Source organism: Sporosarcina sp. G11-34 (genome assembly GCF_026931025.1).
Window position 1 is genome coordinate 57,672 of the sequence record NZ_JAHNZW010000009.1, and the last position, 57,671, is coordinate 115,342.

Annotated in this window: 57 protein-coding genes and 1 other annotated feature (1 of these 58 only partly in view); of the genes, 32 read left to right on the plus strand and 25 right to left on the minus strand. The window is 38.7% G+C overall.

Features of this window, described 5'->3' with window-relative positions:
* Positions 1-840, minus strand: partial view of an erythromycin esterase family protein gene (locus KSU66_RS14125; protein ID WP_269052113.1) — the 5' portion only. Its footprint begins 411 nt before the window's first position; the window shows 840 of its 1,251 coding nt (coding positions 1-840); its start codon is at positions 838-840; its stop codon lies off the left edge, out of view.
* Positions 841-981: 141 nt separating this feature from the next.
* Between KSU66_RS14125 and KSU66_RS14130 the strand changes: the two genes are divergently transcribed.
* From KSU66_RS14130 to KSU66_RS14165, 8 genes are all read left to right on the plus strand, one after another.
* Positions 982-1,215 carry a hypothetical protein gene (locus tag KSU66_RS14130; protein WP_269052114.1) on the plus strand — a complete coding sequence of 78 codons (234 nt, stop codon included), beginning with the start codon at positions 982-984 and terminating at the stop codon, positions 1,213-1,215.
* An 18-nt stretch (positions 1,216-1,233) separates the two neighbouring features.
* A complete protein-coding gene (locus KSU66_RS14135) occupies positions 1,234-1,623 on the plus strand; it encodes a DnaJ family domain-containing protein (RefSeq protein WP_269052115.1) in 390 nt (129 codons plus the stop codon).
* 96 nt (positions 1,624-1,719) lie between these two features.
* Entirely contained in the window at positions 1,720-2,031 is a 312-nt protein-coding gene (locus KSU66_RS14140) for a DUF4870 domain-containing protein (protein ID WP_269052116.1), read from the plus strand.
* Between the two features lie 191 nt (positions 2,032-2,222).
* Positions 2,223-3,416, plus strand: coding sequence for a dicarboxylate/amino acid:cation symporter (locus KSU66_RS14145; RefSeq protein ID WP_269052221.1), 1,194 nt, complete (start codon positions 2,223-2,225; stop codon positions 3,414-3,416).
* Positions 3,417-3,540: 124 nt separating this feature from the next.
* Complete coding sequence (locus KSU66_RS14150) at positions 3,541-4,548, plus strand: NADP-dependent oxidoreductase (protein WP_443028978.1); 1,008 nt, start codon at positions 3,541-3,543, stop codon at positions 4,546-4,548.
* 213 nt (positions 4,549-4,761) lie between these two features.
* Positions 4,762-5,139, plus strand: coding sequence for a GntR family transcriptional regulator (locus tag KSU66_RS14155; RefSeq protein ID WP_269052118.1), 378 nt, complete (start codon positions 4,762-4,764; stop codon positions 5,137-5,139).
* Positions 5,129-6,004, plus strand: coding sequence for an ABC transporter ATP-binding protein (locus KSU66_RS14160; protein WP_269052119.1), 876 nt, complete (start codon positions 5,129-5,131; stop codon positions 6,002-6,004). The genes KSU66_RS14155 and KSU66_RS14160 overlap by 11 nt, the downstream gene beginning before the upstream one ends.
* The gene (locus KSU66_RS14165; RefSeq protein ID WP_269052120.1) at positions 6,001-6,699 is read left to right on the plus strand and encodes a hypothetical protein; all 699 of its coding nucleotides are present in this window, start codon (positions 6,001-6,003) and stop codon (positions 6,697-6,699) included. The genes KSU66_RS14160 and KSU66_RS14165 overlap by 4 nt, the downstream gene beginning before the upstream one ends.
* Positions 6,700-6,830: 131 nt before the next feature.
* Here the strand turns inward: KSU66_RS14165 and mnhG are convergent, their stop codons facing one another.
* Genes mnhG through KSU66_RS14200 form a run of 7 tightly spaced genes read right to left on the minus strand, consistent with a single transcriptional unit; the run spans position 6,831 to position 12,588 of the window.
* Positions 6,831-7,193: a monovalent cation/H(+) antiporter subunit G gene (mnhG, locus tag KSU66_RS14170; RefSeq protein WP_269052121.1), complete on the minus strand. Its 363-nt coding sequence runs from the start codon at positions 7,191-7,193 to the stop codon at positions 6,831-6,833.
* Positions 7,177-7,458, minus strand: coding sequence for a Na(+)/H(+) antiporter subunit F1 (locus KSU66_RS14175; protein WP_269052122.1), 282 nt, complete (start codon positions 7,456-7,458; stop codon positions 7,177-7,179). Before KSU66_RS14175 ends, mnhG begins: the two co-directional genes overlap by 17 nt.
* Positions 7,455-7,934: a Na+/H+ antiporter subunit E gene (locus tag KSU66_RS14180; RefSeq protein ID WP_269052123.1), complete on the minus strand. Its 480-nt coding sequence runs from the start codon at positions 7,932-7,934 to the stop codon at positions 7,455-7,457. The genes KSU66_RS14175 and KSU66_RS14180 overlap by 4 nt, the downstream gene beginning before the upstream one ends.
* A 6-nt stretch (positions 7,935-7,940) precedes the next feature.
* A complete protein-coding gene (locus KSU66_RS14185; RefSeq protein WP_269052124.1) occupies positions 7,941-9,428 on the minus strand; it encodes a Na+/H+ antiporter subunit D in 1,488 nt (495 codons plus the stop codon).
* Positions 9,421-9,768 (minus strand): Na(+)/H(+) antiporter subunit C, encoded by a 348-nt coding sequence (locus tag KSU66_RS14190; protein ID WP_269052125.1) that lies wholly within the window; start codon positions 9,766-9,768, stop codon positions 9,421-9,423. The genes KSU66_RS14185 and KSU66_RS14190 overlap by 8 nt, the downstream gene beginning before the upstream one ends.
* Positions 9,768-10,190: a Na(+)/H(+) antiporter subunit B gene (locus KSU66_RS14195; protein WP_269052126.1), complete on the minus strand. Its 423-nt coding sequence runs from the start codon at positions 10,188-10,190 to the stop codon at positions 9,768-9,770. The genes KSU66_RS14190 and KSU66_RS14195 overlap by 1 nt, the downstream gene beginning before the upstream one ends.
* Entirely contained in the window at positions 10,177-12,588 is a 2,412-nt protein-coding gene (locus KSU66_RS14200) for a Na+/H+ antiporter subunit A (protein ID WP_269052127.1), read from the minus strand. Before KSU66_RS14200 ends, KSU66_RS14195 begins: the two co-directional genes overlap by 14 nt.
* Positions 12,589-13,028: 440 nt before the next feature.
* On the opposite strand from KSU66_RS14200, the gene KSU66_RS14205 reads away from it, so the two are divergent.
* The gene (locus KSU66_RS14205) at positions 13,029-13,577 is read left to right on the plus strand and encodes a cysteine hydrolase family protein (protein WP_269052128.1); all 549 of its coding nucleotides are present in this window, start codon (positions 13,029-13,031) and stop codon (positions 13,575-13,577) included.
* A gap of 25 nt (positions 13,578-13,602) precedes the next feature.
* Positions 13,603-14,232 carry a nicotinate (nicotinamide) nucleotide adenylyltransferase gene (gene nadD, locus KSU66_RS14210; protein ID WP_269052129.1) on the plus strand — a complete coding sequence of 210 codons (630 nt, stop codon included), beginning with the start codon at positions 13,603-13,605 and terminating at the stop codon, positions 14,230-14,232.
* Between the two features lie 69 nt (positions 14,233-14,301).
* Here the strand turns inward: nadD and KSU66_RS14215 are convergent, their stop codons facing one another.
* Positions 14,302-15,987 (minus strand): immunoglobulin-like domain-containing protein, encoded by a 1,686-nt coding sequence (locus tag KSU66_RS14215; RefSeq protein WP_269052130.1) that lies wholly within the window; start codon positions 15,985-15,987, stop codon positions 14,302-14,304.
* Between the two features lie 736 nt (positions 15,988-16,723).
* Here KSU66_RS14215 and KSU66_RS14220 point away from each other — a divergent pair.
* Complete coding sequence (locus tag KSU66_RS14220) at positions 16,724-17,278, plus strand: GyrI-like domain-containing protein (RefSeq protein WP_269052131.1); 555 nt, start codon at positions 16,724-16,726, stop codon at positions 17,276-17,278.
* A gap of 66 nt (positions 17,279-17,344) precedes the next feature.
* Here the strand turns inward: KSU66_RS14220 and KSU66_RS14225 are convergent, their stop codons facing one another.
* A complete protein-coding gene (locus KSU66_RS14225) occupies positions 17,345-18,979 on the minus strand; it encodes a catalase (protein ID WP_443028979.1) in 1,635 nt (544 codons plus the stop codon).
* A 165-nt stretch (positions 18,980-19,144) separates the two neighbouring features.
* Between KSU66_RS14225 and KSU66_RS14230 the strand changes: the two genes are divergently transcribed.
* The gene (locus KSU66_RS14230; protein WP_329958827.1) at positions 19,145-19,735 is read left to right on the plus strand and encodes a YitT family protein; all 591 of its coding nucleotides are present in this window, start codon (positions 19,145-19,147) and stop codon (positions 19,733-19,735) included.
* Positions 19,736-19,802: 67 nt separating this feature from the next.
* Here the strand turns inward: KSU66_RS14230 and KSU66_RS14235 are convergent, their stop codons facing one another.
* The gene (locus KSU66_RS14235; RefSeq protein ID WP_269052133.1) at positions 19,803-20,759 is read right to left on the minus strand and encodes an aromatic acid exporter family protein; all 957 of its coding nucleotides are present in this window, start codon (positions 20,757-20,759) and stop codon (positions 19,803-19,805) included.
* A 420-nt stretch (positions 20,760-21,179) separates the two neighbouring features.
* On the opposite strand from KSU66_RS14235, the gene KSU66_RS14240 reads away from it, so the two are divergent.
* Together KSU66_RS14240 and KSU66_RS14245 are read left to right on the plus strand one after the other, a co-directional pair.
* The gene (locus KSU66_RS14240) at positions 21,180-22,367 is read left to right on the plus strand and encodes a DUF4317 domain-containing protein (protein ID WP_269052134.1); all 1,188 of its coding nucleotides are present in this window, start codon (positions 21,180-21,182) and stop codon (positions 22,365-22,367) included.
* A 171-nt stretch (positions 22,368-22,538) separates the two neighbouring features.
* Positions 22,539-23,120 carry a histidine phosphatase family protein gene (locus KSU66_RS14245; RefSeq protein ID WP_269052135.1) on the plus strand — a complete coding sequence of 194 codons (582 nt, stop codon included), beginning with the start codon at positions 22,539-22,541 and terminating at the stop codon, positions 23,118-23,120.
* 42 nt (positions 23,121-23,162) lie between these two features.
* Here KSU66_RS14245 and KSU66_RS14250 read toward each other — a convergent pair whose 3' ends face one another.
* Positions 23,163-23,993, minus strand: a complete 831-nt coding sequence (locus tag KSU66_RS14250; RefSeq protein WP_269052136.1) for a phytoene/squalene synthase family protein — start codon at positions 23,991-23,993, stop codon at positions 23,163-23,165.
* A gap of 275 nt (positions 23,994-24,268) precedes the next feature.
* Here KSU66_RS14250 and KSU66_RS14255 point away from each other — a divergent pair, with 275 nt between their 5' ends.
* Together KSU66_RS14255 and KSU66_RS14260 are read left to right on the plus strand one after the other, a co-directional pair.
* Positions 24,269-25,207 (plus strand): ring-cleaving dioxygenase, encoded by a 939-nt coding sequence (locus tag KSU66_RS14255; protein ID WP_269052137.1) that lies wholly within the window; start codon positions 24,269-24,271, stop codon positions 25,205-25,207.
* Positions 25,208-25,477: 270 nt separating this feature from the next.
* Complete coding sequence (locus KSU66_RS14260; RefSeq protein WP_269052138.1) at positions 25,478-26,008, plus strand: GrpB family protein; 531 nt, start codon at positions 25,478-25,480, stop codon at positions 26,006-26,008.
* A gap of 95 nt (positions 26,009-26,103) precedes the next feature.
* On the opposite strand, the gene KSU66_RS14265 is transcribed toward KSU66_RS14260, so the two are convergent.
* From KSU66_RS14265 to KSU66_RS14285, 5 genes are all read right to left on the minus strand, one after another.
* Positions 26,104-27,021: a ketopantoate reductase family protein gene (locus KSU66_RS14265; protein ID WP_269052139.1), complete on the minus strand. Its 918-nt coding sequence runs from the start codon at positions 27,019-27,021 to the stop codon at positions 26,104-26,106.
* A gap of 123 nt (positions 27,022-27,144) precedes the next feature.
* Positions 27,145-28,074 (minus strand): DsbA family protein, encoded by a 930-nt coding sequence (locus KSU66_RS14270; protein WP_269052140.1) that lies wholly within the window; start codon positions 28,072-28,074, stop codon positions 27,145-27,147.
* Positions 28,075-28,091: 17 nt separating this feature from the next.
* Positions 28,092-28,424: a winged helix-turn-helix transcriptional regulator gene (locus tag KSU66_RS14275; protein ID WP_269052223.1), complete on the minus strand. Its 333-nt coding sequence runs from the start codon at positions 28,422-28,424 to the stop codon at positions 28,092-28,094.
* 142 nt (positions 28,425-28,566) lie between these two features.
* Positions 28,567-28,980, minus strand: coding sequence for a VOC family protein (locus tag KSU66_RS14280; RefSeq protein ID WP_269052141.1), 414 nt, complete (start codon positions 28,978-28,980; stop codon positions 28,567-28,569).
* Between the two features lie 136 nt (positions 28,981-29,116).
* A complete protein-coding gene (locus KSU66_RS14285; RefSeq protein WP_269052142.1) occupies positions 29,117-29,686 on the minus strand; it encodes a nitroreductase family protein in 570 nt (189 codons plus the stop codon).
* A gap of 175 nt (positions 29,687-29,861) precedes the next feature.
* Here KSU66_RS14285 and KSU66_RS14290 point away from each other — a divergent pair, with 175 nt between their 5' ends.
* The 5 genes from KSU66_RS14290 (at position 29,862) to KSU66_RS14310 (ending at position 35,911) form a co-directional block, all read left to right on the plus strand.
* Entirely contained in the window at positions 29,862-31,070 is a 1,209-nt protein-coding gene (locus KSU66_RS14290; RefSeq protein WP_269052143.1) for an MFS transporter, read from the plus strand.
* Between the two features lie 183 nt (positions 31,071-31,253).
* Complete coding sequence (locus KSU66_RS14295; protein ID WP_269052144.1) at positions 31,254-32,429, plus strand: MFS transporter; 1,176 nt, start codon at positions 31,254-31,256, stop codon at positions 32,427-32,429.
* Between the two features lie 179 nt (positions 32,430-32,608).
* A complete protein-coding gene (locus KSU66_RS14300) occupies positions 32,609-32,965 on the plus strand; it encodes a MarR family transcriptional regulator (protein WP_269052224.1) in 357 nt (118 codons plus the stop codon).
* Positions 32,958-34,139 (plus strand): MFS transporter, encoded by a 1,182-nt coding sequence (locus tag KSU66_RS14305; protein WP_269052145.1) that lies wholly within the window; start codon positions 32,958-32,960, stop codon positions 34,137-34,139. Before KSU66_RS14300 ends, KSU66_RS14305 begins: the two co-directional genes overlap by 8 nt.
* 188 nt (positions 34,140-34,327) lie before the next feature.
* Positions 34,328-35,911 carry a BCCT family transporter gene (locus tag KSU66_RS14310; RefSeq protein WP_269052146.1) on the plus strand — a complete coding sequence of 528 codons (1,584 nt, stop codon included), beginning with the start codon at positions 34,328-34,330 and terminating at the stop codon, positions 35,909-35,911.
* A gap of 47 nt (positions 35,912-35,958) precedes the next feature.
* On the opposite strand, the gene KSU66_RS14315 is transcribed toward KSU66_RS14310, so the two are convergent.
* A complete protein-coding gene (locus KSU66_RS14315; protein WP_269052147.1) occupies positions 35,959-36,381 on the minus strand; it encodes a protein-tyrosine phosphatase family protein in 423 nt (140 codons plus the stop codon).
* Positions 36,382-36,611: 230 nt separating this feature from the next.
* Between KSU66_RS14315 and KSU66_RS14320 the strand changes: the two genes are divergently transcribed.
* Complete coding sequence (locus KSU66_RS14320) at positions 36,612-37,328, plus strand: NAD-dependent deacylase (RefSeq protein WP_269052148.1); 717 nt, start codon at positions 36,612-36,614, stop codon at positions 37,326-37,328.
* A 543-nt stretch (positions 37,329-37,871) separates the two neighbouring features.
* On the plus strand, positions 37,872-38,501 hold the full coding sequence (locus KSU66_RS14325) for a hypothetical protein (RefSeq protein WP_269052149.1): 630 nt from the start codon (positions 37,872-37,874) through the stop codon (positions 38,499-38,501).
* 815 nt (positions 38,502-39,316) lie between these two features.
* Here KSU66_RS14325 and KSU66_RS14330 read toward each other — a convergent pair.
* Positions 39,317-39,928: a DUF3298 and DUF4163 domain-containing protein gene (locus KSU66_RS14330; protein ID WP_269052150.1), complete on the minus strand. Its 612-nt coding sequence runs from the start codon at positions 39,926-39,928 to the stop codon at positions 39,317-39,319.
* A gap of 89 nt (positions 39,929-40,017) precedes the next feature.
* On the opposite strand from KSU66_RS14330, the gene KSU66_RS14335 reads away from it, so the two are divergent.
* Positions 40,018-40,974: a threonine/serine dehydratase gene (locus KSU66_RS14335; protein ID WP_269052151.1), complete on the plus strand. Its 957-nt coding sequence runs from the start codon at positions 40,018-40,020 to the stop codon at positions 40,972-40,974.
* Positions 40,975-41,090: 116 nt separating this feature from the next.
* Positions 41,091-41,504, plus strand: coding sequence for a YkvA family protein (locus tag KSU66_RS14340; RefSeq protein ID WP_269052152.1), 414 nt, complete (start codon positions 41,091-41,093; stop codon positions 41,502-41,504).
* Positions 41,505-41,553: 49 nt separating this feature from the next.
* Here KSU66_RS14340 and KSU66_RS14345 read toward each other — a convergent pair whose 3' ends face one another.
* The 4 genes from KSU66_RS14345 to KSU66_RS14360 are packed head-to-tail and all read right to left on the minus strand — an operon-like array spanning position 41,554 to position 45,570.
* On the minus strand, positions 41,554-42,387 hold the full coding sequence (locus KSU66_RS14345) for an energy-coupling factor transporter transmembrane component T family protein (RefSeq protein WP_269052153.1): 834 nt from the start codon (positions 42,385-42,387) through the stop codon (positions 41,554-41,556).
* Complete coding sequence (locus KSU66_RS14350) at positions 42,377-44,092, minus strand: ABC transporter ATP-binding protein (protein ID WP_269052154.1); 1,716 nt, start codon at positions 44,090-44,092, stop codon at positions 42,377-42,379. Before KSU66_RS14350 ends, KSU66_RS14345 begins: the two co-directional genes overlap by 11 nt.
* 16 nt (positions 44,093-44,108) lie before the next feature.
* Entirely contained in the window at positions 44,109-44,666 is a 558-nt protein-coding gene (locus KSU66_RS14355) for an ECF-type riboflavin transporter substrate-binding protein (RefSeq protein ID WP_269052155.1), read from the minus strand.
* A gap of 43 nt (positions 44,667-44,709) precedes the next feature.
* Positions 44,710-45,570 carry an SAM hydrolase/SAM-dependent halogenase family protein gene (locus tag KSU66_RS14360; protein WP_269052156.1) on the minus strand — a complete coding sequence of 287 codons (861 nt, stop codon included), beginning with the start codon at positions 45,568-45,570 and terminating at the stop codon, positions 44,710-44,712.
* Between the two features lie 102 nt (positions 45,571-45,672).
* Positions 45,673-45,949: a binding site (T-box leader), on the minus strand.
* 279 nt (positions 45,950-46,228) lie between these two features.
* On the opposite strand from KSU66_RS14360, the gene KSU66_RS14365 reads away from it, so the two are divergent.
* From KSU66_RS14365 to KSU66_RS14395, 7 genes are all read left to right on the plus strand, one after another.
* Positions 46,229-46,444 (plus strand): hypothetical protein, encoded by a 216-nt coding sequence (locus KSU66_RS14365; protein WP_269052157.1) that lies wholly within the window; start codon positions 46,229-46,231, stop codon positions 46,442-46,444.
* Positions 46,441-46,815, plus strand: a complete 375-nt coding sequence (locus KSU66_RS14370; RefSeq protein ID WP_269052158.1) for a nucleotide excision repair endonuclease — start codon at positions 46,441-46,443, stop codon at positions 46,813-46,815. The genes KSU66_RS14365 and KSU66_RS14370 overlap by 4 nt, the downstream gene beginning before the upstream one ends.
* 65 nt (positions 46,816-46,880) lie before the next feature.
* Positions 46,881-48,143, plus strand: coding sequence for a hypothetical protein (locus tag KSU66_RS14375; RefSeq protein WP_269052159.1), 1,263 nt, complete (start codon positions 46,881-46,883; stop codon positions 48,141-48,143).
* A gap of 145 nt (positions 48,144-48,288) precedes the next feature.
* Positions 48,289-49,446 (plus strand): exonuclease SbcCD subunit D, encoded by a 1,158-nt coding sequence (locus KSU66_RS14380; RefSeq protein WP_269052160.1) that lies wholly within the window; start codon positions 48,289-48,291, stop codon positions 49,444-49,446.
* Positions 49,443-52,532 (plus strand): AAA family ATPase, encoded by a 3,090-nt coding sequence (locus KSU66_RS14385; RefSeq protein ID WP_269052161.1) that lies wholly within the window; start codon positions 49,443-49,445, stop codon positions 52,530-52,532. The genes KSU66_RS14380 and KSU66_RS14385 overlap by 4 nt, the downstream gene beginning before the upstream one ends.
* Before the next feature lie 235 nt (positions 52,533-52,767).
* Positions 52,768-54,132: a branched-chain amino acid transport system II carrier protein gene (gene brnQ / locus KSU66_RS14390; RefSeq protein ID WP_269052162.1), complete on the plus strand. Its 1,365-nt coding sequence runs from the start codon at positions 52,768-52,770 to the stop codon at positions 54,130-54,132.
* A 166-nt stretch (positions 54,133-54,298) separates the two neighbouring features.
* Complete coding sequence (locus tag KSU66_RS14395; protein ID WP_269052163.1) at positions 54,299-55,723, plus strand: carbon starvation CstA family protein; 1,425 nt, start codon at positions 54,299-54,301, stop codon at positions 55,721-55,723.
* Between the two features lie 130 nt (positions 55,724-55,853).
* On the opposite strand, the gene KSU66_RS14400 is transcribed toward KSU66_RS14395, so the two are convergent.
* Both KSU66_RS14400 and KSU66_RS14405 read right to left on the minus strand, forming a co-directional pair.
* On the minus strand, positions 55,854-57,005 hold the full coding sequence (locus tag KSU66_RS14400) for an MFS transporter (protein WP_269052164.1): 1,152 nt from the start codon (positions 57,003-57,005) through the stop codon (positions 55,854-55,856).
* A gap of 58 nt (positions 57,006-57,063) precedes the next feature.
* A complete protein-coding gene (locus KSU66_RS14405) occupies positions 57,064-57,510 on the minus strand; it encodes a MarR family winged helix-turn-helix transcriptional regulator (protein ID WP_269052165.1) in 447 nt (148 codons plus the stop codon).
* Positions 57,511-57,671 lie beyond the last annotated feature (161 nt).

The window sequence follows — 57,671 nt, forward strand, 5'->3', positions numbered from 1 at the left end:
GTGCGTGTTATGTTCCCAAACGATGATTTTAACATCGTCTCCGTGAAAGTCTCGGAGTTCATTAATAGCCTCAACCATATGTTCATCGCGAATATTCCAAGATTTCGAGTCGCTTTTAACGGAAGTGCGGTAATATCTTTCTGCATTTCTTGTTAGTAAAGCATTCATTTTTAAATTAAGTCGTTGTTCAAACTCAGAAGGATAAAGGTGCTCGTTTGCAATGATTGACGATAATAATTCCTCAGCTTCCGCGGTACATGTTATTGGATAATGTGCAGTAGCCATGGCGTAATGTTCGGGTAAATGATTGAAGGGTTCGAAGCAGTCAACAACTTTTTGTGCTCGTTTATAATCGGTCCCAGTAGGATCAGCCTCTTTTAAGTAATGAAGGACTTCCTCCATTGATTCCCATAAGCTATAGATGTCTATTCCATAAAAACCGACTTTTTGACTAGAAGCTAGTGGGCTATTATAAGTTTTTAGCCAGTCAACCAAATCGACAATTTCTTCATTGGCCCACATCCAAGTTGGCCATTTTTTAAAGGCTTTTAATACTTCACGTGTTGTCATATTCGCATCTTCAATACCTCTTATATATCGATTAACAGATCGAGAAGACGGCCAATCAGCTTCAACTGCAATGACAGTAAAACCCTTCTCCACAATTAGCCTTTTCGTAATTTCTGCCCGAACCGAATAGAATTCTGAAGTTCCATGGCTTGCCTCGCCCAATAAAACAATTTTAGCTCCTCCAATGGCCTCTATAAGAGCGGTTAGATCATTCGTGGTTTCGAATGGAAGTGACGCGTCTTGAATAGTATTGGTAATTGATTTAGTCATTTTTAAACCTCCTTCAATTATTGCCGTATTTTTCAAGTATGTCCTAAACCATTCTAATATAAAAGGTGAAATTAGCGTGACAGAACAACTTAATAAGGTACAATATAAATTATCAAACTAATTAAACAAGAGGTGGTTGGATTGTTATTAGCTTTTGGAATTGTAGCTGTCGTTATGGTCGTACCAATCATTGCAATCTTAACGGAACACAAACAAAAAACTGCGAAAATTAGTGCTGAATTGATTCGTGAGGAAATAGAACTGGAAAAGTTAAAACAGCAAAACTTCATTATCGAAACCGAAAAAATGAAACTCGAACTAGAAAAAATGCGATTGGAATATACACCAAATCAAAATGACATAACGAAAATCTGATGAAGTAGGTGTGCTCTAATGGACAATGACAAATTGAATCCTCCGTATAGGGATTTTATCGGGGACATGTTAAAGAACGATGCATCGAATGGAGAAATTCAAAGTTTGAAAGGTGCAGGTAAACCCTTATCTAAAGAATACCTGTCTGGTGATACTTGTCAACATTTCCAGCGAATTGCAAAAGATGCAGGCTACAAACCCCATTGGCTAAAATTGCAACATGAAATTCGCGATGAAATCATTGAAATTGAAAAGTTGAAATCAGCGAACCCAGCAAACAATCAAGAAAAAAGTGTGGCGGCAGTCAATAAGAAAATCTCTGAATATGACAAGTCGTGTCCTCCGCCACTACAAAAAGGTAGGATATCCTATCATAATATTGAAGCGGCGAGAGTACGTTGGGAATAGCTATAAATTAATTTAGATGCGGGCTCTAAAATAAATGAAACCAAAGCTTTGTTCATCCGTATAATAAGGTATTAGAATTAAGTGGAGGTTATATATATGGAAAGAGTAGGATTGAAAGTATTCGTTCATGCGAGTGCATTCTTCGCCCCGTTTCTCGTACCGGTGCTCATCTTTTTATTGATTGAGGATCAGGGAGTCAAAAACTTGTCTGTACAAGCGGTTTTATTTCAACTTGTTATGAGTGTATTAATTACTATATCTGCAATATTTTCAGTGGTCCTTATTGGTATTCCATTTTTAATTGGGTTCGGTATTATGTACTTAATAGTTCCGATTATCGGCATAGTTAAGGCACTGAAAAATGAGGATTATAATTATCCGATTGTTGGTAGATGGATACCACTATAAAGTATTTGACGTATTCTGTAGAACTTTAAACAGAATACGTCCTTTTTTTGTTGTAAAATCACGAGACAGGGGAAACCATTCATTTACATAGTAGGGAATGAGTATGATAGGAGAACCAAAGCTAATAGGATACTTGAAAATAATATAAAGGAGGAGAAGTTGTAAAGGTAAAATTTAATCTCGTTACCCAAATCTTTATTGCGTTTGTACTGGCCATTTTATTGGGAAGTCTTTTCGGCAGCTCTATTAATTTTTTACAGCCATTGGGCGATTTATTTTTACGATTAATTAAATTTATCATCGCACCGTTAATCTTATCAACGCTAGTTGTTGGCGTAGCGAGTTCGTCTGATCCACAGCAATTGGGCAGAATGGGCATGAAAACGGTTGCTTACTATTTAGCGACAACGGCCATCGCCATCGTTATCGGTCTCGTCGTTGCATTTGCCATATCGCCGGGCAAGGGGTTGGACATATCTGCAGATGGTTTGGCGGTTCCAGAAATTGCGACAGCCGAACAACAAAGTACAATTACGACAATTTTAAATATCATTCCGGAAAATCCTTTTAACGCTTTAGCCTCAGGAAATATATTACAAATTATTTTCTTCGCGTTGTTTATAGGGTTGGCGATTACATTCGTAGGAGAGAAAGCGCAGCCTGTTTATAAGTTCTTTGAAGGCTTTTCAGAAGTGATGTTCAAAATCACAGGAATTGTTATGAAGGTGGCACCAATTGGGATTCTAGGTTTGTTAGCACCGATTGTAGGGCAATATGGTCTCTCAGTCCTGCTGCCGCTGTTGAAAGTTATTTTGGCTGTTTATATCGCCTGTATCATACATGCAGTAGTTGTTTATTCATCAGCTGTAAAAGTATTTGGAAAGATGAATCCGCTCAAGTTTTTCAAAGGAATATCACCAGCCGCATTAGTTGCATATAGTACGGCGAGTAGCGCAGGAACCTTACCGGTAACCATAAAAAATACAAATGAAAACCTAGGTGTTCCAAATAAAGTCACGAGCTTCGTACTGCCACTAGGAGCGACAGTTAACATGGATGGGACAGCGATTTACCAAGGGGTAGCGGTTGTATTCATCGCACAATTCTTTAATCTGAATTTGTCTTTAATGCAGCTTCTGACTGTTGTCTTAGTAACGGTGCTAGCCTCTATTGGGACAGCAGGTGTTCCTGGGGCTGGGCTTATTATGTTGACGATGGTCTTAACATCGGTCAATATGCCGCTTGAGGGAATTGCACTAATCGCAGGAATTGACCGGATTCTAGATATGATGCGTACGTCAGTAAATGTTGTGGGTGACGCATCCGCAGCAGTTGTAGTGGCGGGTACTGAAAGGAAACGCGAAAAACGAGTGCTTAAATCGTAACCGAATAGATAGAACTGGAATGGCTTTTAAGCTGTCCAGTTCTTTTTTACGTAATCCTATTTCAGGATAGTAATCAGCGAAGGGTGTATACTTATTTATAGTAGAAATAGAAGGGATGATCATTATGCAAAAACAAATTAAACTAGTTAAAAGACCAATAGGCTTACCAACGAAAGAGGATTTTGAATTTGTTCAGGCACCAATCGCTGTTCCAGCAGAGGGTGAAGTACTTGTTAGAACAGTTTATATTTCAGTCGATCCTTATTTAAGAGGGCGTATGAATGAAGGAAAATCTTATATACCGCCATTTGAATTAGATTCGGTGATTGCGAGCGGCGTAATTGCACAAGTGGTTGAATCAAAATCTACACATTTCAAAAAAAATGATATTGTTTTAGGAAGCTTAGGATGGCAGGAGTACTCGGTTGTGAAAGAAACAGGTATTCAGAAAGTGGATACTAATCTGGCACCCGCTTCAGCTTATTTAAGCGTATTGGGGATGACTGGATTAACAGCCTACTTTGGTTTGGTCGATATTGGACAACCTAAAGAAGGCGAGACGGTAGTGGTTTCAGGAGCTGCGGGCGCAGTTGGTTCAATCGTTGGCCAAATCGCGAAAATTAAAGGTGCTTATGTTGTGGGAATCGCCGGTTCAGATGAGAAAGTGAAATATCTTCAGGAAGAACTAGGATTTGACGCAGTCATAAATTATAAAACAGAAGACATCAACGATTCACTTGCCAAGGCATGTCCAAACGGAATTGATGTTTACTATGAAAATGTCGGCGGCGAAATTGCTGACGCGGTATATCCGTTACTCAATAAGTTTGCACGCATCCCTGTTTGTGGCGCAATATCGGCCTACAATAACGAGGTCGCAGATGTTGGTCCACGCGTTCAGGGTTACCTGATCAAAACAAGTTCGCTTATGAAGGGCTTTACAGTCGGCGACTATTCAGCTCGTTTTGGTGAAGGTACGATGGCATTAGCAGGATGGTTACAAGAAGGAAAATTACAATATGAAGAAACAGTCACAGAAGGATTCGACAATACAATAGATGCTTTTCTTGACTTATTCGCAGGTGCGAACCTTGGAAAGGCAATTGTAAAAGTAGCTGAAATCGAAAGCTAAATTAGTGGTGAGTAGTACGATTAAAATCAGAATCGAACGAGAAAAACAAAACCCAACCAGGGACTTCCTTGGTTGGGTTTTTAACTTTAATCTTTCATACGCTCTCCTTCATTTATCACAAGATAAACATATTGACAATTCTAACAACTGCAGGTAAGGTTGGTTACATGAGTAACCAACCAACCAACCAACCAACCAACCAAGGAGGAGCCAGTGAGACATAAACTAGATGAGGCGAAACCGATATTCATACAAATTGCCGAGTATATTACAGATGGAATTTTAAATGGCACCATGAAAGAAGGGGAGAAAGTTCCTTCGACAAATCAATTTGCCGTTCGCTTTCAAATAAACCCGGCTACAGCCGCCAAAGGAATAAATCAGCTAGTTGATGAGAAAATCCTATTTAAAAAACGAGGGGTTGGCATGTTTGTGGCGGAAGATGCCAAAAGGATCCTGCTTACAAAACACCAGGAGAAGTTTTTTGCTGAATATATTAGTCCCCTTCTGAAAGAAGCAAAGAAGTTAGATTTATCGACGGATGAAATTATTTCATTTATTAAAAAAGGAGACGTGTATCATGAGGATTGAGGCAAATCATGTTAGTCAACTTTATAAAGAGAAAAGGGCGTTAGATGAAGTTACTTTTACAATCGAACCGCAGAAAATCATCGGTTTACTTGGCCGAAATGGTGCGGGAAAAACAACTTTAATGAACCAACTTTCCGGGCAATTATTGCCGACAAAAGGAACGATTCGGGTTAATGGAAAACCAACATTTGATAACCGAGAAATTATTCAATCGATTTGTTTTATTAAAGAGGCCGGTAATTTTAAACCACATTTCAAAATTCAAGAAGTGTTACAGTTAGCTTCTTTATTTTACCCGAATTGGAATCAGGAACTTGCAGAAGAATTAGTGAAGTTATTTAATCTAGATAAGGCGATGCGAGTCAAAGCCCTATCAAAAGGAATGTTATCTTCGCTAGGTGTAATTGTCGGAGTGTCGAGCAGGTCACCCATTACAATTTTCGACGAACCATATACCGGAATGGATGCAAGCGCCAGACAGGAGTTGTATACATTATTAATAGAGGAATATGATGAATACCCTAGAACATTTATTTTATCGACACATTTAGTGGATGAAATAAATAATTTGTTTGAGAAGGTAATGATCTTAAAAGAAGGGAAGTTGATTGTTTATGAAGAAGCGGAAACTTTAAGAGGAGCGGGATATGCAGTTAGTGGCCCTAAAGATGTTGTTGACCATTTTTGTAAGGGGAAAAATGTGATGAAAGTGCAGGGCTTTCATAATACTGCGACATCCATTATTTATGATCCACACTTATCTACTAACAAGGCAGCGGGGCTAGGATTGTCAGTTAGTCACTTATCAATGCAGGAGTTATTAGTACACCTAACGGAAAAAGTGGTCAAGGAGGCCGTGCAATGAGGGATATCCACTTAGGAATATTAAAGTTTCATGCGATTGATTCCCGTAGACCATTGAGTATATTTTGGATTATTTTTACCGTTACACATATACTTGGATTATTAGTCGCCTTTACATTTGAAAAGTCGAACATAATATATGGAAGTAGCTTTGTGATTTACATCTTTGTAAGTATTTGGGGATTTCAATTACTGAAGTCTTCGTTTCCGCATCTGATTCAATGGGGTGCAACAAGAAAAGGCTATTTTTTATATACTTCGCTTTATCTCATTCTCATATCACTCTTCATGTCATTACTTAACAATATATTATTACTGACTTTTGACGCAGTAATAAAAACTTATTCCCTAACTGGCATTAACTTTTACCATTTAGCACAGTTTGGGACGATTACTGACAACTTTGCAACGAGGATTTTTATTGATTTTAGCATATCTTTATTGCTTATTAGTGTGGCCCTTCTTCTCTCGAGCATCTTGTTCCGGTTTGGTCTTGCGGTTAGTGGGGGACTGGTAGTGCCGATAATCGTATTGACATTTATACCGGGTGTTGTATCTTCAATGTCGTCATTTACACAAAATTATTTAAGCATTAATGGGCCTCTTTATTTTAGCTATACTGTGATAGGTAGCCTGTTGATATTTCTTATTTGCTGGGCAGTTATGCGTCGTTCATTTATTATTCCAAGTGTTTGAGGTAAGAAAGAATATCGTCATCAACGGGTCCATTGAAAATATAATTTAAGGTTAAATAAACAAAAGGCCGACAATTTGTCGGCCTTTTGATATTGATACATATATCATCATTAGGTGAATCCCTAATTTATTTACTTCCTTGATTTTTTTGCCTTTTTTAAGACATCAGCAAAATCATCGCGGACTGTAAGTTTGGTCGGTTTGACTCCTGAAATATAAGCAGCACGGCTCATCAGATGGCCGCCAATAGGGGAGGTGATAAATAAAAATAGAATCGCGAGTAAAAGTTGAACACTAACGACATCTTCATTTATCCAAAAGTGAAAAAACACACCCAATAATATACTAAGTACACCCAATGTAGCGCTCTTAGAAGCGGCATGTGCCCTCGTATATACATCCGGCAGTCGCAATATACCAATGACTGCGACAATGCTGAAAACGACACCAATTATTAGCGGAAGGATAATAAGAATATTAGCGAGTACGGTCATGCTCAATTATCTCTCCTTTCTCAATGAACTTAGAGAATGCAACGGTACCGATGAAGGACATAATTGCAATTAGCAAGATAACGTCCGTGAAAAATCCAGTATCAAAGATGACTGATAGGAGGGCAATAGCCGAAATAAGGATGACGCCAATCGAGTCAAGTGCAACGAGCCGGTCTGGAATTGATGGACCGCGGAATACACGGTACAGCAAACCGGTAATCGAAAGAAGCAAAAGGATTAGGCAAACCCATATGAATGTTATCATGATCGACTAACCTCCTTAATCGCTTTCTCGAATGAATTTTTAATTGAATCAATCGCATTATCCACATCATCGACGTGAATGGCATGGATATAAAGCGTGTTTTGGTCGTCAGAAATGTTCAAAACAATCGTTCCTGGCGTTAATGTAATCAAGCTTGATAACAGTGTAATTTCCCAGTCCTCAACAAGATCAGTTGGTAAAGCGAAAATCATCGGCTGTATATCCATTTTCGGTCTCAATACGAGACGAAGCACGGAAATGTTCGATAGCGTTAACTCCTTTAGGAACAATAGGGCTAATTTAAAGGCCGCCCAAAGCCGCCAAATATACAAACGGTACGTGAAGAAACGTCTTGTTATTATGATCATTAAGAGTCCAATCAAGTACCCAATTATGAATGTTGAAGCAGTAAATGAGGAACTAATAAACATCCAAACAAGCGCGACGAAAAAGTTTAATAATAGTTGAAATGACATCGTCTTCTACTCCTTTAACACCGCATCAATATAGATGGATGGTTGTAGTAAAACATTTGAAGCATCAGTCATATATGGCATGAGCCACTCGGAACCTACACCGTATAACACGGACAAGACGACTAATGCAACAGCAGGCATCATCATCTTCCGATACGTACTACGATTAGTTTTCGGCAATACCACAAGAGTGGGGTCGCCCCAAAATGCGTAGATGAAAATCCGAATGACAGACAATAGGACGACAAGGCTTGAAAGCAGGATAATCATACTTCCAAAGACGTTACCGGCCTCGAATGCACCTTGGACAATAAGGAGCTTTCCTACGAAACCGCTTAATGGTGGAATTCCAGCAAGACCAAATGCAGCAACAAGATACATCCAGCCGAGTGGGGCATGTGTTTTCATTAGTCCGCCCATTTTACGTAAATTGGACGTTCCTGTGACATAAATGATAATCCCAATCAGAAGGAACAAGGCCCCTTTAATAAGTATGTCATGGATTAGGTAGAAAACTGTACCAGTTAGTCCGGCATCATTCATTTGTGCAGCGCCGAATAAAATGACACCAACAGCAATTACGATATTGTAAATAATTATTTGTTTTAAATCAAAATAAGCAAGTGCGCCTATACAACCCGCAATAATCGTGAGTAGTGCCAGAGCGGATAATAAACCGTGTGTAAACCCGATGTCATGAACAAAAAACAGTGTATAGGTCCTGATGATTGCATAAATCCCGACCTTAGTCAGCAATGCGCCGAATAATGCGAGCACTGGTACTGGAGGAGCTGCATAAGATCCCGGCAACCAGAAATAAAGCGGGAATAGCGAGCCTTTCACTCCAAATACAATTAAGAATAGGACCGCGACTACCGTTATGATTCCGGGCTGACCAATTTCTGCGATTTTTACTGAGATATCGGCCATGTTTAATGTGCCGACAACAGAGTAAAGGTAAGCCACCGTAATTACGAATAGCGCTGATGAAATGACATTGACAAGTATGTACTTGATTGATTCGCGAAGTTGTCTTTTCTCGCCGCCCAAAACAATTAAAAGGTACGAGGCAATGAGCAGTACTTCAAAGAATACAAACATATTAAAAATATCACCTGTTGTAAAAGCACCATTGATACCTGTAATCATGAACAGGATAGCGGGGTAATAAAAGAAGCGCTCCCGCTCCTGACCAATTGCAGTAAAGCTATAGATAACAACAAATAATGTAATTAAGATCGTTGTTGTTACAAGCAATGCAGACAACATATCGGAAACCATAGAAATTCCGAATGGTGCCGGCCAGCTTCCGAGTGTAATTGCCTGGACCCCGTCCGCTTTCACTTTTGCCACGAGGAAAAGTGAGGCAACCAAGCTAATGAGTAGCCCGAAAAGTGTCAACAATCGCTGTACCTTGATATTTTCCTTGAAGAACAGAAGAATAGTTGCGAAAAGGAATGGCAATATGATTGGAAATAAAAGTAGATTAATCATGTTCGTCATTTCCTTTCATGAGATTCATATTGTCTGTTTTACTTTCGGCATACGATCTATAGGCTAGAACAAGGATGAACGCCGTAACACCGAAACTGATGACAATTGCTGTTAAAATAAGCGCTTGAGGTAGCGGGTCCGCATAGTCGGATACGCTTACGCCATCGGCAAGGACTGGAGGTGAATTTCCACCAAGTCCCCCCATAGTAAGGAGCAGTAAATGTGCGCCATGACTTAGCAGGCCTGTCCCCAAAATAACTTTGAGGAGACTTCTGGAAAGAATCAAATAGACGGCCGCCATAAAAAGTATTCCGACGACGATAGCCATTAGAAATTCCATTATTTATCCCCTCCAATTGTTTGAATCATTGTTACAGTTGAACCTACCACGACAAGATAAACACCTGCATCGAAGATCATTGCCGTGTGAAGAGACGTTACGCCAAACAAAGGCAATGTGAAATCATCGTATGCATGTGTAAAGAAAGGAACGTTGAAAAAGATTGATGCTGCAGCTGTTCCGAAAGCAAGTAGTAAGCCGATAGCTGACACAATTGTGAAGTTAAACGGCAATGCTTTTTGAACGGTTTTCAAATCAAAGGCGAGCAACAGGAGCACAATTGCTCCTGTTGTAAGCAGACCTCCAACGAATCCGCCCCCAGGTGTATAGTGTCCCACAAAGAAAATATGGATTGAAAAAAGGAAAATGATGAAGAATACGAGTTTAGTTGCGGTTTGCAACATGACATCATTTGTTTTCATCCGTACTCTCCCCCTTTCTTGACAACTTCAGGCGTATCATTGCAAAGATGGCAATTCCAGCGATTGACAGAACAGCAATCTCAAACAATGTATCAAATCCACGGTAATCGACAAGGATGACGTTGACGATATTACCGCCCCCGGCTTCTGTTGCTACTGTATCCTTGTAAAACTGTGAAATCGAAGGAATCATTTTTTGAGAATGGGCTGATAAAGCAACAAGCGTTACTGTAATTCCAACTGCCGCAGCAATAATTAAATTAACCAACTTATTACGTTTCGTTTCGCCGTGATTATTAAGTGCCGGTAAATATTTAAATGCTAACAAGAACAAAGCAACCGAAATCGTTTCAATAACGAGCTGAGTAAGCGCCAAGTCTGGCGCTTTGAATATGACAAAGAATAAAGCGACCGAATAGCCAACAGCACCAAGCGCAATAATTGCTGAAAGCCTAGTTTTCGCGAGAAGAACCATACCAACTGCGATAACCAGAACGATAGCAGTTAGAATTCCGTATAAGTTTACCGGTGAGAAGCTGTCCATATCCACGATGAAAGCTTCTTTGATGAATAATGTTGCCGCAGTAATTGCTGCTATAAACGCAAACATATAAATCAGGTAGGTTCTAATTAGACCAGTCATATAGAAGCGAGATATTTTGTTCATCCCGCCTTCGCTAAATAGCATGACCGAATCATACAATCCATTTAACGACAAATACTCAGGCTGAATATCGTAAAGTTTCTGCCATCTTGCCATTGTTAGGAAAAGCAGTAGACCTACACCGACTATAGCGACCGTCATCCACATTGCCGGATCAGTCATCCCATGCCATGCCGCAACATCAACCGCAACTTCAGAAGGGTGACTGTAGAGACTAGGCTGGATAGCTATCACGGCCGGTTTCACAAACCATTTCCCAATAAGGTTCGGGATGAAAAAGATTGCAACAACGAGTGTTGCTAAGATTACGGGAGAGACAAGCATCCCGATAGGTGCTTCGTGCGGTTTAAGTGGTAAGGGTTCGCTTTTTTGTTTTCCTGCGAACGTCTTGAAAACAAAATAAAAGCTATAGACGAACGTGAACACACTTGCTATCCACGCGACAACAGGGAAGATGATTCCCCACGTGGCAAAGTTGAATAGTTCAAAATGACGAATGGCGAGCATCGATTGAAGGAACATTTCCTTACTTAGGAAACCGCTGAATGGCGGTAATCCGGCCATCGACATTGTACCGATGAATGCGACCGTAAAGCTTACGGGCATAATACTCATCAATCCACCAAGTTTCCGAATATCTCGCGTACCAGTTTCATGATCAACTATACCTGCAATCATGAACAAACTACCTTTGAACGTTGCGTGGTTGATCAGGTGAAAGATTGCTGCAAATGTGGCGAATTTGAAAATCGGATCATCCGAGTGAAACGCAAGTGCACCCGCACCAAGAAGTGACATGATGAGTCCAAGTTGGCTGATAGTCGAGAATGCAAGAATCGCTTTCAAATCGGTTTGTTTTACTGCAAAGAGTGATCCCCAGAACAGTGTCAAAAGACCAATGCCAGTTACAAGCCAAATCCATACCTCAGAAACTGCGAAAATGGGCGTAAACCGAGCAACAAGGTAAAGACCTGCTTTTACCATCGTTGCAGAGTGCAGATAAGCACTGACCGGCGTAGGCGCTTCCATCGCGTCAGGTAACCAAATATGGAAAGGAAACTGTGCGGACTTCGTAAACGCGCCTAGCAAGACTAAGACTAGCGCTAACGTAAAGAATTCATGCCCTACAAAAGAGGGTGCGTTGGCGATAAGTTCACGAATGGAAAAAGTATCTCCCATAATCCCTAATAGGACGAATCCACCTAGCATCATCAGTCCGCCAAATACAGTGATCATCATTGATTTCAAAGCACCAAATCGTGAACGATCACGGGTATTCCAATACCCAATGAGCAGGAATGATGATATAGAAGTTAATTCCCAAAACAAGTAAAGTGAAATAACGTTGTCTGACTGTACGACACCTAACATGGCGCTCATGAAAATTAACAGATAGACGTAAAATAGATTTAGTTTTTCCTTATTTTTATCAAGGTAAAAGATAGAGTAAAGAACAACGAGTGCGCCAATCCCTGTTATGAGCAAGGTAAAGAGTAAGCTTAACCCATCGATATACGAGACAAATGAAATCCCAAGTGATGGAATCCATTTCAGCTCGGATATAGCATGTCCACCTTCCATTGTAGTTTTGATGAATCCTATGTAGTAAATGAAGAGGACGACGGGAACAAGTAATACAAACCATCCAGTATGTACATTTTTCAGTTTCCTGTAAAGGAGTGGAACAAATAGTGCTGCCACAATAGGCAGAAAAATAAGTAATACGAAATTCAAGATAATCCTCCTTCCATAATGAATGAAACTTTATTCTCGGCAAGTTGCTGTAGTGTTATGCAACAGGTTCTGTTACTTATACTATATCTAATTAGAAGTTATTCCAAACTTCAACACTAAACCTCCTTTCTCGTCATTTGGTTATCAAAAAAATGCAAAAAAAGCCCGTTACCAAGGGATATAGATATCCCTTGGTGACAGGCTCCTCCAGGTTCGTGCGTTTATTTGATTTTTACTACTATAACATAATTAGAATGAAGTGTAAAATAATGCCCGGCGTGCCCTATTATTAGCGGTAATCTGTTAATATAAGAGTAAGGCTGTAGGCATTTAACGAAAATGATAACTGTTGATAATGTCATCGGGAAAGTAATTTGCCTTGCTTTGTATTGTTTTTTTCGCTAACAAAAAAATATTTTAAATCACGGGAGGAATTTATTGTGAAAAAAGCGTTACTTAACATTGATTACACAAATGATTTTGTCGCACCTGAAGGTAAATTAACTTGTGGTGAACCAGGACAGCAGCTACTAGCTTATATTTGTGAATTAACGAGTACATTCATCAACAACAATGACTTGGTAGTCTTTTCCATTGATTTACATAAAGAAAACGATGCATTTCATCCAGAAACGAAACAATTTCCACCACATAATATCGAGCATACAGAAGGACGGGAATTGTACAGCGATTTAAATAGCCTTTATCAAGATAATCAAAACAAGGATAATGTTTTATGGATGGACAAAACAAGGTACTCTGCTTTTACGGGAACAGACCTTGAACTTAAATTGCGTGAGCGCGGCATAAACGAACTTCATCTAGTAGGGGTTTGTACTGATATTTGTATTCTTCATACAGCAGTTGATGCCTACAATAAGGGATTTAAAATAGTTGTGCATGAAAACGGCGTTGCCAGCTTTAACCAAGCTGGGCATGACTGGGCTCTGAGTCATTTCAAATCGACATTGGGTGCAGAAGTTATTTAATAAGTAATGAAGGTGGAGAAGTAATATGGCGAGAATCGGTATTTATGGATCGTCATTCGATCCAGTGACGAATGTTCATTTATGGACGGCAAGTACAATTGCACATCGATGTAATTTAGATAAGGTCATTTTTCTACCCTCGTCAAGTAAGCGAACAGACAAGACTATGAATATAAGTGATCACCATCGTTGGAATATGGTGAAACTGGCGATTCGTGACAACGATAAATTTATAGCAGATGACTATGAGTTACAACAAGAAGCATGGAAAATCACAACCTATGAAACGCTTAAGTATTTCAAAGAATTATTTCCAAATGATGAAATTTATTTTGTCATGGGAGCGGATTTGTTGGTGGATATCGCAGCTGGAAAATGGGGGAATGGGAGTGCCCTTGTTAAAGAAAATAAGTTTATCGTCATGGCCCGTGATGGCATTGATATGCTACAAACCATCAGTAGATCGGCCATCTTAAGAAATAATGATGATGGAACGACATTTCACTTGCTTGATAAAGGCCTGTCAATGGAAATAAGCTCGACCTATATTCGTGAAGAGTTTGCTATGGACGGGGAACCACGTTATTTGCTCCCCGATTCTTGTTATTTTTATATAAAAGAGTACTCACTCTATGCTGATGAACATGAAAGATAACTTTACGCGGCATTTAAACAAAAAAGGAATCAGAGATGGCCTCTGATTCCTTTTAGTTTGAACTAAAGCTTAAACTTTTTTCCTCACCAGCAATATTATGCTAGCGGAAAGGATTAATGATAATCCAATCAACAAGATTAACCATAGATAATTTGGCGAAGAAGGTAACGGTGAAGCATCTAAGTCAGCATTATCTTTCGTACCGACTTCACTACTGTCTTCCATACTAATATTAGGCGCTTTTCCACCGCCAACTTTTAATTTTTCATTCGAAATATCTTCATCATCTTTGTTATCTTCGTCTGAAACCGGTGGTTCTAGAACAGTTACTGTACGTGTTTCTGTTGTTATATTACCGGCATCGTCTGTCACTGAATAGGTCTTCGTGTATTGGCCAGGCTTATTGGTATCTACCTCACCTGTAATGATGATTGCATCAGATAAATCCCGGTTCATCGCATCTTTTGCAGTTGCACCCATTTCTTCATAAACCCCACCCGCGTTTAGTTCGAAAGGGGTGTCCTCATCTAGCGTTATAACTGGTGGGCTAATATCTTTTTGGGATTCATTTTCCAAAACATTTACCACGCGATTAGCTGTTGCTGTATTCCCATTATTATCTACTACTGAATATGTTACATCATATTTACCAGGCTTAGTAGTGTCGACTTCTCCGGAAATTAAAATTGCTTTAGAAAGATCCCCATCGACATCATCTTCGGCAGTTGCGCCTAATTCTTCATACGTATCACCGACGAATAATTCAGTTGATTTGTCTCCAAGGATTGTAATGATGGGTGCGGCTAAATCTTCATTTATTTCTGAAACAATTACTATGCGTATAGCTGTCGCTTTATTGCCTGCCTTGTCTGTCACAGAGTAGAAAACACTGTATTGACCAGGTTTCGCAGTATTGACTTCATTAGAAATTACAATATCTCCTGACAAATCACCATCGATAGCGTCTGTCGCTGTTGCACCTGATTCGTTATAAATCTGGCCCATCGTTAACTCGATCGTATCATCGCCGACTAATGTGATTACGGGTGCATGTACGTCAACAATTTTTGGTAATTCACTTTCTGGCTGCCCACCAGAAAGTCGCAACGGTAGGCTAGAGATAAATTTATAAGTCTTTGGTGCTTGTAGTTGTAACTTGGATCTTCTTTCGCCGCCTAAATAATAATAACTAAATGACTCGGCAAAATATTCCTCGGTGTTTGTAAAATAAACACCCTGGAGAAAACCAGCTTGTTCCTCTTTATGTATTGTACTGAATTCTGCAGTATGGCTACTATAATTGAACACATGACTGTCGATAAGGTGAGCAAGTTCATGTAATTCAAGATTAATAGTACCGTGCCATTCGCTAGGATTACTGTAGCCAATTCTTGCCACTGCGGGATTACCGCCAGCACCAGGTACGTCATCCCAAGTCTTTCCGGTATTTTCCCAACCTCTTGGAATTTCGCCTCTAAGGAACTCGTACTCAGGTAGGTCCGTTAGTGGGAAGTTAATTAATTTTATTGTGAGGTTTCTTTCATAAAGAGCGTTAATAATAGATGGGTGAATTTGCCCTATACGCCCCTTCATACGAGCGGCTTCTCCTTGGTCGAAATCATCTTTTGTTTCAATAATAACAACTTGATCAAGCGTAATACTTTCAGCAGATGCGGTTAAAGAGAATGAAAAAAGCAATAAACTGCCGATAATTAAGAATATAAGTGCATTATAATGTTTGAAATGATTATCCATCTTGCCCCTCCTTTTACTATCACAATTGATAATATAATAGTAAAGTGGCATATATTAGTTACCATGCTGTTAGAATGAGCTTAACGAATGCACTTGATTATGTAAATACACTTTGAGCCCCAAAATTAGGAAGCTAACAGTATGTAATCGAGGTAAGTCATAAAATTACCGTTCTATGCAAATGAAACTTGTGCGCGACAAGGTTTTCGTTATCCACTTTACTTCTAAAGTGGGTCTAAACAATTAATATATACTCATTTACTGATATTATATAAAATGGCAGACATCAATCCAATTTATTGTTGTGTGGAAAATAACCACACTAGTTTCTGTATAGTTCTCTTCCCGAAATTATCAAAAGCAAACAAGAACAAACAAGAACAAAGAGCATATCCTAAAATGAGTGAATAATTGGTAATTTAGAGGTTCAATAGGTAAGATTAGTGTATAATTAGAATAATAAAAAAGTTTTCAACCCGAAAGAAATAATTGTAGTTGTAATAAGATGAGATAATAGGACATATAGTATCTTAATTGCAGGATCAATAATTGCTAACTTAGCTCACTGATTATTTTTAAAGAATTGAAGGACAAGCAATATCATGGTGATGAATATTAAAGTGAATTAATAAATACCAAGTCATTTAGTTATAAAATAGTCTTTTACGGGAATAGTAAGATGTAAAATTGTTTTAGTCTTCTACTACAATTTTTCTTGAAAAGGGGAGAAATCATAATGGCGGAAAACACTAATAAAACTTTGAATCAGAATGCCAAGACAAACGATACTAAGGTAATAAATAAACCAGTGGTGGAAATACGTGCTAAGCGACCATATATTTCGATTCCAATAGAGGTCACTTCCAAGGAATGGGGAAAAGCGAATGCCCTCGTTGAGGAAATATTCGCTTGGCTAGGAGAGAAGGGTGTTCAACCGAGTGGAGCCCCGTTCTATCGATATTTGGTAATTGGAGATACGGAGAAAAATTTCAAGCTTGAGGTCGGAGTCCCAATTACAAGCCCGATATTCGGCGATGACCATGTGATTACAGGCTCAATTCCTGCTGGTAAATACGCGACGCTGGTACATATTGGTCGTCCGGATCGCATTAGTAGTTCGTTCAATATTCTCGAAGAGTGGGCGAAAGAAAATGGAATTGAGTGGGATAACCAAATGGAAGGCGAAGATGAGGTTTGGGGTGGCCGGTTTGAGTACTATTTAACTGATCCAGCCGTTGAACCAGATCTTGAAAAGTGGTCGACAGAGATTTGGTTTAAAATCAAAGAATAGTAGGTTAAAATAGTAAAACTGTTCATCAATTGACAATATAATTGATGAACAGTTTTTTTGTCGTTACTAATATGGGTCTGCCTCATGGCCCTTTTCAACGGCTTTTCTAGGTGCTTTTTCACCATCTCGGTTGCCAAGAGGTTTCTGACTCGAACCGCCACTTGATGCTCGTGCCAAGCCTTCCCGTATCCGACGCCCATAATCAACGTCTGCTTCATCAGCGAGCGCCGTCATTTTATCTTGAATAATTGGATCACAATTTGAGAGGTCTGCTACCAAGTTTGAAATTAAATCCTCGCGTTCCCATTCTTCAAACATACGATAGGTTTCACCGGCTTGTTTTGTATTATTTTGTCTGTCGATTGGCTCTCTAACTAAATTACCTTCAATATATGGTTGATACTCCTTACCGACCTGTTTTGACTCTTGTAATCCGCCAAGACTTGATGGTTCATAGTTAATATGTGGATTTTGTCCTGGTGCCCGGTCGACTTTATATTGCATTTGTCCACCACTTTGATTTGTGGCGACTCGTTTCTTCGGTGCATTGATCGGAAGTTGTAAGTAATTCGCCCCGACACGGTGACGCTGTGTATCCGAGTAAGAGAATGTTCGTCCCTGAAGCATCTTATCTTCGGAAAATTCCAAGCCATCGACGAGGACACCTGTACCGAATGCAACCTGTTCGACTTCCGTGAAATAATCGACAGGATTTTTGTTTAACGTCATTTTTCCAACGGGTAACCATGGGAATTGATCTTCAGGCCACAGCTTAGTATCATCAAGTGGATCGAAATCAAGCTCAGGGTGGTCATCGTCACTCATAATTTGGACAAGGAGTTCCCATTCTGGATAATCTTCCCGCTTAATGGCGTCATATAAATCTTGGGTTGCGTGATTAAAGTTTTCACCTTGAATTTCACTTGCTTCTTTTTGTGTTAAGTTCTTAATGCCTTGCTTCGGCTCCCAGTGATACTTTACGAGAACTGCTTCACCTTCGCTATTTACCCATTTATAAGTGTTTACACCAGAACCCTGCATCATCCGGTAGTTGGCAGGAATGCCCCAAGGAGAATAACCGAATGTCACCATGTGAAAGGATTCTGGCGAATTGGAACAGAAGTCAAAAAAACGTTCACCATCTTGTATGTTCGTAATCGGGTCGGGCTTAAATGCGTGGATCATATCTGGGAATTTAATGGCATCGCGAATGAAGAAAATCTTCAAGTTATTTCCGACGAGATCCCAGTTACCATCTTCTGTATAAAATTTGACCGCAAAACCACGAGGGTCCCGCAGTGTTTCAGGGGAATGGTTACCGTGGATAACTGTAGAGAAACGAACGAAAACTGGCGTTTCATTTCCTTTTTTCTGAAACAACTTTGCGCGTGTATACTTTGATATTGGCTCATCCCCGGCTGTTCCATAAGCTTCGAAAATACCGTGAGCACCAGCGCCTCGAGCGTGAACGACTCTTTCAGGAATACGTTCCCTGTCGAAATTGCTAATTTTTTCAAGAAAATCGTAGTTTTCTAAAACGGCTGGTCCACGATTCCCTACTGTCCGTGAGTCTTGATTGTTCGTGACAGGGTGCCCTTGTCTATTTGTCAATGTATTCTCTAGTGCTTCATTCTGATCTTGATTTGTTGGATCTGTTGACAAATTACTTCCTCCTAATCGCCAAGATGATTTAGCAAGCATCTGTCTCTATACTCTTAACAAATTAGATGGAAATAATTCCTGTAACAGCTATTTAAATTCACAAAACAAAAGATACCTTTATTACCTTCAGAAATTAGTGTAGATTTGCGGGCTGTCCTCATATACATCTATAAAGTCACTTGAAGGTGGGGGTCTATTATCTTTTTGAAGAAAACAATTACCATACTAATTGGAAGCCTCTTAATTGCCATAGGAATCAATCTATTTCTCGTTCCGTACAAGTTATTAGAAGGCGGTGCGATAGGAATTAGTTTGGTATTTCATTACTTATTTGGTGTAAAGGTAGGACTAACATATCTTCTCATAAGTATCCCAATCTTTATTATTGCCTGGTTTTTTTATCGGACATTTTTCTATAATGGAATCCATGGCATGCTATTATCCTCACTAATTATCGATTTATTATATCCTTTACATTATCTCGGTAGGACCATGGCAATTGCTCCGATATTAAGTGCAGCACTAGGTGGAATATTTATAGGGGCAGGGGTAGGCATTATGTTTTTACATGATATTAGCGATGGCGGTATAGATTTACTGGCGCAAATGGTATCTAAGAAATTAAAATTAAACCCTGGGCTTGTCATTTTTGGTTTTGACATAGTTATTGTTTCCATAGGTAGCATGTTACTGATTTCCACACACTTAATATTGTCTTATGTGACTGTTTTGTTTGTGGGAGTTACGACTAGTTATATCGTTTCAAAAAAGAGTAGGCCCAGTACTCGTACTTGATTTTGGGTAAGTTTTTTCACCCCTCAACTATCATATATTAGATTAGGTATTGATAAAACGGGCGATTTTATTTTGAAAAAAGTTTTCTCTTTAAGTTTAAGTAGTTTTCAATTTCAAAAATTAAATAATAGAGATTTGCCCGTATTTCAAATTCTTCTCTTGTTTTCGGCAACTCTGTATTTTGGATTGTTTCTTTTAATTCCTTTAACTCATTTAATGAAGTTTTTGTAGTATTTCCTGAATGTACGTTTTCGCTTAAATTCTCTAAAAATGTTGCCAACATTTCTTTCTGTTTGACATGAAGGCTGGATGAAGAGAAAACAGCGACGATTTTCAGCATATGTTTTAGGAGTTCGAGCTGATCCTCTCGCATCTCTAAATAATAGTAGTCTTTGTTTTGTTTGCGTAACAGATGATTTTCTACATCTTGAATCGCAATATTCTTTGCCTGATTAATCAAATCCTCTACTTCAATTACTTCTTTCCCATCCCAGTTTCGCGTACTATCTCTTAAATGTGCTGAGAATTCAAAGAGAATAGCTTCGAACTTCTCTTCGATTTCTTGTTTGTAGTTATCAATATCTCTTTTGAAATTTGGCATAATGCTATTGACCAGAAGAGCGATTCCCATACCGATGATTATAATATATAACTCGTTCAGAAACGTAGCCAAACTTGCATCCTCAACAGCATAAAGATGTAATAAGATAACCATACTAGAAACAAAACCGGCCTGGATCCCAGCTCTTACAAGGATTGGAACAAATACTAATATAAAGAGAGCAAAGACAATGGGGGAGTATCCTAATACTTCAAAAAACAATGCACCAAGAAACATAGATAATAGAGAGGCAAAGAATTTATCTTTAATTGAAATAATTGTCTTTTTCTTTGTTTTCTCGATACTGATAATCACCATAATTGCTGCAAATGTTGCAAATTCCAGATTCAATAAACTAGCAATCCAAATTGCCAATCCCGCTCCGACAGCAGTTTTAATCGTCCGAAAGCCCATACCTTTCATATAAAGCACCATCCTATTATTTTCTATGTGAATGTTTGCAGGGGACCTGTTCTGCAAACATTCACGTTACTTCGTACATTTATACAAGTGTACAAACCATAACCTATTTGTAGCAGGTTGTAAGGAAGTTTTTTGGACAAATCTTCAATAGATCCTCTGCCCATAGTTTAACATGAAGTGAATGAATCGTGATCTATATCCTCAAATCATCGCTTAGCAATGGGCGGGACTAGCATTCATAATAACTCACAGATATTTTAAATATTATATTCGAAATTGACTTTGTTTCTGTCTTTAACTTATCTATTGCTATAATAGGAGAGTGTCCAAAGCTAAACTGTAGGTTTGGACTTTATTAATAAATAACATAGAATTTGATCCATAAGTCGGATCTTACAATCCAAGGAGTTGGAATGATAAATGAATCAGAAGGACATTGCAGCAATACGCAAGCAATTTAAGTTGAATACGGATTTACTGACGATTAATGATATTTACAAAGTGTATATTAGGCAAGAGACTAGCGAAATTTATCATGAGGAACACCAGTCATTTTCACTGTTGGATATAGAGCAACAGGAGTTATTTCTTGCCAACTTTAAAAAAGTATTAGGTGGTAAACTTGGCGTGAAGCTATTTGAAGTAAGGTTTCAGAGTCAAGCGGAGGAGCAAACAGATCATACGCAACAGCTTCTATATGATGGTCTTGATACGAAAGAAGTCGGTGATTGGAAAGCGAATATGCAACGAATCGCCCAAAAGATGGTTGAAGATGTTCAATATGAGAAGGACTTGGTTATTACGTTCATTCGTGGGGATTATTTCAAACCGACGAAACGACAGAGTGATGAGGTAGTGTCTGATCGGGATGAAGTATACACTACTCCCTTCATTCTCTGCAGCATGAACCAAACTGAACGGCCGAAACGGTCACTTGTATTTGATTTCACTGAGCGGGAATTTAAGTCGCCTATCATGCTCGATTCTATTATCAATCTTACTTCGCCAATTGGTGGATTTTTATTCCCGTGCTTCACGGACAACGCGGCAGACGTCAATAACATCCTTTATGCTGCCAGTAAAGCGAATAAACCTGATTTCGAATTTATTAAGAATGTGCTCGACGGCGAAGAAATCATGACGGCCGAAGATGATAAAGCCGTTTTTGAAGAGATTGTAAAAGAAGTAATTGGCGACCAAGTGAATACGCAAACCCTTGCCAGCGTATACGACGAGATCAAACGTATGATGGAAGTGGAGGAGGAGGAGGAAGAAGGATTCGTCCCTATCCTGGATACAGTAGAGGTGGCGCGCGTGTTGAGGGTTAGCGGGATGGAAGATGTGGATACTGAAAAAGTGGAAATAGCCTTCAAAAAGGTCATCGATGACGACACTTACGAATTAAAAGCGAGCCACGTCGTTCCTAGCTACACATCTAAATCCATTAAAATAAACACGAAAGTAGCTAATATTGCCATCAGCCCGCAAGATCTAAAATATGTTAAGCAGGTCAATGTCAACGGCAAGCGTTGTATATTAATTGAGGTTGAAGAAGACGCGATGATTGAAGGCTTTACGCTGTTAGAGGAAGAACTGTTAGAGTCTTAATAGCAGACGAATAAATATAACCAAAACGCTGCAGGTTACGAAGTTTGTTATCTACAGCGTTTTTTTGTGTTTTGGAAAAGTGAGTAGGGAATTGACTTAACTTCAAAATAACAGTCAAAGTGATATAATATAACTAGCGAAACAAATATATCCATCGGGGAGCATATCATAATGACGACAATTGGTTTTGTAAGACACGGTGTAACAGCTTGGAATAAGGAAGGACGATCTCAGGGGAATTCTGATATTCCATTGGACGAGGAAGGGATTCAAATGGCTGAATTCGTTGCAACGCGATTAGCCGATGAACAGTGGGATGTTATTTACTCGAGTCCCTTACTTCGTGCAAAGAAGACAGCAGAAATCATAGCAGAAAGAAAGCCTGCTATAGAATTAGTTTTAGACAATCGGTTACGTGAAACCGGTGGTGGACAAATTGAAGGAACTACGATGTCTGAACGGATTGAAAAATGGGGAGAATCTTGGCGTGAATTGGATCTGGATCAGGAGCCACACGAAGAAGTAGTTGCAAGAGGAATGGCCTTTATAGAAGATTTAAAGAGAAAACATCCAGGACAGAAAGTATTAGTTGTCAGTCACGGTAGTTTTATCGGCAAGGTAATAAGAACCCTAGTGCCAAAGAAAGAGTTGAATGACAAAATTGGCAACACATCTGTCACGCTCGTAAAACTTCAAGAAACAGAAAATTACTGCGAGCTATATAACTGTATGACGCATTTGCAAAAAGTCTAAAATGCTAATTGATAATAAAAGAGAAAAACACGATTAGGCAATCTAATCGTGTTTTTCCTCGTTAAGAATCCCTTGGACTGTTGATTCTACTTCTTCGCGGGTCATTTTTTCATGCCCACTTTTTAATGTATTTAATGTTCTCTTTGCTAAAGCAAGTGGAATTTTACAGAACAATAAAATGTTTTTTGTATTAATCGACTCAATATATTCATCGGCTTTATTTAAATTTGTTGTTGCGTATTCGAACATATCATCATGGGTCCAACCATCGGGCATAAATTGGACACCACGGTCGGCGTCTTCATCTTGATTACGAAGGATATTGACCGCTTGCAAACCGCGACCATAGCCAATAGCCAAATCTCGATTGGTTTTTGTGCCATCATAACGCTCCCATATATCTGAAAGCATGATTCCCACTAGACCAGCAACGTAAAAAGTGTATTCGTCTAAATCTTCTTTTGTTTTTACTATCCAATCCCTTTCGACCCAACGAGCCATTCCAGCTGCCATTATGCTTGTCGACTCTTTAATTTTGTCGATAATGTCCTCTGGGCATACGGAAAGCCAATCGCCTAATCTTAGTGTTACTTCGGGTAAAATTTCTTCGTAAGGTTTTAGCATCCTAAGATAGGCTTCATTATCAAATTCATTTTGTAAAAGTTCGCTAGTTGAAAGAAGAAGATGCTGTTTTACTTCAGATTCCAAACCTTCGTGATCTTCGATTTCATCAATCGCACGCATACATAAATACGCAGAGCCTACCGTTTTTCTGAGCGTAGGATTAAGCATTTTAATCGGAATATAAAAGGTTCTACTTGTCAATTTTAATACATGCATGGCTTCTTTTTGTAATTTAGCATCAATGCTCATTTTAAATTCCCCCTTGACTACGTAGTGGTGTATATATTTAGAATATGGGTAACCTGTCCTAATTAATACTTTTGAAGTAATTCAAATATATAGTTTAATAACCCCATTGTACAGGGTAAGTAAGGAGTTGTCAGCTATCATTGTTGTGTTTATTCGTTGAACATATATATAATTCAACGTTTGAAATGCTTACCTTGACAAATTACCTTGAATTCGAGATACTTATTGTAAGGTTAATACACTAAAATTAAGGGAAAAAAAGGGAGTTAATAATTATGACGATGAAAACACTAGGTATTCACCATATTACTGCGATTGTCGGTGATCCACAGGAAAATGTTGATTTTTATGCAGGCGTTTTAGGATTGCGATTAGTTAAGAAAACAGTAAACTTTGGAGATAAAGTTAGGTATCACTTATATTTTGGAAACGAGGGTGGGAAACCGGGAACATTAATAACCTTTTTCGCTTGGCCGGGTGCTGAAAACGGTAAAGTAGGCGATGGCCAAGTTGGCGTGTCTTCTTATGTAGTTCCAATTGGCTCTATGAACTTTTGGGAACAGAGACTTGGAAAGTTTAATGTCTCATATACAAAGACAGAGCGTTTTGGAGAACAATACATGCAATTCGAAGATCCACACGGCCTGCGTTTAGAAATTGTTGAACGTGAAGAAGGTGCTAATAGCGAGTGGGAATTTGGCGGGGTTACTCGGGACGTAGCCATTAAAGGGCTCGGTGGGGCGACGCTGTTTTCCTCACAAGCTTCTAAAACAGCTAACGTATTAGAAAGCGTGATGGGATTTGACCTTGTTGCTAATGAAGGGGATTATACCCGTTTCAGGTCCGCAAGTGATTTAGGTAATGTTATCGATGTACTTTCGACTTCGATTGGTAAAGGTGTAAATGGTCCGGGAGTAGTTCACCATATTGCATGGCGTACGAATGATGATACCGAGCAGTTAGCGTGGAAAAAGCATGTTGAAAATGATGGTTTTGATGTGACAGATGTTAAGGACCGAAATTATTTTAAAGCGATTTATTTTAGAGAACACGGCGGCATCCTTTTTGAAATTGCGACAGATGGACCTGGATTCGCACATGACGAATCACTGGAGACAATGGGTGAGAGTATTATGCTTCCAGAGCAATTTGAAAACGAAAGAGAAAAGCTAGAAGAGATATTAATTCCGGTGAAAGCACGAGAATTAGAATAAAGAAAGAGTTGTCAGATTGATTTCAATTGGTCTATAAGTGTTCAAAGGTCTTTAGTGTGATGGGAAACTTTAATAGCCAAATAGGTAAACAAACAATAAAAGCCTTTGGAATATAAAAGAGGCTTTTATTTGTCTTAAGATACCTATTACCGAATAATTCAACTGCAAATTCACCTACCTTGAGTCTTCCATTGAGCAATAAAAGAAGGATTTAAATAATTAATATAGAAGAAGAGCAGTAGTGTGTATGAATTGGAGGGGGCTCATTAAATGGAGTTAGGATTAAGGGGAAATGAAGTCAAAATCGTACCTTACTCACAAAAATGGCGTGACGAATTTTTAAAGGTGAAGAAGGAAATTCATCAACACACCAAGCTAGAGGAAAACCGGATTGAGCATATGGGAAGTACGGCGGTTGAAGGAATGCAGGCCAAACCCATCATAGATATATTAGTTGGGGTAGATGATCTAACAGTGCTTGACCCATCTATTGCTGATGGACTTAAAGCCATTGGATTTTACCGTTTAAGAGTGGATAGACCAGGGGAAATTGTTTGTGCTAAATTTAAGGATGATACTTATGAAGAGAAAACCCATTTCATTCACCTTGTAGAATACAGGGAAGAGCTGTGGGAAAACTTATTGTTTTTCAGGGACTATTTAATCGCTCATGAAGAAGCACGTGAAAAATATACGGACTTAAAGCTGGATTATTTAGAGAAAAGCTCTACTGGTATAAATGACTACACCAACCATAAAGAGGCCTTTGTGAAAAGTATCTTTACAAAAAGAAATATATAGGAACATTATTTTCTGAACTATTGTAATATCAAATGCCGAACATAAATGTTCGGCATTTGATATTAGATTTAATTCCTGAATAGGTAGAAGATAAATCAGCTTCTACTTTTATCATACAAGACCAGCTTCGTATATATCGTTTCTAGGACTGGAACAGGAATGTTATGTACTTTTGCGTGTTGTAGTAGGAATCCTTGAAGATGGTCTGCTTCTAACGGAAGTAGTTTTTCCATATCACGTTGCATCGAGGATTTTAAATCGTATCCCATTCCACTTATTTTTTGGAATAAGTCCGACGCGATGGTTTCTTTAATAGGTGCATTAATTATATTCATAATCATTGTTATTTCTTCCAAGAGGATGGTAACGGTATTGCGTCCGCTTTCTAGATCCATAATGGGTCCGATTGGAGATTCCATAAGGGAAGTAATTCCTGACAAGGCCGTGATGAACAAATACTTTTGCCACATATCTTGATTGATATTATCACTGTATTCAAAATCAGCATTTGCGCCACTGAACACTGATTGTAGCTTTTGGATACGAGGAGTTTCTTCACCCGAAAGTTCACCAAAAATCAGATGGTGAAGAGGACCTTTTTGACAGATTGTCCCATGTTCGTCGAGTGTTGTCTCGATAAAACAAAGCCCGCCAATAATAGCCTTCTCGCCGAAAGCTTCGGTTAATAAATTAATATGTGCTATGCCGTTAAGAAGTGGAAGAATCGTTGTGTCATCATTTACAAAAGGTCTGAGATCTTCGATAGCCTGTTTTAGATGATAGGACTTAGTTGAAATCAGTACCAAATCAAATGTCTCATTGGGGGCATCTGCCGTAATTAAGCGGGGAATCAGCTCAGCATTCCCGTGAATGCTTTCAATATTTAAACCCGTTTGGTTTAGTAAATCTTTTCTTTTTTCCCTGACAAGAAAAGTGACATTAACACCATTCTCCAATAACCTGGCACCAAAGTAGCCGCCAATTGCACCAGCTCCAACAACTAGAATCTTCATATTATTTTCCCCCTTGTATCGAGTGTGGTAATCCTAGTTTACATTAGTCAAGATTATAAGAGTATTTAATAAAAAGACGATAGTAAGCCAAAACTGAATTTGGCCTACCATCGTTTATTTTAATTATTTGATTGTGAAATACTTTTCGCCTAATACTTCGTTGGTGTCATATTTAACAGAAGTTAATTGTTCGCTGACAAATGTTTCAACAGCTGGTTGTTCGATTGAAAAGTACTCTTCAATCTCGCGCGAGAATAATGTTTTCTCTTTTATCATTAAGTTTTCCAAAGTGGATAGCTTTTCAGGTAATACTGTTTTAGTAGGGATTAGTTTTTCAAGTGCGCTTGTATAGTCCTCGAATGTACGAGCTCCGACAATGCGAACGCCTTTTTTCTCCTCATTAATCATAACGATTGTTGGGAACCCACTAACGCCTAATTCACGAACTAGCTTGAAGTCTTCCTGTAATGAAGTATTGGCTTCTGGTAGCTTAGATTGTTTAAGGATTTCTTTGCCATTGAGTCCAACTCGGTTAACGAGATCGATTAACATGTCATCTTTTGCAATGTTATGGTTGAAAGCAAACAGTTCTTCACGTGCACGGCGTAAAAATGTATCTGCATGTGCTTGGCTAGTTTTCTGAATCACTTTATAAACACGCGAAGGAATAAATGAAGATTCGACTGGGTTATCGTGCCACAGCGTTCCGTCAATCGGCATGCGCGAATGGTCGCCAACTTCTCTCCAATGGCCTGCAACGTCTCCAGGGCTTGAAATGCCATTACTTACATCTGCGAAGCCATCCCAACTTTCGAGTAGTCCGCCCATAAGTGTGTGCATATTGAAGTATTGGCCATATTGGTCGACAAATTTACGAAGGACTGGTTCAAGTGCCCAACAATGTGAACAGATTGGATCTGTCACATAATAAAGGTCAACAGTCTTATCCGGTGCAGATAAATCGATAAATTCCATTGTACCTTCAGCTTCGCCGCCAGCGGGTCCGCAAACGCCTGTTTCTAAATCACACATCATATTGTTTTTCGTATTCATATAAATTCCTCATTTCATTAGTTTGTATGTTCTAAATTAAGCTCAATATTATTAAGTGCCCACTCTTGAATAGGTTGAAGCGCGAGTGATAACTCCTGTCCTATCTCAGTCAGCTGATAAGAAATTGTTACTGGTGTTCCAGAAGTCACATTTTTAACGACTAGATTATGTTCAGCTAACTCGGTTAATTTCATTGAAAGAGCACGGGATGTGATATCCGTCAAATCACGTTTTATACCAGAGAATTGTGCCGTATAATCTGGACAATTAAACAAGTAGTGAATAATGAGTCCATTCCACCGGCGTCCTAAAATCTCGAACGAAGACTCTAAATAGGGACATATTTTAATGAGTATCACCTCCACATAATAATTTAATTATATGCAGGTATACAAAGTATATCAAGTATAAGGATTACACCGTAAAGAAGCCTTGTTCAATTGAGGCACTTGAAAAATACTTACTTGAAAAACTACTATCTTAAAACATTCTTTAATTTGTAGGGTAGCTACAAAGTTCAATTAAAGTTCCATCAGTTGAAGCAGGATTAATATAAATGAGTTTTCTTCCAAGTGCGTTGGTGCGAAGTGTGTCCTCTAGGAAACGCGTTCCTTTTTCTTTTGCCTCGAGTATGGCCTTGTCCAAATCGTCAACGCGATATGCGATATGGTGCACGCCTTTTCCTCGTTGCTTTATAAACCGTGCCATTGGAGAGTCCTTGTTGGTTGGAGCCAATAATTCAATGATCTTATCATCAGTTCTGACCACAGCTACATGCACCTCAACTCCAGGTGTATCACTCGTATAACGGTCCTCCAACACACCGTTTAATACATTAAGGTAAAAGGGAAGTGCATCCTCGATATTTCTAACGGCAATTCCAACGTGATCTAAAACGTAAAACAATATAGTTCCTCCCTTAAACATGATTATCATTAATGAAGGCTAAGCCTATTCATATTAAAACTAAACATTCTGTTGAAAATGAAATGAAAGTCAATAGAAAAACACTGCGAATTGCAGTGTTTTAAAGTGTAGACTATTAATCAATCCAAGTTGTCAGTTCTTTTGCGTCGGTTCTTTTTATAGGAGCTAACTCTACATCAGGATATCCGAGGTAAATAAATGCGACAACTTCACCGTCTTCAGATAGGTCGAAAAACTTCGTGATTTTAGGATTATAGCATATCGAGCCTGTTCGCCAAATCGCGCCAAGTCCTAGTGCATGCGCTGTTAACAACATGTTTTGAATGGCGGCATGAACAGCTGCATGTTCTTCTTGTGGAATGACGTTATGTTTTTCAGTCGGTTCAACGCCTACCGCAATTACAACGGGAGATCTTAAAGGATTTTTTTGAACTCGCTCAATTTTTTTCAAGCTTTCCTCAGAAGTTGGATCGTCTTGTCGAGCCCCAATTATTTCACCAAAAACATTGCCCAACTTCGCACGGCCTTCTCCTGTTAAAACAAAGAATCTCCAAGGTTCAGTTCGAAAGTGATTAGGTGCATAAGTTCCTGCTTCAATAACTTGTTCAATAAGTTCTGTGGGAACAGCTTTATCACTAACAAGTGGTTTACTTCTACGTGTTTTAATCGCTTCGTGTATGTTCAATTTAATAACCTCTTTCTATTCCGTAATGGCTTCCTCTCTTAAGTATAGCGATATCTAGCAGATTAATCATGATAAAAGATTATATGATAGATATTAATTCAAATATATTGAATATAGTCTATACTTATTTGAATAGGTAAATAGTAATTAGTTGAGAGTGAGTTGAGAAGTAGAGATGACAACAAAAACAAAGTCAGTAATTGGGAATCCAGTTTATCCTATAATCTTCGCTATTGGGGGTGTTCATTTACTGAATGATTCTTTGCAAGCTGTTATTCCCGCGATGTTTCCCATTCTCGAAAAAAGTATGGGGTTAACTTTTACGCAACTTGGATTAATCGCTTTCGCATTGAATATGGTGGCGTCTGTATTGCAGCCCGTCATCGGATATTTAAGTGATAGAAAACCGAAACCATTTGCACTACCTATTGGAATGACTTTTTCCATGGTCGGTATGGCCGGGCTTGCATTCGCGCCTGAATATTGGATGATTCTAGTCTTCGTAATTTTTCTTGGATTTGGATCGGCCGTTTTCCACCCAGAAGGGTCGCGTGTATCGTTCATGGCGGCAGGGTCGAAAAGGGGACTAGCGCAGTCAATCTATCAAGTAGGTGGGAATACAGGACAAGCACTCGCACCTCTAATAAGTGCTTTTATATTGGTTCCATTGGGTCAAAAAGGAGCAGCTATATTTATATTGGTCGCAGCGCTTGCGATATTTATTTTGATGAAAATATCTAGATGGTATAAGGAACAGCTAATACAGGAGAAATTAAACAATCGTAAACGTGTAATCCTATCTTCTATGGAAAATTTAACAAGAAAACAAATAGGCATTGCACTCGGTTTACTGTTATTTATTATTTTTGCAAGATCATTTTACGTGATTAGCATTACGAACTTTTACATATTCCACCTCATAAAAAATTATGGACTGACAATTTCACAAGGACAAATATGTATATTTATATTTCTTGCACTCGGCGCGGCGGGCACATTTTTTGGCGGTCCAATGGCTGACAAAATTGGCCGTAAAAATGTCATTGTACTTTCGCTAGCGGTACCTATTCCACTTTGTCTATTATTGCCTTATGTACAGTTATGGGCAGTTATTTTGTTATTGGCCTTAATTGGCTTCACTATCATGCTTAGTTTTTCAGTCACGGTCGTTTATGCACAAGAACTTGTACCGAGTAAAATTGGTACAATGTCTGGGTTAACTGTAGGCCTTGCATTTGGAATGGGCGCAATTGGTTCTGTTGTAATTGGAATACTGATGGATCAGATTGGAATTTATGAAACGATGATTGTCATTTCATTCTTACCGATAATTGGCCTTGTCGGTTTAGGACTTCCGAAGGATCAGAAAATAGTTGCTGGATAAGATTAATGTAGATAGATATGAGATGAAAAGCTAAATAACAGCCCAATCTAGTTGGAAATACTAAATTGGGTTATTTTTAAATGGTTATGTATTGATTAAAAACAGTGGCTTATTCCGGCTAATTTTCTTATAATGAGGAGTCGGCATAATTTAGGCATGTCGGTTAGGAAGAAGGTAGACGAATTGTCGAGTGAACAAAGAAAAAAGTTAATAATACTAATGATAAATATGTTTATAGCGGTAGGTAGTTTTGGTATTATAATTCCAATACTGCCCGCTTACCTCGTTTCAATTAATGAAGGAGGGAAAGCAGCGGGCTTAATGATAGCAATCTTTGCTGGTGCCCAACTAGCAATGTCTCCAATTGCGGGTAAGTGGGCGGATAAGTATGGCCGTCGTGTCATGATTATTGCGGGACTGAGTGGCTTGGCGTTATCGATGTTTGTATTTTACTTCTCCGACTCAATTACTGTCCTGTACGCGTCACGTGTCATTGGTGGTGTAGGGGCAGCGCTCTTAATCCCAGCGATATTCGCATATGTTGCTGATATTACATCCTTGGATCAGCGTGCAAAAGGGAATAGTTTAATATCGGCCTCGATGTCACTTGGAATTGTTATCGGTCCTGGTATAGGTGGATTCTTGGCAGATTTCGGCTTAAAGATGCCACTACTTGTCTCTGCGCTTGTTGGTCTAGTGGCTGTTATCTTTTCGGCAGTAATGTTGAAGGAAAGCAAGGGCACAGAAATTGAAGTGAACGAAGCAAAATCAGAATCGATGATCAAGGAAATTGGGCAAACGTTTAGTAAGCCTTATTTTATTCCATTACTTATTACATTGGTGATGAGTTTCGGATTAATGGCTTACGAGTCTGTACTTGGACTGTTTGTGGACTTCGAATTTGGTGCATCTCCTAAGGACATAGCTGTACTTGTAACATCGACTGGAATTATTAGTGTGATTATCCAATTGTTCGCTGTAGACCGTATCGTACGCCGATACGGAGAGGCTGCGGTATTAACTGTATTCCTAGGGGTTGCCGCGGGCGGATTTTTATTATCAATATTTGCATCTACCTATGTCATGTTTTTCGGCGTGACGATGATTATATTTCTTGCAACATCCATTCTAAGACCTGTTCTCATAACGTTAATCTCAAAATTAGCAGGCAAGGAGCAAGGATTTGCCATGGGCATGAACAATGCCTACATGAGTATAGGGAACGTTTTAGGTCCATTACTTGCCGGGGTATTGTTTGATATCCACATTATTTATCCGTTCGTTCTTGGATTGATTGTCCTAGTCTTGACGACAATTGGCTCGGCTCGATGGAAGACACCCAGAAAAGCATTATCTTAAATTAGCAGGCATTCCAGCTTTATTGGATGCCTGTTTTTTATATTGTTAAATATGGTATTTATGAGAGAATCACTATATACTTAGCTAGGTAAGTAAATGAAGGGGATGTAAAATTGAATCCACTATTTCATGAAATATTTCAAAAAACTCGATTTCTAAGCAAAGAATTAAATTTGGTTTTGAAGGAATATAATTTATTCGCATCTCAATGGACAGTTTTATACTGCGTTCACCAACATGGGAACATGACGTTAACGGAAGTGTGGAAGTATTTGAATGTAGAGGCGCCAACGATTACACGAACAGTGAATCGTTTGGTGACGTTAGGCTGGTTGACGATTGAAGAAGGGGTCGATCGGCGTGAACGAATTGTTAAGTTATCGAAAGAAGCAACCGCTGATTTCCCTCAAATTGAAGCGGCGATTATTCGCTATGAAAACCGATTCTTACAAAGGCTGACGGAAGCCGAACAATCGCAACTATTAAATTTGCTAAGGAAGATGGATTTGGAAGGGGAAGTGAGGATTATTGAATAAAGAACCCATATGGACAAAAGCTTTTACTAGTTTATTTATAACAAATTTTGCAGTATTTATAGTGTTTTATGGTCTTGTCACAACACTTCCGCTTTATGCTATTGGATTGTTAGGGCGGACAGATGAAGAAGCGGGTCTTTTGATGACAATCTTTTTACTATCCGCAATTATTGTAAGACCTTTTACAGGTAAAATATTGGATGTAACCGGAAAGCGAAAAATGTTATGGATTGGTCTCGTATTTTACTTAGTATGTACGATTCTTTATTACTTTGTTCAACCGTTTGGAGCGCTTTTAGTTTTACGTTTTGTACAAGGAATTGGGTTTAGTATTATCACAACGGCAGCGATTTCAATCGCGGCTGACGATGTTCCTATAGCACGACGGGGAGCGGGTATTGGCTATTTTAATATGTCACAAAACTTAGCGATAGTTCTTGGGCCAATGATTGCACTTTATATTATTCAGTCATATTCATTTGATATGTTGTTTTTCGTTATGAGTATAATAATGTTGGTAGGTGTACTTACTTCGGCTATGGCACCGACTGGAAATGTACCAGAGAAAAGTGCTGTGAAAAGTAAATTAAAACTAGGGGATTTGTTTGAAAAAGGGGCCATGCCAGTTGCGCTTCTAGGAAGTGTCATTGCATTTTCTTATGCGAGCGTGTTGTCTTACCTATCCATTTATGCGGAAGAAAAAGGTTTGCTGGTCTTTGCGAGTAGTTTCTTTCTCGTGTACGCTGTCGTCATGCTATTGACACGTCCACTCACAGGTAAAGCCTTTGATGAGAAGGGACCTGGATATGTAATCATTCCAGGATTACTATTTTTCATTTTAGGACTGGTTTTACTGGCATTTATGAATTCTGCCTGGATGTTTTTACTAGCTGGTGGGGTTGTTGGATTTGGGTACGGTGCGCTTGTTCCAAGTTTACAGACATTAACTGTTCAATCAACAACTCATGAAAGAAGTGGGTATGCGACAGCTACTTTTTTCACGTTTTTCGATATTGGTATCGCGACGGGTTCATATGCGCTAGGACTTGTTGCTGTTTACTATGGTTATCAAAATGTTTATTTACTTGCAGGGGGACTTTTATTTATCGTTCTCGTTGGCTATGTCTTTTTCGAACGAAAAGGAAAGAAGGAATCCACAGTAATTATGGAGTAATGACTTAAAAGTAGCAAGGATGCCCGATATATATGGGTATCCTTGCTATTTATTTATCAACATGCATAAGAAAGTGCTGTATTCATACGATTTTAATTGTGATAATTATAAAAATTTGCGGTTGCAGTTTAATGGCAAGTAGTTTAGGGTAGTTAACTATGAACTATCAAAATAGGGGTAGGTAAACAATGGATAAGAGTTTTTGGAAGAACCCGGTATTCTCAATTTCAGCAGCGGTGATCTTTATACTAGTTGTTTTTGGGGCAATGGCTCCTGTATGGTTTGGGAATGTAGCAGTAGAGTTATATGAATTTACGACAAGAGTTTTTGGTTGGTTTTATTTGTTAGCGGTATTTGTTATTGTTTTGTTCTTGACCGGACTCGCACTTAGTAAGTACGGAGCAATTCGAATTGGTGGAGACGGCGAACGTCCAGATTATCCATTTTTCACTTGGATAGGGATGTTATTTTCTGCCGGATTTGGTGTAGGACTCGTTTTCTGGGGCGTTGCGGAACCAATGAGCCATTATTTCACATCACCAATAGCTGGTGTTGAGGCGCAGACTGAAGAGGCGGCGCGTGTAGCAATGGGTTACTCGTTTTTCCATTGGGGTATTTCACAATGGGCGATATTTGCGATAGTTGGTCTAGTAATTGGATTTTTACAGTTCCGAAAGAAAAGGGACGGCCTTATTTCGACAGCTTTGGAACCACTAGTGGGTTCAAATAGTAAATTAAAAATTGGAATTGACTCACTTGCAGTTATTGCTACTGTGATGGGTGTTGCTACTTCACTTGGCTTAGGGATATTACAAATGAGTGGTGGATTAGAATCCGTATTCAATATTAAGAGCTCATTTGGAATACAGCTTATTATTGCAGCTATTGTATTTGTAGCTTATATGCTATCTGCGTCTACGGGACTAAATAAAGGTATCCGCTACTTGGGTAACTTTAACTTAGGTATGGCAATAACATTGTTAGTATTCATCTTTGCTGTTGGTCCAAAAGTATTTATTCTTGATGCTTTTACACTTGCATTGGGTGATTATATAACGAATTTTATTCAGTACAGTTTGAGATTACAACCTTATCAAGGTGGAACGTGGGTTCGAGATTGGACCATATTTTACTGGTCATGGACGATCGCATGGTCTCCTTTTGTTGGAGCATTTGTGGCTCGCGTTTCAAAAGGTAGAACGATTCGGGAGTTTATCGCAGGGGTTATGATAATTCCACCTGTATTTTCATGTATGTGGATTGCAACACTTGGTGGAACTGCTTTGTATAATGATTTGAAAGAGGGCACTAAAATTGCAGAAGCAGTAGACAATGATATTACATCTGCAATCTTTGCAACTTTTGAACACGTACCATTTTCTGGTCTAATAACAGCATTATCAATCTTACTAATTTTCACGTTTCTCATAACATCAGCAGACTCTGCTACGTATATCTTGGCGAGTATGACTACTAATGGAGGATTGTTTCCTCCGCTAATCATTAAAATGGTATGGGGCGTTCTGATGTCTGCCATTTCGGTGGTGCTATTGTATGCGGGTGGTTTGGAGGCTCTTCAGTCGGCTTCACTAGTTTCAGCCTTACCATTTACAGTGCTATTAATTTTGTTGATATTCTCCTTATCAAAATTACTGAAAAAGGAGCCAATTACGGTCCGCCCTTCGGATGTAAGACAGTTTGAGCGAGTAGAAAAAGAAGTGAAGAAAAAGACGAGAAATAAGAAAGCGAAAGATCAGGATAGAAATAGTTAATATAGAAATGCCAAGTCCTATTTATAGAACTTGGCATTTTAATTTTACTAGTTATAAATCCGTTTTAGTGCGTCTTTAAATTGAGGTCTTATATTGATTTGGGGACGAACTTCTTTTGCTTTTTGTTCGGCATCCTCTACAGATTTAGCGAGTTTTAGTTCGAGCAGTGTTGCGGCTGCGATTGTTCCGGCTCGCCCACGACCAGTATTGCAGTGGAAGTACACGTTTTTTCCGGAATGATAGGCATCGACTACTTCTTTAATGGCAGCTTTAATGGATTCGTCTTGATGTTCAGCTTCATCTACAATAGGGCGATGCAGACTTATGTCACTTGACAGTGGACCATTTACTTCCGCGCGTAAGTCACAAATAACATCTATCTTTTCGTTTTCAAGAAGATCGTCAATGTCATCGATACCACCTATAAATATTCGACCCGGAATTAGTGCTTCGTATTTTTTGTTCGTCATTGTTAATCACTCCATTCTAATAATCGTCAAGAAGAATAAACTGGTAATGATTATAAAAATAACTTGAACTATATAAGAGGCGTTCGGATGTATCTAATGCGCGTTACATGTGGTTTATGTCTCGTGTTCATTTCGGCATTTTGTCTCTTTCAATTGTGCTTACTATGACTCTAACGTATAACAGTGATAAGCTTAAGTAAATTGATTGAGAAATGAAAAGGGGGATTTTTATGTTAATTGATCTAATAAAGAGTTCTAAGTATACAGTGGTATATACGGGGGCTGGCATGTCAACTGAGAGTGGTCTCCCTGATTTTCGCTCAGCAAAAACCGGACTATGGAAAAATGAGAATCCAGAGCTTGTTGCGAGTACTGAAGCATTAAATCGAGATGTTGAAAAGTTTTTTCAGTTTTATCGTGAACGGGTACTTGGTATGAAGGATTGTAAACCTCATAACGGATATGATATTTTAGTGAACTGGGAAAAGTCAGGACTTATAAAAAGCATTATTACACAAAATGTTGATGGGTTTCATTCGGTAGCGGGTTCAGAAAATGTGATAGAATTACACGGGACTTTGCAAAAGGTTCATTGTCAATTATGTGAGAAAGAGTATAGCAACGAGATGTATGAAGAAGAAAGGTTCTATTGTGAATGTGGTGGGAAGTTACGACCCTCAGTTGTTTTATTTGGTGAGGGGCTACCGGAAGATTCATTTATGAAAGCAGTGGATGAAAGTAAAAAAGCGGATTTATTTATCGTTCTAGGATCCTCGCTAACGGTTACGCCTGCAAATCAATTTCCTATCCTTGCAAAGGAACAAGGAGCGAAACTGGTAATCGTTAATATGGAGCCGACGCAGCTTGATGAATACGCTGATATAGTCATTAATGATGTGAAGATTGGCGATCTATTAGCTGAACTTGAGTCACATTTACATTCTTAAACTAAAAAAAACCGTAGCACATAGTGTGTAACCCGTTCAGTTCACTGGTATAAAAGTTGAAAAACAAGCGAAATAACATCGAATTAAAACAATTAACAGCATCGCAATTAGCGATGCTGTTAATTGTTTTAAAAGGACATTTGTGGTGGTTACGGTATGATAGCAGTAGGATGGAAACAAATTTAATATTCAACGAATGGAGCAATGCGTTATATAAACTGTTGCTTTCCGTTCCGGCGTACGCTTTCCGGAGGGCGTGGCTTGAGTCGCTTCCTTCGCTACGCTCCGTCCAGGGTCTCAAGGCTCACGCTGATCCTCCCGGAGTCTACGCTTACACTCCAAGCAACGGAGTGTATTATATGAAAAAGCATCTTCATCAAACGGGCCGAGTTATCGAAGCATCAAGATAAAACTTAAATTTAATTAACTTGTTTATGAAGCGGTCAGAGAAGCAGTGTGCAATATATGTTCGAATGCTCCTCCAGTGACGGTCACGGGAACTTAATTTCTGTGTAACTACTTTAGGATTAGGGGGAACTATAAATGAGTAATTATAAAGAGTATGTGGATTTATTATCTAAAAATCATGACCAAGCAATTGAATTTTTACTTCAGAAATATGGACCTTCCAAGGATGATTATTTTAGAGAAAAGTCATATCAGAGATTTATGAATGGAGAAATAAAAAGTATCACAAAAGGAAATTTTACAAGGACCGGTGAGGGTTTATACTGTCATCATATAGACGAGAGGGAATATTTGAAGATATCAGACCAATTGTTTGTAAAAAAGTATAAATATCCGTTTGAAATTCAAAAGAAAGAAAGATTAGTTTACTGTGATCTGATAGAACATACTATTTTACACGTTTTGATTGCAGAAGAATCATCTCAAGAATTCGGTTATCCAGGATACGTTACATATTTAAAACCAGAAATTGAAGAATGGTATCTAGATAAAATAATACCTAACCCAGAGTGGATGAAAAACTGTTACCATAAGTCCTTTTTAATACCTGAAGAGGCGGTTAGTATATTAAAGAAGATGCAAAAAACATTAGGCGAGAGCTATTACAATACTCCATTTGATTATTATGAAGCAAAACAGATAGATATAGATAAAGAGATAGAAAAACAAAAAAATGGAATGAATGGAAGGCAGCAATGCTTATAGAAGATATGGAAAGGGCAGAGAAAAATAAAGAAAGAGATAAACAAATACAAAAGGAAAGAATTGAAAAGTTTTATTATACTTATCCAGAGTTCAATAGTCTTGGCATACTTTTTGATTCACCGAGACAAAAAGTTATAGCTTTGTTGTATGATCATAAGTATAAAGGTACTTATAAAAGTAAAAGTACTAGATTTAGCACTGAAGTCAATTATGAAAGACGAACTTTTAGAAGAGTTACACTTTGCTATTTCTAATTTGGATGGAGATAAAAGATAGTTTCGATTTATCAATTAAATGGTGTGTTTGTGGAGTAAGAACTCTTTTATGGACACTTATTTGATTGGAGTGCAAAGACGGCGACTCCGGGAGAATCAGCGGGACAGGTGAAGCAACCAACGGGAGCGAAGCGAACGGATTGGTCCACCGCTCTCCCGTCTGGAACGGAAATCAACGTGTGTGGTAATCTCCACTTGGGAGAGTTAATGGAATAGTAAAAGTAATAAATGATCTTATCGTTCTTTTATTTATTGGGGTAACGAAATGTATCATTGTGTTTTGACATAAAAATCACAGTGGTATTAACACATACATTTGCTGACCTACAATAGAAATTGTAATCCTGCCAATAGGCTTGACAATAGGGTCTTTAAAATAGGTGAGTTTCATTCACAAACGTTGATAGATAGGTAAAAGGAAAGAGCCCAATTCGCGAATTAGACTCTTTTTGTTGTATTTATTTAGTTTTTTTACCACTCAACTGAACGGTTTGAAATAGTATATCAACGGTTTTTTGTTTATTTGTTAAGAGTATAGAATCATGTGAAGGCCATCATTCGGTCGAGGGGGCTATTGGGTCTGATTATATTTGAGATATCTAATAGGGGAATTGGAAAATATGGGAAACCCCAGTAGCCGGGTGTGATATCATATATCTGAAAGTAAATGACGATTGAAGTATCGGCAATATAGAAGTCCTGTTCCTTATCGATTCCATTAAACCCATCCACTAGGTCAATACCCCAGTTTTTAATATCTTTTTGAATAATAGCTGAAAGTACTTTTACGTAATCGCTTCCTGGTTTGAACATCTCACTTAAGATATAAGACTTACCACTTGCTGTATCAAACGTAAGTGATTTAATGATTGTTGTTCCGTGAGCACCGCCGGTAAATGAGTAGACTATTAGGTTAAGGCTAAGTATTCCGCGTTGATTATTTTTGATTTCATAATAAGCTTGCATTTCAACAAGACTGGGATCATAATAACTTTGCTCAATTAGTATTTTGTTCAACAATGTAACAATAGTGTGATTTATTCTTGATTGTGCATTTTCATTTTTTAAGTTTAGAACAACAGGAAAGAAAATGTTTACATTAGGTGAGGCATGCGGTATATTTTTCGTTTTAATAGAAACGGGGAACTCCATAAATGACTTCCTTTCATTAAAAAGAGATATGTGATTATATGTTGCTTAGAGCTAATTAAGACTGAATCGATACATTAGGAGGGATATAAATGGTTACATTGACAGATATAAGAAATGCGAGAGAAAATATTAAGGGGTACGTACATAAGACACCTATACTGACATCGAGTTTACTGGATGAAGTTTCTGGAAATACAATTTTCTTGAAATCGGAACACTTACAAAAAACGGGTTCATTTAAAATCCGCGGAGCCACGAATAAAGTCCAAGAAGCAGTGAAAAACGGTGCTAAGTTTATTACAGCTGCTTCGTCTGGAAATCATGGACAGGCGGTTGCTTATATCGCAAATCAATTGGGTGTACCCTCAACGATTGTCGTTCCAGAAGATGCTAACATCGTAAAAGTCGCCGCAATTGAAGCGTACAACGGTAAAGTGGTGAAATGTGGAACGATGTCAGCTGAGCGTATACCAAGAGCAATCCAACTTGCTGATGAAAATGATGGTGTGTTTATACCGCCATATGATGATCCGTATATTATAGCGGGTCAAGGAACGCTTGGACTTGAAATACTTGAACAAGTGCCTAATGTTGATATTATTGTTGTGCCGGTTGGCGGCGGGGGATTATTAAGCGGCATACTTGCGGCTGTAAAACAGCTTAATCCAAATGTAAAGGTCATCGGGGTGGAGCCTGCTACGGCGAATGATACTCATTTGTCATTGCAAGCAGGCGCTATTACTTCAATACCACCGACGAAAACCATTGCGGATGGATTAAGAACGTCTCAACCAGGTGACCTTACATTCCCTATTGTGAAAAGATATCTTGATGATTTAGTACTTGTAACGGAAGAAGAAATTAAAGAAGCACTCGAGTTTCTATTGGAGCGAACGAAACAAATCGTTGAACCTTCAAGCGCGGTAACAATTGCGGCAATCTTGTCGGGGAAATTGAACGTAAAGGGGAAGAGAATTGTTGCTGTCTTGTCGGGTGGAAATGTTGATTTAAGACAACTGATTAATTTTCTTCCAGAAAGTAACTAAATATAGGTTGGATTTAAGATTTTTATTGATTGTCTTTTGTCGGAAGTTGTCGAATGACACATTTGGTATTCCGGTGTACTATTAATTAAAGGAATAATCTTTAAGGAGGTTTAATTATGTCGGAAAAACAAAAAAAGTATGAAGAACAATTGAAGGATTTCAATCCGGAAGTAAGCATGAAGAATATGGAGAACCATTATTCGGACAGAAAATTTTGGGATAAAGTGAAGAAATACGGGGAACAAATAGGTAAGAAAACAGTGTACTATAGCTTATTGCTTTTCTACGCTGCCAAGAGTCCTTCGGTACCAAAATCCTCAAAGATGATCATTATCGGCGCGCTGAGCTATCTAATATTCCCGGTGGACTTAATACCTGACTTTATTCCTGTTGTTGGTTTAGCAGACGATGCAGCGGTAATTGCAACTGCAGTATATAAAGTTGTGTCGCATCTAGATGACGGCATAAAGAGTAAGGCGAAACAAAAATTAAACAGCCTATTCAATGATACGTCGGATATTGAGCTGTGAAGATAAGAAAAGCTTTCGTAGAATTAGATTTCTTCTACGAAAGCTTTTTTTATTCAATAAAGGGATTGTAGAAACGGCCACCATTAACTAGCATAAATGCAATCATTAAACTAAAAATTAATAGCGATAACGCTAGCGCGATAAAATCTCTCGTTTTAAAAGAACGATAGCTATACCAGCTTCTTTTCTTGTGTTTACCAAACCCTCGCAACTCCATGATGTTACTAATTGTCTCGATTCGGTCAAGGCTAGATAAAATTAGAGGGAGTAAAATAGCACTTGCATTCTTAATCCGCTTTCCTAACTTCTCCTTATTAGACATATCAATGCCTCTTGCTTGCTGAGAACGGGCTATTGTTTTAAAATCCCGTTGGATATCGGGAATATACCGTAGTGCGATAGAGACAGAATAGGATAATCGGTAGCTAACTCCAAGTCGATTCAGTGAAGCCGCAAATTCGCTTGGGTGGGTAGTCACAATAAATAGTAGGGCGGGTGGGATTACAGCAATGTATTTTAATGTAATATTGAACTGATAAAATAATTGCTCCACTGTAATTGAATAACGGCCAATTGAACTTGTAAGTTGGTGTGAAGTCCCATAGATAAAAGTCCCATGATGAGGTGCAAATAAAAAAATCGCTATATTATTTAATAGTAAGAAAAATAATATGAAACCGAGAATGAAGCCGATCTCCCTTATTTTAACCTTTGATGCGACGAAAATTAGGATACTAGTTAATACAATGAAAAGAAGGACTCGTGTGTCATAGGTTAGCATTGCAGCGGCAGATAATAGCAAAAAACAAATTAACTTCGTCGCGCCATTCAACCTATGAATAACAGAATCGCGCTCAATATAACTCAATAGCTCATTGCTCATTAAAACGAACCTCCCGGTCGTGTTGGATGAACTTCTCAACGAACTTTACAGTATCAGTAATGTTCAGCGTTCTAGCCAAGTCATGTAATGAGGATTGTTTTAATTTCGCTTGTCTAATAATTTCCGGATTGGAAAGGATGCGTGCTGGTGAATCATCCGCAATGACTTTCCCTTCGCTTAAAACAATTGCACGATTCGTGTATTCAGTCATAATATGCATATCGTGCGTGATTAATATGATGGAAAAACCGCGATTTTGTAAACCTTCCAAAAAAGTCATAAGCTCTGTTGTATGTTTATAATCTTGCCCAGCGGTTGGTTCATCAAGTAGAAGAATTGAAGGTTCTAGTACTAGTATTGTCGCAATGGACAGCCGTTTTTTCTGACCGTAACTGAGTGCTGAGATAGGCCAATTTCTGAAAGGATATAGCCCGCAAATTTTCAGCGTTTCTTCAACGCGTTCTTTTATTTCTTTTTCATCGATATTTTTTTGGAGTAAACCGAGTGCTACTTCATCATAGATAAGTTGCTTTGAAAACATATGATTTGGATTTTGTAGGACGAATCCAACGCGTTGACCACGTTCTTTAATGGAATCAGTTGCACCGTCAACGCCATTAAATAGAATAGATCCAGTTGATAATTTTTCGAACCCACAAATGAGTTTACCTAAAGTTGATTTCCCTGTGCCATTTGCACCTACGATACTAATCATTTCTCCTTGATGAATTTTTATATTCACATTTAGAAGTGTAGGCGGTTTTTCTACATAGCTGAACGCTACTTCTCTTAGTTCTAGAATTGGCGTCCGCTCTTCCTTTTCTATATCTTCTAGTTGAATACTATTTGTCCACGTATCTATTTTCTCGGAAAAGTCTTGCGAATTTAATTGATTGACGTCTATTAAATTCATTGTGGAATTTAAGTCGCAATGTGCATACTTTAATGCTCGTATGTAGAGTGGCTCTCGAATTGAATGATCGGTGAGCAACGAACCAGCAAGTATTTCATTGGGCGTCGTATCTGCAATGATTTTACCCTCATCTACTAAAATAATCCGATCTACCGACTGCGAAAGGACATCTTCTAATCGATGTTCAACGATAATAATAGTCTTATTTTCCTTTTTATGAAGTTCATTGATTAGGGACATTGCGTCTAAACCAGAAGCGGGGTCAAGGTTTGCCAAAGGTTCATCGAATAGAACAACCCCGATATCGTTAACAAGAACACCGGCAAGCGCAACGCGTTGTTTTTGGCCCCCAGATAATTCGTAAATACGAGCGTTTAAAAAGGGGGACATATGTACAATATTGGCGGCATGTTTTACTTGTTTTTTCATTTCAGCTAATGGAACATTATTGTTTTCAAGGGCAAAAGCAATATCTTCTGCCACAGTGATTCCAATAAATTGTCCATCTGTGTCTTGCTGAACTGTTCCGACTTGAAGAGACATGGAGAATATGTCTTGATCTCTTGTTTCTTTTCCTTGGATTTTTAAACTTCCTGTAAGTTTACCTTCATAGGCAAAAGGGGCAAGCCCGTTCAATAGATGAACGAGCGTGCTTTTTCCAGAACCCGAAGGCCCGACAATGCAAATTTTTTCTCCCTGGTAAATAGTTAAATTAATGTCTTTTAATGTAGGTTCGGCTTGACTATTATATTGAAAATTAACATTTTTAAATTCAATAATTGGATTCTTCATATAATACCCATCCTTTTCAATCTTCGTAGCTTAGGCTGCCTTTTTTTGTTCTAGTTTTGGCATAGGCCAATAACAGGAATGTTCCGAGTACACCAACGGTTGCGATGTTTAGCAGTCCCGCGACAATTCCTTGTGTAAACACCTTATTTGCAGGTTCTGCATAAATAAGGATATCTAGTAGGGGGGCGATAAGGAACCAAGCAATTGCTTGAACCCCAGCTTGTACGACGTTGAAAATAACTATTTTCTTCACGCCGAATTCACCATTTTGGACATTGAATTTACTATGGAACGCGCCAATACCTAAGCCGACAACCGCAGAGGAGATAATCCAACTCCACCAAGGGGTTCCGTATGAAATGACATCTTGTAAGGTATGACCGATTAAACCGATGAAAAGTCCTGCGATAGGGCCGAATATCGATGCGATAAGCGCTAGGAATGCATAGTTAGTTTGGAATGATGTATTTGGAATTCCGGTTGGTATTGCGGCAAACCGCCCTAAAATAACGAATAGGGCAGTACCAATCCCAATTGCCACAATAGTTCTTGTTGAAAAAATTGATTTGTTCATTTGCCAACACTCCCATTAACCTAATTTTTATTGAATAATTCTATTATTCATAAGTAATGCGTGGTGCTTTCCGAATGATGACTTCCCAGTTTGTTCCCGTACCGATTCGATAAGCATCAGCAAAGGATCCTTGGTTAATGGCAATCCCAATGTTGTCAAGAGAATTCACATAGACGAGGGGTTCCCCGATATGTAAATCTGCAAATGAGCGACCGTATGTCATAATATTGTTGTAAATTGTTCTACCGTCAGTCGAGATGGTAACTTCGAAGGAATCACCAAACTGTTTCGCGATTTCTCTAAATTGGACACGGCTAATATTGGTCCAAAGGTTTCCGAATGGTCTATCAATAATGTCGACATTTCCCGTAATGACTTCGTCTAAAATCACGGAATTTTTTAATGGTAGTCCGATAATTTCAGTTGGTTCGAACAGGGGGCCAATATCTTCAAACTGAATCACACCAGAAGCGAGTCGTGCACCTGTATATGCAAAAATATCGCGACCGTGGAAAGTATGAGACTCACCAGAATTCGGAAGTCGGTTGATAGATTCATCAATTTCTCTGACCTCGACAATTCCATCGAATTGCTTAACGTGTGTTAATGTCCCATTATCTGGTGTAATAATATAGTGATTATTTTTAGTTTTCGCCACAACAGCGCGTCGGTCCGAACCTACACCTGGATCTACAATTGATACGAATACTGTCTCGCTCGGCCAGTAACCGATTGCCTGGAGCAGACGGTAGGATGCTTCCCATATATTGTATTGGGGAATTTGATGTGTAATTTCGAAAATAGGGATCCCATTTTGAACCGAGTTTGCTACTCCGTGCATTGCGCTTACAGCACCGTCACTATTACCGAAATCTGATTGGAAAACTAATAAACCTTTTGTCATTACAAACCCACTCCTAATTTTATTTACTTAAAAAACGGCTGAACAGTCATGCAGAAAAAATGGGTACAAAAAAATCCCGCCCGAATCAATCAATTATCGATTGAAAAGGACGAGATTATCTCTCGTGTTACCACCTTTATTCGTTACTTATTTAAGTAAGTAACCTCAGCAAGTACAGAATTCTATCATGATGAATTCTAGACTGTGATTTTGATAACGGGAACCAACTCCCGCTGACATCTACTAATGTAAATAATTTACACGTTCAACTCAGAGCTCAGAGGCCATTGTTCAAATGAAAGGTTTTTTGCTTCTTTTCAGCTACCGAAGCTTTCTGTTAAAAAACCGAACATTTTACTTTTCTCTTCAACGCTTTTAAGTATTGATTATTAAGTTACACGAATAGAAAGACATTGTCAAATGTTTTTAAAAATTAATTAAATTAGCTTTGTTCTTGGATTACATTAATGCGATTTAAAAGAGTTTCACGATTACTACTCGTGAAACTCTTTTAAATTTATTCTTCATCTATATCATTATTCTTCTTTCGAAACTTACTTGCAAACTCATAGACCAGCGGTACGATGAGATTTTTTCGGGAGATTGAGTTGCTAAGGCAAAAGATAACGGACGAAAATTAGTTAGTTAGTTAGTTAGTTTGGATGTCATCGAACAGGAGCTTTCTAGAAAGGAATATCGCAAGCCTGTCATTTTGGGAATGGTGGCTAATTTAATAAATAATGAAGTGGTGGGTAAGTTAGTAATAAAATTAAATAAATTATGTATTGATTGGTACGGTGCGATTCTTCGCTTTTTAACACGAATCGTGGTAATATTTAGGTTCAGAAAAGAAGAGGACGTGAAAGTGAATTGATTAAAATTACAGTGCCAAAACCCGATTTAACAATCGTTCAACGGAAACAAGAAGAAAATACTGATGCGCCGGTTATTAAGCCGGTTTACGGATTCATTGATATCCACGAGATTCCAAGAGATAAAGGTGGTATCATTTTATTTTATAATAATAAAGATGAGCTCCTTTTTGTCGGCAAGGCACGCAAACTTCGCCAACGTGTAAATAAGCATTTTGATGACAAAGTATCACCACTAAAAGATCACCGAAAAGAAGTTACAAAAATTTCGATTATTGTTATTGAAGAGCCAATGGACCGTGAAATTTTGGAAACGTATATTATTAACACACAGTATGCGAAGTACAACACTGATAAAGTATTTTATAAATAAACCTGAAAAAGCTGACTGCCTTGTGCAATCAGCTTTTTTCTACTACATATGAAAAAGGTGACAGCATGGACGCACGTTTACAAAGTATTGTCGAGAAGTGTAAAAAGAAATTTGGACTATCAGCGTATGAACTAGAGTCGCATTCAATTCATAAAGAACGAAATAATAAGGGGGAAGCGTATTATAAATTCAATATGGAGTTTTTCCCGAACGTATTGACTGAACAAATTGAAGAAGATGTAAATCCCGATGGTACAGCAGTCATTGAATATAACTTGCAACAAGATCTAGTAGAGACTGTTATATTCGTTAACGGAAAAACATACTCAACAAAGACACACTTTACTGAGAAAACAGCTGAAGAAATTGCGGCTTGGGTTGAAATAGAGACTGGATTAACATATCAAACAGATTTCAAGTTGTCCGAGGTTTTAGAGGGTGGCTATCAATTTAAATCAGATATAGATGGGATTGACATTACGCCGTCGGGAATGATTGAAGTTGAATTCGATGAATCGGGTAAACTGACATCTTATAATTTATTCGATACGATTCCGACCGAGGCGGAGATTGTGAAGTCTGAATTTACATTGACACTCGAAGAAATTGAACCCCTAGTCAAGAAACAACTTCAACTTGTGAATTTTCCAATTGAAGCTGAAAGTCGATTCGCTCCTGTTTATGCGATGGAAGAAGTATATGTTCCTATGGATGGGTCTCGTTGGATCACATATTTTGAACATGAACGATCCGAAGTGAAAGTCGATGAAGTCTTGAAATGGGATGTGCCGCTCATAGGCGAACCTACCCGTGATCAACCTGATTTCGTTTCCGAAGCATCAGCTGAGGAGGCGTTTGGAAACGTTGGCGTTTTAGAAAAACTATTTGTTACCGATGAACAGATAGAGCAGTGTAAAGTTATTGTGCGTGATGTTTTACGTATGGTACTCCCAAAAGAGTCAGGCATGTGGAAACTTGCTACTTTGCAGCGGCACGAAAACTTTATCGAAGCTGTTTGTCAGTTGAATGAAGAGAACTCATCATTCTTCAACCGAAAGTTTGTCGTCCTTATTAATCCCCAATCTATGGCTGTCGTAAATTATTTAGATAACGGACAAATGTTTGAGATATTTGATACATTCGCGCCAGCCGAAAAAGCTGTCGTCTCACATGAAGATGCATTTGAGAAGTTGCTGTCTTACATTTCACTGGATCCCGTTTATGTGTTTGACAAGGTTACGGGGAAATACATCCTCTGTGGGTTACTTGATGCTGCAGAAGGTATTGACGCGATAACGGGAGAAGTCGTTTCCCTAGAAGATTATTAATAAAACTAGCAACTACAGAACGTATTGTGGTTGCTAGTTTTTTATAATGGTGGTTTGTAAAATCAGGTGTAAAGTGAGAAGAGATTCATTTATTACACTTTGTCCTGTAAACTAGTAAGAAAGAGAAATTAAGGGGGAAATTAACTTGAAGTTTTTCCATACGGCGGATTGGCATTTAGGTAAGCTTGTCCAAGGCGTTTATATGACAGAAGATCAACGCTATATTCTCGACCAATTCATTGAGGCGATTGAAGTAGAGAAACCAGATGCAGTCATTATTGCAGGTGATTTGTATGACCGAGCAGTTCCACCAACGGACGCTGTCGCGTTACTAGATGAGGTTCTGGAAAAGATTGTTGTAGAACTCGGGATACCAGTTCTTGCAGTAGGAGGAAATCACGATAGCCCTGGTCGTCTGCATTTTGGGAGTAGACTGATGCGCGAAAACGGCTATTATATCGTAGGTCAAATGACAAAAGATATGGAACCAGTCGTTTTGAAGGATGAATTTGGAGATGTGCATTTCCATCTTGTTCCGTTTGTAGATCCTTCCGTTGTGAAACATCTTTACGAAGATGAAATGATTAGTAACCACCAAGATGCAATGAGAAAGGTAGTCGATGTAATCCAAGAGAAAATGGTTGAAGATGCTAGACATGTGTTTGTAGGACACGCTTTTGTAACGCCACACGGTGAGACTGAAGAGAACACGAGTGATTCTGAGCGCCCAATAGCTATTGGAGGAGCTGAATATGTCTCTGCCCATCTGTTTGAACCTTTTCATTATACAGCGCTCGGACATTTGCATCAGGGCCACAATGTATTGAACGAAACAATACGATATTCAGGATCCCCCCTTAAATATTCAATTTCAGAAGAACACCATAATAAAGGATATTTCATTGTGGAGTTGGACGGGGAAGGCCATGTAACTTATGAGAAGCGCGACTTAATTCCCAAAAAAGACATGCGCACAGTTAAAGGGACAATTGAAGAAATCCAAAAACATCAGGTAAGTGAAGATTACGTTTTTGTGAAATTACTCGATGAGACGCCTGTGTTATTTCCAATGGAAAAAGTGAGATCAGTTTATCCGAATGCGATGCATGTTGAACGAAAAATGTATATGCCGACTAAAAGTGTTGGAAACGAAGAGCGAACGGAGCCAGGCAAGCAAGACGATATTACGCTTTTTAACTCATTTTATGAAGAGATGAAAGGCGAAACGGCAGATGAGGAAACAAAAGCATTATTTGCGGAAGTACTTCATGAGGTTATGAACAGGGAGGAGGAAAAACTTTGAAGCCAGTTACACTAAAAATGACAGGATTTGGACCGTATAAAGAAACAGAAATCGTTGACTTTAGAGAGCTTAAGGACAACCGGCTATTTGTTATTTCCGGTGCAACGGGCTCTGGGAAAACGACAATATTTGACGGGATTTGTTTCGCGCTTTATGGACAGGCGAGCGGAGAAGATAGGACTGACATACGAGCGATGCGCAGTGATTTTGCGGATAATGAAACGCAAACCGCTGTCGAACTAATTTTTGAAATACATAACAAAACATACCGAGTGATGCGGCAGATCCCATATATAAAAGCAGGTAATAAAAATGAAACAGCGGCTCGATGTGAGCTATATGAACAAACTGAAAACGGGGAAGTTCCAATCGTTGATAGACAAATTGTGTCTGAGATTAATACAAAAGTGGAAGATTTAATTGGTTTTACGCAAGCTCAATTCAGTCAAATTGTAATGTTGCCACAAGGTGAATTTCGAAAGTTTTTAACATCTGATACGGAAAATAAAGAGACGATTATGCGGAAAATATTTAAAACTGAACCTTATCGTGAAATCGTGGATCGATTGAAAGTGAAAAAAGATGAGGCTCAGGCAGCATTACTAAATGAAAAACAGCAAAGTAATGGACTGACAAAGCAGATTTCCTCATTATTACCTGAACGAGACTCAACGATATTTTCGGTTCTTGCAAATGAAAATTACAACGTCAATCAAGTTGTTGAGGGGTTAGAAGAGGAACTCCTTTTTTATAACAAGAAGACAATCGACGAGAAGAGTAAGTACGAGAAAGCTTATAAACGCCATGAAGAGATGTTTTCCAATTATCACGCCGCAAAAGGTGTAAATGAACGGTTTATTGAACTTGATCAGAGAAGGGCAACTATTGCGGAGCTTTCAAAACAGATTCCATTTATGGAAAAAGAGTCGAAACGTCTCGGTGATGCAGAGCGGGCTGTTTCCATTGAACAAATTGAATTACAGTTTGTTGAATTGAAGCAAGAGGTTGCAGCTAAGGCAGCGCATCTAGAAAAAACAGCAAAAACCGTTCAAGTTGAAACGAAAAATCTAGAGGAAATTGAAATTCAATATAAAGTTGAGGAAGAAAAACAACCAGAACGTGAAAAACTAACGGAAAGTTTAATCCGCTTAACCGACTCTCTTCCATTAGTCTCGGAATTGGCGTCTAAAAAAGAAGCTTTGGCAATCATAAGTAATGAATTAAACTCACTACAAATAAAATTGAACGAAACAGTTGTGAAATCTACTATTGAAACAGAAAAGGTAACATCATTGAAAGTAGAAATTGATGAGTTGGAAAAGAGACTCACTTTATTTGATGAACAAGTTGAACTCCTGACAACGACAATCGATAAAAGTCGAGTTGTTGATGAGTTTGTTTTGTTGAAAACACAAACAGCTGCATTTGAACAAGAGAAAATAAAACATGAAACTATTTATCTACATGATAAAAACGTATACGAAAAATTGGCTGCAGATTGGCTTGCTAACGAAGCGGCTACATTAGCTGAATCGCTTCATGATGGTGATTCATGTCCAGTGTGTGGTAGTGTTGATCATCCTAAGAAAGCTCACCGCGGCAATGTTGAAGTGACGAAAGACGAACTTGAATTATCAAACAAAGCACTTTCGGAAGTAGAGGGTGAGTACCGAACTGCAGTTGCGAACTATCAAAGCGCTCTTAATCAGTTGGAAGGTAAGCAGGTAGATCTTGCTACACTTGAAGTTGATGTTGAAAATGTAGAGGTAGAAAGTAGTAAATTGCACGCTATGAAACAGACTATGGAAGAAGAAGTTACCGAACTTCGTAAATCCAGAAAAAAACTTACTGAATTAAGGGAAAGCCTAAATTTACAAACTAAAATTGCGGATGAATTAAATCAGGAGAAATTGAAATTAGAACGGGATGTACTCGAACGTAGTGCATCACTTAAAACGAGTCAGGCCATTTTTGACCACACGTTACAATCAATTCCGGAAGATGTGCGTGACCTTAAAGTGTTAGAACAACGAATTGCTGAACTAAATACGAAGAAAACGAATTTAGATCACGCCAGGAAAACTGTACAAAAACTTCGGGAAGATGGAAGGGAACGTGTAACTACAAGTAGATCAGCTGAAATCCATGCAAAAACCTCGCTTGTTGAGGCGGAAGAAAAGAAAGCGGCAACTGAGGTCAGGTTTTTTAATGAACTAAAGAACTCTGAATTTGCGTCAGAAGAGGCCTACCAAGAAGCGAAAATGGACGTGAACTCACGTAATTCGTTGAAAGCTACTATTGAAAACTTTAAACAGCAATTTTATTCGATAAGGGAGGCTGTTAAAGAACTTGCAGTGTTGCTTGAGGGGAAAGAAAAAGTCGATATAAGCGGTCTGGATAATGCATTGGTTGAATTGAAAACAGCTTATGAATCGGCACTAAAAGATTATAACAGCTCGGTAGAATATGAGAAAACAGCAGCAAGGTTGAAAGAAAAATTACTAGAGTCTTCGACGAGAGAAACAAAACTTGAGAAAGAATTTGGTAAGGTGACTGATCTTTACGATATTGTAAGGGGTCATAATGGATTGAGGTTATCATTTGAACGTTATATTCAAATTGAATACCTGGAGCAAATTATTCACTCTGCAAATGAGAGACTTCGTGATATGTCCAACGGTCAGTATGAACTAATTCGAAGTGATCGGCAAGAAGTACGTGGTCGGCAAAGTGGATTGGGGCTAGCTGTGTATGACTCTTATACCGGACAAACACGAGATGTGAAAACCTTATCTGGCGGAGAAAAATTTAATACATCTCTTTGCTTAGCGCTCGGAATGGCTGATGTTATTCAAAGTTTCCAAGGAGCCGTTTCGATTGATACAATGTTTATAGATGAAGGTTTCGGATCACTCGACGAAGAGTCATTAAATAAAGCGATTGATACGCTAATCGATTTACAGAAATCAGGACGTATGATTGGTGTCATTTCACATGTTGAGGAGCTAAAGGCCGCCTTCCCAGCAATTCTAGATGTGAAAAAGTCTCGCGAAGGGCATAGCCACACTGAATTCTTGATAAAGTAATAGATAACCTGAATAGCCGTTTGCATGATCATTGTGCAAACGGTTTTTTGTGATGGTAGAATAATTCAGCTTGTCTTCAAAACACCTTAGTGTTGGTATAAACTGGATGGAATGGGAACTGTTTTATCACTGTAATATATTGCATTTCGCTAGTGTTTGTCGTATATTAATTACAGCGATATATCGCGCATATAAAACAACAAGTGATTCACACATCTTAGGGGGAACTGGAAAAATGAAAACTAAATTACCAATCTCAGCATATCTTATTATTGGCGTCATGTTATTCGCATTATTTTTTGGGGCAGGTAATTTAATTTTCCCAGCACAGCTTGGGCAGGATGCTGGAACAAACTTTTGGCCAGCGATTATCGGATTTTTGATCACGGGCGTAGGATTACCGTTTCTTGGTATTTTAGCAATGGGATTCTCGGGAAGTCGAAACTTACAAGAACTTGCAAGTCGAATTCATCCAATTTATGCAGTGATATTCACATCGCTTCTTTATTTAACAATAGGACCATTCTTCGCGGCTCCACGTACCGGTGCGGTAGCATTTGATGTTGGTATTGCCCCGTTTATCGGAGAAGCTTATATGCAGATTGGCTTGATAATTTTTACACTCGTATTTTTCTCAATTACCTTGTGGCTATCGTTAAATCCAACTAAAATTGTCGACCGTGTTGGTAAAATACTATCGCCATCAATTATCATATTACTTCTCGTCTTGCTTGCCATGGTAATCGTCAAGCCGATGGGGGCAATTGGAACTCCACAAGAAGCATATGCAAGTGGAGCTTTCATGAAGGGATTTACAGAAGGGTATAATACGATGGATGCACTTGCTTCACTTGTATTCGGGATTATCATTATTAACATTATCCGGTCAATGGGTGTAACGGATAAGCGCGGTATTTTAGCGGCGACCGCAAAATCGGGTGCTATCGCAACTGCATTCCTTGCTATCCTTTATGTGGGAATTGCCTACCTTGGCGCTACGAGCACATCAGTGTTGGGGTTTCTTGATACTGGGGGGGCTGTACTTAGCGGTGCGTCGACTCATTACTTAGGATCATTTGGATTAGTCATGCTATCTGTTATTATAATACTTGCGTGTCTAACAACAGCAATTGGCTTAATGATTGCTTGTGGAGAGTACTTCCATACGCTTATGCCCAAAGTAAGCTACAAAGTTTTTGTTGCAATTTTTACGACTTTTTGTTTTGTTGTTGCGAACTTTGGCTTGTCGAATATCATTACATACTCAATTCCGGTATTGATGTTCCTTTATCCGTTAGCGGTGGTGTTGATGTTATTAACTTTCCTTTCTCCGTTATTCAATCATTCACGGATAGTGTACGTATCCGCAACTGTGGTTGCGTTAATGGTGAGTACGATTGACGGATTGAAAACACTCTGCGACTTATTAGAAATTGAGTATTTCCTAGGGTTAGCGCCAATCATTTCTTTATATGAACGTGCATTGCCATTTTATACTGAAGGACTGGGTTGGTTGCTACCAGTTCTGGCGGTCATCCTTATTACTGGCTTAATAGCTCGTGTAACGCAAAGTACATCTTCGGTTAAAGTTGAGGCTTAGTATAAAAAGGAATCTGACCTTCACTACCATTAATTAGGGGTAAAGGTTTTTTAAATCTAGTAAACTGTCTATTTAATTACTTCAAAAAAGTTAATGCTTGTAATATATGGTAGATAATATATAATAATCAGTATATTGTTTTTTTATACATAGAGGAGGCGCGTAAATGGTAACGTTTTTTGCATCCGTGATTCTACTTTTTGCCGGATACGCGATTTATTCCAAAGTCGTTGAAAGATCATTTGGTATTGATGATGATAGGGAAACACCGGCTTATACCGTGAATGATGGGATGGACTTTGTCCCAATGAGTTGGTGGAAAGGATGGCTCATCCAGTTACTAAATATTGCTGGACTTGGCCCAGTTTTTGGTGCAGTAGCAGGTGCATTATATGGACCAGTTGCATTCATTTGGATAGTATTCGGATCTATTTTTGCAGGTGGTGTCCATGATTACTTTTCCGGAATGCTATCTTTAAAACATGGCGGTGCACAATTTCCAACAATTGTAGGGAAATATTTAGGCAACTTTGCTAGAAAAGCAATCACAGTTATTTCAATCGTGTTAATGGTCTTAGTTGCTGCAGCATTCACGGCAGGGCCTGCACAACTTATAGCTCAAATTACGCCAATCAGTTTTATGGGAGCGTTGGCTCTCGTTTTTGCCTACTTTATACTGGCGGCAATTCTTCCAATCAATAAAATTATCGGTAGAATTTACCCGGTTTTTGGAGCTATTCTTATTTTCATGGCGCTTGCAATAGCAGTCGCATTGGTTTTTGGAAGTGAACCAATACCGAACTTGACTCTGCAGAACTTGCATCCGGGGGACTTACCAATATGGCCGCTTTTAATGGTGACGATATCATGTGGTGCGATTTCGGGTTTTCACTCAACTCAAAGCCCGATCGTTTCACGGACGATGAAAAAGGAGTCAGAAGGTCGGAAAGTATTCTACGGTGCAATGATTGCTGAGGGTGTTATTGCCCTTATTTGGGCAGCTGCAGGAATGACGTTCTTCGGAGGAACTGGAGGACTACAAGCTGCACTAACAGCGGGTGGACCAGCGGGCGTTGTTAATGAGATTTCAATTTCATTATTAGGCACGGTCGGTGGAATTCTAGCCATTCTAGCGGTAATCATCTTACCAATCACAACAGGGGACACCGCACTTCGTTCTTCACGGATGATTGTGACCGAGACGATTTCCAAATGGGTGAATCCCGACAAAAAAGTAATTGTGCTTGGAATTACAATCGCACTCGGAATACCGATGTTTTTATTATCAACAATTGACTATACATTCCTATGGCGTTATGTCGGATGGACGAACCAGCTATCCGCGACAATCATGTTATGGACTGCCGTTTCATATTTAATGAAGGCGGATAAAAATCATTATATTGCTGGAATACCAGCATTATTCATGACGGGTGTAGTATGTACATACATATTTTACGCACCGGAAGGCTTAAACATGGATTATACAATATCAATTATCATCGGTTCAACATTAACTGCGGTTGTTACTGCAGTATATGCTTGGAAAATTATCCAGCATAAAAGAGTAAGGATGAACAGGTCTTACTGAAATAATAATCAATCAAATTAAAATAAACACCGGACAAGTTAGAGTTGAAATTCTAACTTGCCCGGTGTTTTTCTATGGCAAAATCTAGCGATGAATGTAAGGGCTAGTTTTATATTAAGTTAACTCATCCTTAAAGTGGTGAGGGTGTTTGTTTATTGTTCCGCAGTATCATCACCGTACTAATTAAAACGATGAGTATGAAAGCAACGGAAAGTGTCCCGTATTGGAAACGAATATTCGCTTGGTTGGCAATCTTACCAATTCCGTCTAGCACTATCGGCGATAAAAATTGGCCCAAAAATGTAAAACTTGACGTCACAGCAATTGCTTGGTCAGCTTGATGGAATGGCACGCTATCGAGCGCTTTTAGTACAAGTATTGGAAATAAAGAACCTTGTCCAAATCCAATCAAACAGACGCTTACTATGATAAGAGGTACGCTATGTGTAAATGTTAATAAGAGAAAAGCAACGGCCATCCCTAACAGCATGATTGGAATTACAAGTTTTTTGAATGCAGATTCAATTTGAACGAGGAATAAGCTCGTAATCATCCCGCCAACAGTCGTGAAGGATATGACTGTTCCCGCAAGTGTTGTTCCACCTAAATTACTTTGTTCTAAGTAAATTGCGATGTTTGTAGCGATTGAATAATAGGCTAACATAATCCCGCCCATTGCTAGTGCATAGCCAAATACAGCGAGTGGGAGTCTGGTTTTCTTCTCATTTTTCCGTGGTTTTTGAAGTTCACCCTTAGGTAGATAGAAGAAAACCAATATTAAGATGAAGAGTCCTAAAAAGTACACATTAAAAGGAACGCGCCAGCCGAATGTCGCTAGCCAACCCGCGAGTAACATCGTCAAAATCCCGCCTAAATTACTAAAAGCCGAGTTATAGCCCATCATTTTGGTCCGTTCTTTCCCTTGAAAATAGTCATTGATAAGTGACATTGATAAAGGCATAACAAGTCCGACACCAGCACCTAAAATTAAACGAAAGAGTAATAGTACTTCAATACTCGTTGCAATTTGCGGACCAATACCACCCACTAAGTAAATGAGTAACCCAATCAGGATAATTGTTCTTTTCGGTAATTTCGAGGTCAAATAGCTAGATAGAAATGAAAATGGAATAATCATGATAGAGGGAGCAGTCAAGATGAGTTTAATCATCGTTGGACTTGCCTCAGGAAAAGCTTTGGCAATGAGTCCAAGTGCAGGCGAAATTGCAGCACCCGCCATCACTGTCGCCATGCCGATCGATAAAATTGTTGGTTTTAGCATTTTATTAATAGTAATCTCATCCCTTTATTAAAAATTAAAAAGCATTAAGGAGATCAGTTCATTGATCTCTTTTTTGTAACTTATCTATATTGATTGTCGCTTCTTTATAAACTTTCTGTATCGTCTCTAACTCAGTTTCTGAGATGTCGTCAAATACTAAGTTCATCATTTCTCGCCCTTCGTTTTGAAGCTCTTTAAGGATTTTGCTTCCTTTATCAGTCAAGTCTAGGTGAACAACCCGACGATCTTGTTCATTCCGTAATCGAGAAATATAGCCATTTTCAATCAATATATTGGAAGCAGTAGTGACTGCCCCGGCAGTGATATGTAAAGAATTTGCCAACTCGGACATTTTCAAGGGTCCATTTTGTTCAAGCAAATACATAATCCGTGATTGTGATCCTGGAAAGGTCTTCGCATAAATATCTTTCCAAAGATATTCCACTTTTCTTGATAATTGCCAGAATAGAACCTCAAAGTTTCGTAAACTTTCTTTTCGATCCATTCTTACCATCCTCCTCACTTACTTTAACAAATATATACTTTAATGATTAAACCTCTTAAGAGCTTACGGTGAATCGAGAAATATGTCAATGAATTACAGTGGAATACATAAAAAGAAAGTATTCAAATCAGTTCCATTTCTTTAAACCATTCATGCAAAAC

Coding starts and splice junctions, on each gene's coding strand:
- KSU66_RS14135 (WP_269052115.1), top strand. CDS start 1,234: ATGGACAATGACAAATTGAATCCTCCGTATAGGGATTTTATCGGGGAC.
- KSU66_RS14140 (WP_269052116.1), top strand. CDS start 1,720: ATGGAAAGAGTAGGATTGAAAGTATTCGTTCATGCGAGTGCATTCTTC.
- KSU66_RS14150 (WP_443028978.1), top strand. CDS start 3,541: ATGCAAAAACAAATTAAACTAGTTAAAAGACCAATAGGCTTACCAACG.
- KSU66_RS14160 (WP_269052119.1), top strand. CDS start 5,129: ATGAGGATTGAGGCAAATCATGTTAGTCAACTTTATAAAGAGAAAAGG.
- KSU66_RS14165 (WP_269052120.1), top strand. CDS start 6,001: ATGAGGGATATCCACTTAGGAATATTAAAGTTTCATGCGATTGATTCC.
- mnhG (WP_269052121.1), bottom strand. CDS start 7,193: ATGACCGTACTCGCTAATATTCTTATTATCCTTCCGCTAATAATTGGT.
- KSU66_RS14175 (WP_269052122.1), bottom strand. CDS start 7,458: ATGATAACATTCATATGGGTTTGCCTAATCCTTTTGCTTCTTTCGATT.
- KSU66_RS14180 (WP_269052123.1), bottom strand. CDS start 7,934: ATGTCATTTCAACTATTATTAAACTTTTTCGTCGCGCTTGTTTGGATG.
- KSU66_RS14185 (WP_269052124.1), bottom strand. CDS start 9,428: ATGATTAATCTACTTTTATTTCCAATCATATTGCCATTCCTTTTCGCA.
- KSU66_RS14190 (WP_269052125.1), bottom strand. CDS start 9,768: ATGGAATTTCTAATGGCTATCGTCGTCGGAATACTTTTTATGGCGGCC.
- KSU66_RS14195 (WP_269052126.1), bottom strand. CDS start 10,190: ATGAAAACAAATGATGTCATGTTGCAAACCGCAACTAAACTCGTATTC.
- nadD (WP_269052129.1), top strand. CDS start 13,603: ATGGCGAGAATCGGTATTTATGGATCGTCATTCGATCCAGTGACGAAT.
- KSU66_RS14215 (WP_269052130.1), bottom strand. CDS start 15,987: ATGGATAATCATTTCAAACATTATAATGCACTTATATTCTTAATTATC.
- KSU66_RS14220 (WP_269052131.1), top strand. CDS start 16,724: ATGGCGGAAAACACTAATAAAACTTTGAATCAGAATGCCAAGACAAAC.
- KSU66_RS14225 (WP_443028979.1), bottom strand. CDS start 18,979: ATGCTTGCTAAATCATCTTGGCGATTAGGAGGAAGTAATTTGTCAACA.
- KSU66_RS14235 (WP_269052133.1), bottom strand. CDS start 20,759: ATGAAAGGTATGGGCTTTCGGACGATTAAAACTGCTGTCGGAGCGGGA.
- KSU66_RS14240 (WP_269052134.1), top strand. CDS start 21,180: ATGAATCAGAAGGACATTGCAGCAATACGCAAGCAATTTAAGTTGAAT.
- KSU66_RS14245 (WP_269052135.1), top strand. CDS start 22,539: ATGACGACAATTGGTTTTGTAAGACACGGTGTAACAGCTTGGAATAAG.
- KSU66_RS14250 (WP_269052136.1), bottom strand. CDS start 23,993: ATGAGCATTGATGCTAAATTACAAAAAGAAGCCATGCATGTATTAAAA.
- KSU66_RS14255 (WP_269052137.1), top strand. CDS start 24,269: ATGACGATGAAAACACTAGGTATTCACCATATTACTGCGATTGTCGGT.
- KSU66_RS14260 (WP_269052138.1), top strand. CDS start 25,478: ATGGAGTTAGGATTAAGGGGAAATGAAGTCAAAATCGTACCTTACTCA.
- KSU66_RS14265 (WP_269052139.1), bottom strand. CDS start 27,021: ATGAAGATTCTAGTTGTTGGAGCTGGTGCAATTGGCGGCTACTTTGGT.
- KSU66_RS14270 (WP_269052140.1), bottom strand. CDS start 28,074: ATGAATACGAAAAACAATATGATGTGTGATTTAGAAACAGGCGTTTGC.
- KSU66_RS14290 (WP_269052143.1), top strand. CDS start 29,862: ATGACAACAAAAACAAAGTCAGTAATTGGGAATCCAGTTTATCCTATA.
- KSU66_RS14310 (WP_269052146.1), top strand. CDS start 34,328: ATGGATAAGAGTTTTTGGAAGAACCCGGTATTCTCAATTTCAGCAGCG.
- KSU66_RS14315 (WP_269052147.1), bottom strand. CDS start 36,381: ATGACGAACAAAAAATACGAAGCACTAATTCCGGGTCGAATATTTATA.
- KSU66_RS14320 (WP_269052148.1), top strand. CDS start 36,612: ATGTTAATTGATCTAATAAAGAGTTCTAAGTATACAGTGGTATATACG.
- KSU66_RS14325 (WP_269052149.1), top strand. CDS start 37,872: ATGAGTAATTATAAAGAGTATGTGGATTTATTATCTAAAAATCATGAC.
- KSU66_RS14330 (WP_269052150.1), bottom strand. CDS start 39,928: ATGGAGTTCCCCGTTTCTATTAAAACGAAAAATATACCGCATGCCTCA.
- KSU66_RS14335 (WP_269052151.1), top strand. CDS start 40,018: ATGGTTACATTGACAGATATAAGAAATGCGAGAGAAAATATTAAGGGG.
- KSU66_RS14340 (WP_269052152.1), top strand. CDS start 41,091: ATGTCGGAAAAACAAAAAAAGTATGAAGAACAATTGAAGGATTTCAAT.
- KSU66_RS14345 (WP_269052153.1), bottom strand. CDS start 42,387: ATGAGCAATGAGCTATTGAGTTATATTGAGCGCGATTCTGTTATTCAT.
- KSU66_RS14350 (WP_269052154.1), bottom strand. CDS start 44,092: ATGAAGAATCCAATTATTGAATTTAAAAATGTTAATTTTCAATATAAT.
- KSU66_RS14355 (WP_269052155.1), bottom strand. CDS start 44,666: ATGAACAAATCAATTTTTTCAACAAGAACTATTGTGGCAATTGGGATT.
- KSU66_RS14360 (WP_269052156.1), bottom strand. CDS start 45,570: ATGACAAAAGGTTTATTAGTTTTCCAATCAGATTTCGGTAATAGTGAC.
- KSU66_RS14375 (WP_269052159.1), top strand. CDS start 46,881: ATGGACGCACGTTTACAAAGTATTGTCGAGAAGTGTAAAAAGAAATTT.
- brnQ (WP_269052162.1), top strand. CDS start 52,768: ATGAAAACTAAATTACCAATCTCAGCATATCTTATTATTGGCGTCATG.
- KSU66_RS14395 (WP_269052163.1), top strand. CDS start 54,299: ATGGTAACGTTTTTTGCATCCGTGATTCTACTTTTTGCCGGATACGCG.
- KSU66_RS14400 (WP_269052164.1), bottom strand. CDS start 57,005: ATGCTAAAACCAACAATTTTATCGATCGGCATGGCGACAGTGATGGCG.
- KSU66_RS14405 (WP_269052165.1), bottom strand. CDS start 57,510: ATGGATCGAAAAGAAAGTTTACGAAACTTTGAGGTTCTATTCTGGCAA.